General features: G+C 37.9%; 38 protein-coding genes and 2 tRNA genes (2 of these 40 running past the window's edge). 8 read left to right on the forward strand and 32 right to left on the reverse strand.

The genetic code is table 11. The features are described 5' to 3' along the window. On the reverse strand, positions 1 to 1,413 hold the 5' portion of the coding sequence (locus tag WG905_RS08205; RefSeq protein WP_339591234.1) for a TonB-dependent receptor. Its footprint begins 984 nt before the window's first position; the window shows 1,413 of its 2,397 coding nt (coding positions 1-1,413); it begins with the start codon at positions 1,411 to 1,413; the stop codon falls past the left edge of the window. Between the two features lie 216 nt (positions 1,414 to 1,629). Between WG905_RS08205 and WG905_RS08210 the strand changes: the two genes are divergently transcribed. Then, positions 1,630 to 2,814, forward strand: a complete 1,185-nt coding sequence (locus WG905_RS08210; RefSeq protein ID WP_339591235.1) for a PepSY-associated TM helix domain-containing protein — start codon at positions 1,630 to 1,632, stop codon at positions 2,812 to 2,814. Positions 2,815 to 3,131: 317 nt separating this feature from the next. Then, positions 3,132 to 3,725, forward strand: a complete 594-nt coding sequence (locus tag WG905_RS08215; RefSeq protein ID WP_339591236.1) for a DUF4202 domain-containing protein — start codon at positions 3,132 to 3,134, stop codon at positions 3,723 to 3,725. Positions 3,726 to 3,808: 83 nt separating this feature from the next. On the opposite strand, the gene WG905_RS08220 is transcribed toward WG905_RS08215, so the two are convergent. Next, positions 3,809 to 4,081 (reverse strand): hypothetical protein, encoded by a 273-nt coding sequence (locus WG905_RS08220; protein ID WP_339591237.1) that lies wholly within the window; start codon positions 4,079 to 4,081, stop codon positions 3,809 to 3,811. A gap of 93 nt (positions 4,082 to 4,174) precedes the next feature. Further along, on the reverse strand, positions 4,175 to 5,053 hold the full coding sequence (locus tag WG905_RS08225) for a hypothetical protein (RefSeq protein WP_339591238.1): 879 nt from the start codon (positions 5,051 to 5,053) through the stop codon (positions 4,175 to 4,177). Between the two features lie 362 nt (positions 5,054 to 5,415). On the opposite strand from WG905_RS08225, the gene WG905_RS08230 reads away from it, so the two are divergent. From WG905_RS08230 to WG905_RS08240, 3 genes are all read left to right on the forward strand, one after another. After that, complete coding sequence (locus tag WG905_RS08230; RefSeq protein WP_339591239.1) at positions 5,416 to 5,574, forward strand: hypothetical protein; 159 nt, start codon at positions 5,416 to 5,418, stop codon at positions 5,572 to 5,574. A gap of 119 nt (positions 5,575 to 5,693) precedes the next feature. Next, positions 5,694 to 7,292, forward strand: a complete 1,599-nt coding sequence (locus WG905_RS08235) for a tetratricopeptide repeat-containing sensor histidine kinase (protein ID WP_339591240.1) — start codon at positions 5,694 to 5,696, stop codon at positions 7,290 to 7,292. A 6-nt stretch (positions 7,293 to 7,298) separates the two neighbouring features. Next, positions 7,299 to 7,967 carry a response regulator gene (locus tag WG905_RS08240; RefSeq protein WP_339591241.1) on the forward strand — a complete coding sequence of 223 codons (669 nt, stop codon included), beginning with the start codon at positions 7,299 to 7,301 and terminating at the stop codon, positions 7,965 to 7,967. 264 nt (positions 7,968 to 8,231) lie between these two features. On the opposite strand, the gene WG905_RS08245 is transcribed toward WG905_RS08240, so the two are convergent. The 4 genes from WG905_RS08245 to WG905_RS08260 form a co-directional block, all read right to left on the reverse strand. After that, positions 8,232 to 10,259, reverse strand: coding sequence for an IPT/TIG domain-containing protein (locus tag WG905_RS08245; protein WP_339591242.1), 2,028 nt, complete (start codon positions 10,257 to 10,259; stop codon positions 8,232 to 8,234). Between the two features lie 79 nt (positions 10,260 to 10,338). Next, positions 10,339 to 12,102 (reverse strand): RagB/SusD family nutrient uptake outer membrane protein, encoded by a 1,764-nt coding sequence (locus tag WG905_RS08250; protein WP_339591243.1) that lies wholly within the window; start codon positions 12,100 to 12,102, stop codon positions 10,339 to 10,341. A gap of 15 nt (positions 12,103 to 12,117) precedes the next feature. Further along, the gene (locus WG905_RS08255) at positions 12,118 to 15,378 is read right to left on the reverse strand and encodes a SusC/RagA family TonB-linked outer membrane protein (RefSeq protein WP_339591244.1); all 3,261 of its coding nucleotides are present in this window, start codon (positions 15,376 to 15,378) and stop codon (positions 12,118 to 12,120) included. A 389-nt stretch (positions 15,379 to 15,767) separates the two neighbouring features. Next, a complete protein-coding gene (locus WG905_RS08260; RefSeq protein WP_339591245.1) occupies positions 15,768 to 16,805 on the reverse strand; it encodes a helix-turn-helix transcriptional regulator in 1,038 nt (345 codons plus the stop codon). Between the two features lie 101 nt (positions 16,806 to 16,906). On the opposite strand from WG905_RS08260, the gene WG905_RS08265 reads away from it, so the two are divergent. Beyond that, on the forward strand, positions 16,907 to 18,361 hold the full coding sequence (locus WG905_RS08265) for an RtcB family protein (RefSeq protein WP_339591246.1): 1,455 nt from the start codon (positions 16,907 to 16,909) through the stop codon (positions 18,359 to 18,361). Positions 18,362 to 18,635: 274 nt separating this feature from the next. Here WG905_RS08265 and WG905_RS08270 read toward each other — a convergent pair whose 3' ends face one another. The 9 genes from WG905_RS08270 to WG905_RS08310 form a co-directional block, all read right to left on the reverse strand. Further along, positions 18,636 to 18,920, reverse strand: a complete 285-nt coding sequence (locus WG905_RS08270) for a hypothetical protein (RefSeq protein ID WP_339591247.1) — start codon at positions 18,918 to 18,920, stop codon at positions 18,636 to 18,638. Between the two features lie 390 nt (positions 18,921 to 19,310). Continuing rightward, positions 19,311 to 19,385, reverse strand: a tRNA-Arg gene (locus tag WG905_RS08275). 151 nt (positions 19,386 to 19,536) lie between these two features. Next, on the reverse strand, positions 19,537 to 19,995 hold the full coding sequence (locus WG905_RS08280) for a JAB domain-containing protein (RefSeq protein ID WP_339591248.1): 459 nt from the start codon (positions 19,993 to 19,995) through the stop codon (positions 19,537 to 19,539). A 248-nt stretch (positions 19,996 to 20,243) separates the two neighbouring features. After that, positions 20,244 to 21,872 (reverse strand): type I restriction-modification system subunit M, encoded by a 1,629-nt coding sequence (locus WG905_RS08285; protein ID WP_339591249.1) that lies wholly within the window; start codon positions 21,870 to 21,872, stop codon positions 20,244 to 20,246. A gap of 8 nt (positions 21,873 to 21,880) precedes the next feature. Next, positions 21,881 to 22,951 (reverse strand): AAA family ATPase, encoded by a 1,071-nt coding sequence (locus WG905_RS08290; protein ID WP_339591250.1) that lies wholly within the window; start codon positions 22,949 to 22,951, stop codon positions 21,881 to 21,883. 2 nt (positions 22,952 to 22,953) lie between these two features. Beyond that, positions 22,954 to 24,234: a restriction endonuclease subunit S gene (locus WG905_RS08295; protein WP_339591251.1), complete on the reverse strand. Its 1,281-nt coding sequence runs from the start codon at positions 24,232 to 24,234 to the stop codon at positions 22,954 to 22,956. Further along, positions 24,227 to 27,217, reverse strand: a complete 2,991-nt coding sequence (locus WG905_RS08300; RefSeq protein ID WP_339591252.1) for a type I restriction endonuclease subunit R — start codon at positions 27,215 to 27,217, stop codon at positions 24,227 to 24,229. The genes WG905_RS08295 and WG905_RS08300 overlap by 8 nt, the downstream gene beginning before the upstream one ends. A 1,405-nt stretch (positions 27,218 to 28,622) precedes the next feature. Beyond that, on the reverse strand, positions 28,623 to 28,955 hold the full coding sequence (locus WG905_RS08305; RefSeq protein WP_339591253.1) for a hypothetical protein: 333 nt from the start codon (positions 28,953 to 28,955) through the stop codon (positions 28,623 to 28,625). A gap of 83 nt (positions 28,956 to 29,038) precedes the next feature. Then, a complete protein-coding gene (locus WG905_RS08310; RefSeq protein ID WP_339591254.1) occupies positions 29,039 to 29,677 on the reverse strand; it encodes a hypothetical protein in 639 nt (212 codons plus the stop codon). Positions 29,678 to 29,841: 164 nt separating this feature from the next. Here WG905_RS08310 and WG905_RS08315 point away from each other — a divergent pair, with 164 nt between their 5' ends. Next, positions 29,842 to 30,012, forward strand: a complete 171-nt coding sequence (locus WG905_RS08315; RefSeq protein WP_339591466.1) for a helix-turn-helix domain-containing protein — start codon at positions 29,842 to 29,844, stop codon at positions 30,010 to 30,012. Between the two features lie 34 nt (positions 30,013 to 30,046). Here the strand turns inward: WG905_RS08315 and WG905_RS08320 are convergent, their stop codons facing one another. The 7 genes from WG905_RS08320 to metG form a co-directional block, all read right to left on the reverse strand. Then, positions 30,047 to 30,577, reverse strand: a complete 531-nt coding sequence (locus tag WG905_RS08320; RefSeq protein WP_339591255.1) for a hypothetical protein — start codon at positions 30,575 to 30,577, stop codon at positions 30,047 to 30,049. Positions 30,578 to 31,010: 433 nt separating this feature from the next. Next, entirely contained in the window at positions 31,011 to 32,783 is a 1,773-nt protein-coding gene (locus tag WG905_RS08325; protein WP_339591256.1) for a hypothetical protein, read from the reverse strand. Between the two features lie 108 nt (positions 32,784 to 32,891). Beyond that, complete coding sequence (locus WG905_RS08330) at positions 32,892 to 33,344, reverse strand: hypothetical protein (RefSeq protein ID WP_339591257.1); 453 nt, start codon at positions 33,342 to 33,344, stop codon at positions 32,892 to 32,894. Positions 33,345 to 33,451: 107 nt separating this feature from the next. Beyond that, positions 33,452 to 34,501, reverse strand: a complete 1,050-nt coding sequence (locus tag WG905_RS08335) for a hypothetical protein (protein WP_339591258.1) — start codon at positions 34,499 to 34,501, stop codon at positions 33,452 to 33,454. Between the two features lie 95 nt (positions 34,502 to 34,596). Further along, positions 34,597 to 35,856 (reverse strand): site-specific integrase, encoded by a 1,260-nt coding sequence (locus WG905_RS08340; protein ID WP_339591259.1) that lies wholly within the window; start codon positions 35,854 to 35,856, stop codon positions 34,597 to 34,599. Positions 35,857 to 36,002: 146 nt separating this feature from the next. Then, a tRNA-Arg gene (locus WG905_RS08345) sits at positions 36,003 to 36,074 on the reverse strand. 9 nt (positions 36,075 to 36,083) lie between these two features. Beyond that, positions 36,084 to 38,192 carry a methionine--tRNA ligase gene (metG, locus tag WG905_RS08350; RefSeq protein WP_431844506.1) on the reverse strand — a complete coding sequence of 703 codons (2,109 nt, stop codon included), beginning with the start codon at positions 38,190 to 38,192 and terminating at the stop codon, positions 36,084 to 36,086. Positions 38,193 to 38,232: 40 nt separating this feature from the next. Between metG and WG905_RS08355 the strand changes: the two genes are divergently transcribed. Further along, a complete protein-coding gene (locus WG905_RS08355) occupies positions 38,233 to 39,135 on the forward strand; it encodes a S66 peptidase family protein (protein WP_339591261.1) in 903 nt (300 codons plus the stop codon). Here the strand turns inward: WG905_RS08355 and WG905_RS08360 are convergent. The 9 genes from WG905_RS08360 to WG905_RS08400 form a co-directional block, all read right to left on the reverse strand. Next, a complete protein-coding gene (locus WG905_RS08360; protein ID WP_339591262.1) occupies positions 39,127 to 42,951 on the reverse strand; it encodes a glycosyltransferase family 2 protein in 3,825 nt (1,274 codons plus the stop codon). The genes WG905_RS08355 and WG905_RS08360 overlap by 9 nt on opposite strands. Then, positions 42,948 to 44,282: a glycoside hydrolase family 2 TIM barrel-domain containing protein gene (locus WG905_RS08365; protein WP_339591263.1), complete on the reverse strand. Its 1,335-nt coding sequence runs from the start codon at positions 44,280 to 44,282 to the stop codon at positions 42,948 to 42,950. Before WG905_RS08365 ends, WG905_RS08360 begins: the two co-directional genes overlap by 4 nt. Positions 44,283 to 44,436: 154 nt before the next feature. Further along, positions 44,437 to 45,117, reverse strand: a complete 681-nt coding sequence (locus tag WG905_RS08370; RefSeq protein WP_339591264.1) for a hypothetical protein — start codon at positions 45,115 to 45,117, stop codon at positions 44,437 to 44,439. Between the two features lie 108 nt (positions 45,118 to 45,225). Beyond that, positions 45,226 to 46,086, reverse strand: a complete 861-nt coding sequence (locus WG905_RS08375; protein ID WP_339591265.1) for a DUF1735 domain-containing protein — start codon at positions 46,084 to 46,086, stop codon at positions 45,226 to 45,228. A gap of 7 nt (positions 46,087 to 46,093) precedes the next feature. Then, on the reverse strand, positions 46,094 to 47,797 hold the full coding sequence (locus WG905_RS08380; protein ID WP_339591266.1) for a SusD/RagB family nutrient-binding outer membrane lipoprotein: 1,704 nt from the start codon (positions 47,795 to 47,797) through the stop codon (positions 46,094 to 46,096). A gap of 11 nt (positions 47,798 to 47,808) precedes the next feature. After that, positions 47,809 to 50,937, reverse strand: coding sequence for a SusC/RagA family TonB-linked outer membrane protein (locus WG905_RS08385; protein ID WP_339591267.1), 3,129 nt, complete (start codon positions 50,935 to 50,937; stop codon positions 47,809 to 47,811). A 443-nt stretch (positions 50,938 to 51,380) separates the two neighbouring features. Then, positions 51,381 to 52,811 carry a SusD/RagB family nutrient-binding outer membrane lipoprotein gene (locus WG905_RS08390; protein WP_339591268.1) on the reverse strand — a complete coding sequence of 477 codons (1,431 nt, stop codon included), beginning with the start codon at positions 52,809 to 52,811 and terminating at the stop codon, positions 51,381 to 51,383. Positions 52,812 to 52,821: 10 nt separating this feature from the next. Continuing rightward, the gene (locus tag WG905_RS08395; RefSeq protein ID WP_339591269.1) at positions 52,822 to 56,016 is read right to left on the reverse strand and encodes a SusC/RagA family TonB-linked outer membrane protein; all 3,195 of its coding nucleotides are present in this window, start codon (positions 56,014 to 56,016) and stop codon (positions 52,822 to 52,824) included. A 253-nt stretch (positions 56,017 to 56,269) separates the two neighbouring features. Continuing rightward, positions 56,270 to 57,671, reverse strand: the 3' portion of a protein-coding gene (locus tag WG905_RS08400) for a SusD/RagB family nutrient-binding outer membrane lipoprotein (protein ID WP_339591270.1). Its footprint extends 35 nt past the window's final position; 1,402 of the gene's 1,437 nt are visible here — the last part of the coding sequence; the start codon falls outside the window, past its right edge — the gene reads right to left on this strand; it ends in the stop codon at positions 56,270 to 56,272.

The raw sequence follows: 57,671 nt of genomic DNA on the forward strand, positions 1-57,671 counted from the left end.
CAAAAAAGTCACATTGTTTGGATTTTCTACATCACTTGATTTTCTTCTGAAATCCGTCATCACATAATTGAAAGACACCGCATGATTTTGATGAAGTGCATAGGCAAGATTTGCTGTGATGAGCCCTTCCTTATCCTTATTCTTCAGCTGTGACCTGCTCAACTCGGCAGTGCTGGTTGGGATGGTTTCCTGCAACCAGTTGAATTTAAGCCTGGTGGTATCGATAAATTTATGGTTACTCCTGTTATATGCTGTATATAAGCTCAGGTCCAGACCCTTAATAAACAGGTCGGCCTTTTTATACTTTAAAGTAGGAATGAGTGAATTGGAAGTAGAAGTTCTTGCCCCGAAAACCTGGTCCATGGTCACACCGGTTTGAATATCTCTATCGTTGCCTGAAGCAATCACACCAATTAGTAACTGGTCAGCATATCTTTTACCGGAAACACCCGCTTCCACTTGCACAGTAGCAGACTCATAACCATCATGAAACCGCTCGACTTCCTGTGTCGGGGCTCTTTGACCGGATTGCGCACCAGAAAGGACAATTGGGTTGACATTCACTTTATAGTTGTTATCCGAAAAGTTGTAAAATGCATTGGTGCGAATTGTGAAGCCTGTTTTGCCATTCGTGTAAGCATGGCTGAGCGCAGCTTTGTGGGTATTGAAGGAGCCGTAACCGTAGGAAACATCCAGGAAATTCGGATTGCTTCTGGTGACCAAATTTACTGCCCCACCTAAAGCATCTGCCCCTAAATGAATGGGAAGGACGCCTTTATAAATCTCAATCCTTTCGGCCATATTGATCGGGAAATTGTTCAGTGTCAGGGAAGACCCGAAATTATCCATAGGTATGCCATCCAGGAAAAACTTCACCTGTTTACCCGAGAAACCATTTAAGGAAAAGCTGAAATTAGAGCCTACGCCACCATCTTCACGAACACGGACGCCTGAGGTTTTATTCAAAGCCTGGTTTAAATCTGCAGAACTGTTGTATAGTTTTTTGGCATCAATGACATTGATATTAAAGGCCTGCTCTTTAAGCGCTTTTGCCTTGGTTTTCCCCTCAATGGTTAACTCCTCAAGTTCATTATCCTGGCTTTGGAGGATGATTGTATTTAAAGACAGGTCGCTGCCCGGCACTACGCGGACTTTTAGGGTTTGCTTTTTATAACCGACCAGCGATAATTCTAGTTCATAGGTACCTACAGGAGCTGAAAGGCTGAATTGTCCGTTATCGAGGGTTGATGTGTGTGCTTCATTTCCTTTTAAGCTTATCGTTACATCCGCTATTGGGTTGTTGTTCTCATCCACGACCTTTCCTGTAATTGTTCGGTTAGGGGACTGACCAAAAGACACAAATCCAGTCATTAAGATGCTGACCAATAGAATAGGTGCGCAATAGTTCCTCATAAATTTTAAATAGCCAGGGTTTGCAATCATTATTTTGTTTATAAAGCCGTAATCGCCTTAGCGCCGAATAACATTTTGTTCGGTTTGCAATATTACATCTTTTATTCAATATTTAGAATGATTCTATATAATTTGTTTAGAATGATTTTAAATAGTACTTTCGTTGCCATCAAACACCAATAATTTTTGGCTAAGGCTAGTTATATTCAAAAATTTATGAAAGCGCAAACAATTAAGAAGTGGTTTAACATTCACAAATGGACAAGCCTGATCTGTACCTTATTTCTGTTAATGTTATGTGTTACAGGGCTTCCACTGATTTTTAGTCATGAAATTGAAGAATATTTCGGTCATAGCCTCGCCCTTCCTGAGGTACCTGCCGAGACACCGCCGATAACAAAGGACCAGGTGCTGAAAGCGGCCTTAGACCAACATCCCGGTAAAGTGATGAAATATATTTTCTGGGATGAAAAGGAATCTCCACACCAGATGTTTCTCACTTTAGCTGACTCTGCTTCGGCTCCACTGGAAGCCGATCATTACATGACCATGGACCAGCGGACGGGGAAAGTCCTGCTTTCAACACCAAGTGAAGCTGATTTTATGCACATCATGTATTACCTGCATGTGGAAATGCTCGCTGGTTTACCTGGAAAGTTATTCCTCGGAGTGATGGGGCTGCTATTTATGGCTGCCCTTGTTTCGGGTGTGGTATTATATAGCCCGATCATGAGGCGTTTTAATTTTGGCATGATCAGGACTGAAAAATCTGACCGGCTGAGGTGGCTTGACATGCATAATATGCTTGGAATCGTTACCCTTGCCTGGGTTGCTGTTGTGGGTTTAACCGGCGTAATCAATACCCTTGCAGATCCTGCAATTGATTTATGGAGAAACGGCGAGCTTGCTGAAATGGTGGCAGAATATAAAGATGTACCAGCGGTAAAAGATGGCTCCTTAAGTTCGATTGATGCTGCCGTTGAAGAAGCCAAAAAGGCCGCCCCAGGCATGGAAATGTCTTTTGTTGCCTACCCCGGAACACCCTTTTCCAGTAAACACCATTACGCCGTGTTCATGAAGGGAACTTCACCTTTAACTTCCCGGATCATTAAACCTGCCCTAATAGATGCCAAAACGGGAAAATTAACTGATATCAGGGACCTGCCCTGGTATTTGAAAACCATTTATATTTCGCAGCCCTTTCATTTCGGCGATTATGGCGGCATCCCATTGAAGATACTTTGGGCAGTATTTGATATTGCTTCTATTTTCGTTCTGATATCAGGGCTTTATCTATGGTTCGCAAGGCGCAAAGCCAAAGCAGCACAATTAGCAAGATTTACAGAGAATTCGGAGTTGATGACGCTGTCTATAACGGAAGAAAATGATAATGAAAAGTAATAATTTTTTAAAGTTATGGGGAATGCCTATTTGGATGGCCTTTGTAACAATGACAGGTTTGATCCTGGCTATTCTTGGAACGGGAATATGGCACCTATTATCATGGCTAGCACTCACTGTGCCGGTTTACGTGATGTTGAAGTATGGAAAGAAGTTTTTTATACTGTTTTATAGCTTTGCCCTTTTTTACTGATTTTATTGCTTGATTTCTTTTCTTAATTTGATTGTCGTATGTTTCACAAATAAGCGCATGAATCGATTGAGTTGATCAGGTTAACCGTTAAAAGAAAAATATCAGCTATTAAGAAGTAAAACGCATGGAAGAAGTAAATAAACAAGAAACAGCCTTCAAAAAGTTTGATGCTTACAATCAAAAGGATCCTCATTCAATGGTTTGGGAAGGAGTTATCTATCCCAGAGAGTATTTCCTGGCCTTGAAATTACACGAATGGGTGACTAAAATCAACCCGGCAGCTAACGAGGCCCTTTTATTGGCTTCCAGGTGTCAGCACATTGGCAGATGGGAAATCCCCCGTGAGAGTTATGCTCCAGGGCGGGAATCTTACCTTAAATGGAGAAAGGACCTTGCACATTATCATGCCCAAAAAGCAGGTGAAATCCTTCAGGATTCCGGCTACAGTGAGGAGGAGATCAGCAGGGTTCAGGAAATCATCCTGAAGAAAAAATTAAAGCTGGATAGTGATGTTCAGACTATGGAAAATGCGCTATGCCTGGTTTTTTTAGCCTTTCAATACGAGGAGTTTCATCAGCAACACAACCACGAAAAGGTGGTCAACATACTCAGGAAGTCCTTATTAAAGATGGATGAAGCGGGTCACCAACTCGCATTAACCTTAAACTATTCCCCTGAGGGCTTAGGTTATATCAAAGAGGCGCTTAGCCTGGTGTAGAGGGTATTAATAGGGGGGATTATCCCCCTTATCCAACCAACCAACCAACCAACTAACAACACGATTACTCAAATTTGGTAGAACTATATTCTTTCAAAAACCTTTTTTAAAGCAGCTAGTAAAAAAGAAATGAATAAAACAATCATTACCGGGGCAAAGATTTCTATCCAACCGATTCCTCCCCAGGTGAATTTTATGATAAAAAGAATTAAACTAAGTAATATCCCCAATGAAATTAAAACATCCTGAAGCCCTCTGTGATTTCTTCTTTTTTGATATGCTCTTCTCTTTGCCATAAAGTGATTCTTTAATTTTTGGAAAACAGTTGAATTTGTAAACCAAAAGTAGCTTTGCATAAAACGCTTTCCTTACGGGAAACCGTAAAACCCTAATTAGCTTCCTAAAGCTTGATAAAGGGGCTTGTGCTTAAAATGAATTGGATTTATGGATCATTGATGAAGTATATACTTATTTAACATATAATGAGTCAGCGGCATTAACCTTTTTCTATTGTCCAGCGGGTATTCACCAGCTGCTGTATAAAATTCCACACTATCTCTTTTTATCTTTTTGTACCAAACCTTCCCTAAAGAATTTCGGGTAATTGTATCCGGACGTGTGATTTTTTTCAAATGAGTTACCTTAAAAGTATCTAAAGCGATGATCGCGGCATCACCAAACTTTTCATCACATGGAATGGATTCATATTGATTCCCTGTCCAATACATACATTGATTGCTCTTTTCTGAAAAAACAGTCCAACCAGTTGAAAGAACTACAGCGGCAATAAAAGTCACAATAACCATATTGAACCTCTTTGGAATTAAAAAAGGTCCTTTAAGGCTAAATACATTGTTGATATTGGCTGGGGTTGAGTTGAATTTGTTAATTGAGTCCTCGCTACACTCAACACTATTGAAATTCCCTACGACTTGTTGTGGCTCAGGAACAGCAGAATCGATTACAGAAATCCCATTCGTCCCCTTTTTTAGAGAGCCTTGTGACTGAAAATTAATTAGCCAGGCCAAAAGCTCGATATTTTTATCCTGGGTATCAGCTGTTTCGCCTTTTAGAAACTTCACAAGAGGCCTGAATTTATCTACATCAAAATTCCTGATTCTTTGTACGTAATCATTCCCTGCATCTATTGGCCCAAAAAACAATCGTAATACACGATCATCTTTAGCGGAGCCTTTTTCGGCATAGACATGCAAACACTCTGCTCTTAATCCTGAGCGTGTTGGTCTCATTAAATTGAAAGAGAGTATTTGGTTATCCCTCTTCAGCACATAGTCAGCAAATACTTGCTGTTGATAATTAGTAGACATTTTTTGAGGCGTTAACATGCAAAATTAATCGGAATTTCCGGAATTCCTAAAGCAATACCGGAATTCTGCCGGAATGATCGGAATTACCGGAATCGATTGATAGTTAATCATTTAACCCCATCTACATTTGTTTTAGAAATCAGCGGAAGTTCTGCGCAGCTAACTGAACTACTTCAATCTGATATCTAAAAGAGTGAATCTCACGGTGGCTTAAAACCGGTTTGGGAAGCAGCTTAAAGCTTCCGTGATTGAAACTCACCACTTCCCAAAAATTTCAGAAGGCCTTCTGATTTGCAATTGTAGCAATCCCCGCGAATGATTCGCGGGGCCCTACTGAGTTTATCATTTCTAAATTTTTGACCATGTTTTTACCATTAATTATTGCCATTTTATTAGGATTGGCAAGCCCCTCAGATACAAACAGTACCAACAACACCAATACGACAGAAAGCGTTAGCGATGAAGGAAACACCGGTGGTGACACTGGAGGAGAAATTGGACATACGCCAATTAGAAACTAGCTATAGCAAAGAAGAGGAAAGTTCAGCATTCCTCTTCTTTTTACTTTAGAAATAAGTAATTTAGTTGGGTGAAAAAACTGTTAGCGCTAGTATTCGTTTGCCACTTACTTTTTTCCTGTGTGAAGCAGGAAAAGCAACTCAGTAAGGAGCTTTTAAAAGAAAAATATGACAAGGCAAATGATTTCTTTGATGGAAATCGTTATGACAGCGCTTTTTACTATTACAATAAAGTAGTTTCCTCCAGTCCGGATAGCTTATTGGTAGGCAAATCGTTATTTAATATGGCGATCACCCAATCCGTACAGGGCGATTACTTCGGTAGCGACGAGTCTGCAGTAAAGTCCTTGAACTACTTTAACCAGACGCATACCTCCTATCTTGGAGCGGTTTACAATACCATTGCAATTAACAAAACTAATTTAAAAGCCTACCCGGAAGCTGTCATTTGGTATAAAAAGTCAATCGCTATTACTTCCGATTATAAGGACAGCTTGATGTTCCAGAATAACCTGGCGGTTGTGCATTTCAGATTAAAAGAATACAACACGGCTAAAGACATTTTTAAGCAGCTACTTGAAAATGATACCGTAAAAAGTAACCCAAACCTATTGGCAAAGGCGATTGATAATTTCACCTACACTAAATGGCTCGAGAATCCAAACTATGAAGCTGCTCCAGGATTGTTGAAAGCACTGACGATCCGTAAAAAGGGAAATGATTTGTGGGGACAAAATGCAAGTTTTTCTCACCTTGCTGACTATTATAGCAAGAACAACCCTGATTCAGCATTAATATACGCTCACAAAATGTATCAGATGGCAAATCAATTGAATAGTGCAGATGATCGGCTGGAAGCGCTTCAAAAACTGATCAAGTTAAGTACGGCAGAAACAACTAAGCGGTATTTTGAGATTTATCAACAGTTAGGTGATAGTGTACAGACCGCACAAAATGCAGCTAAGAATCAGTTTGCCATTATACGTTACGAAACAGAGAAACATCAGGCAGATAACCTCAAATTACAAAAAGACAATACGGAGAAAACATATCAGCTTATGATCGTCCTCATCAGCACCATTTTGTTGTTTATTGCAGGGGTTTTTTGGTATAAAAAAAGAAAACAAAAGCTGGCACTGGAGGCGCAGCATGCAATTAAAGAAAGTCAACTGAAAACATCAAAAAGAGTACATGATGTTGTTGCCAACGGTTTATATCGCGTGATGACGGAAATTGAAAACCAGGAGCATATCCACAAAGAGCATGTGCTAGATAGAATAGAAGATCTCTATGAAAAATCCAGAGACATTTCTTATGAAACACAAGAACCTTCCGCAGCTCAATTTCATGAAAAAATATCTGAACTGCTTACCTCCTTCGCCACAGAAAGCACTAAAATGCTCATCGCAGGAAATGCACCGGAGTTGTGGGACAGCGTGAATGCGAAGGTCCAATATGAAATAAAGCACATTCTCCAGGAACTGATGGTTAACATGAAAAAGCACAGCGGCGCCAGCAACGTTGGTGTTAGGTTTGAGCAGAAATTCAATCATATTTATATTTACTACACTGATAATGGGATTGGTATGAAAGAAAGTACCAAGAGAAATAATGGTTTGAGAAATACGGGAAACCGTATTGATACCATTAAAGGAGCAATTACCTTTGATACCAAAGTAGAAAAAGGACTAAAAATTCAAATCTCATTTCCCCTTGCTTAATCATAAATGATGTTCAAAAGAGTATTAATTGCTGAAGACCACGAAACAACCAGCATTTCTGTAAGGAAAACATTGGAGGATCTGGGCATACCACAAACCGATTATACTTATTACTGTGATGATGCATTAATGCACATCAAAAAGAACGTTCTTAGCGAACAGCCTTATGATTTGCTGATTACTGATCTTTCTTTTGAGGAAGATCACCGCAAGCAAAAACTTTTGGGTGGTATGGAATTGATTGCTGCTGTTAAAGCCGTACAACCGAATTTAAAGGTCTTGGTGTTCTCCGCAGAAAACAAGGCTGCTGTTATCGACACCCTTTTCAAAGAGCTGGCCATTAACGCCTATGTGCGTAAAGCACGCCACGATGCCAAAGAGCTTAAATTGGCCATTGAGGCCATTTCTATTAATAAAACCTTCATCTCTGATAATTTGAAGCAGGTCGTGAAGCAAAAAAATGTTCACGAATTTTCGGCATATGATATCACGATCATATCCCTGCTCTCGCAAGGTACCTTGCAGAAAGAAATTCCAGCTTACCTTCAAAAGAACAATATCAAACCCGCTGGCTTAAGCAGTGTTGAAAAACGGCTTAACCTCATGAAAGAAGTTTTGGATTTTTCTAAAAACGAACAACTGGTAGCTTACTGTAAAGACTTTGGAATAATTTAATAGAGTGCAACTCCATTAAATTGATAATTACGGTTTCCCGTAATGAACAGTGTTCTGGTTGGGGTACTTTTGGTAAACAAAATAACAAAATTGTGTTACAATAATCTTTGATCGGAGGGAAGGATCCTATCAAATTATAGATAATTAGTAAAAGCATTAGCTCTCGAAAATGTTGAGATTGTTTTCCAGTTACTTTAAAAGGATGGAAGCAATCTCGCATTTATACATGCCTTTTGCCTCCTGCAGGATCATAGCTCTTTGGCATTAGTTAATTAAATCCTTTTTATAAACTTCAATCAACATTGGTTTACTATACTCGTCAAAAACGTAAACTTTATCTTTTCCCATCAGCACAAAACTGTATTCAGGGCCATAAACCCTCACATAGGTATCCGACAAGTTCTTCCAGCTATCCGTAGCAGGATTGTATTGATAAAGATGGCTTTTATGGATATTCCCTCCAGCAATATAACCGAGGCCGTTAATCGCAAAACCTATAGTTGCAATAGCTGCTTCAGGAAAGTCCGCGATTTGCTCCCACCGCTCTTCTTTTGGAGCATACCTATAAAACTTCTTCGTTAAGGTACTTGTAGCTCCGCAACCTACATACGCCTTATTGTCAATTACAAAACTTGAAGATCCATTTCTAACTGCGTCGCCATAGTTTGTTGGATAATCTATAATTTTCTTCCAGTTGTTTGTGGTGCGGGAATATTCATAAAACGAGTTATCTGCAGCGTAGGATGCATGGTAACGTGGAGAGGAAGTTCCTAATCCAATATATACCTTGTTTCCGAGACAAAACATTGTACCAAACATGCGTGCAGTCAGTGGATAATCTGCCAATTGCGTCCAGGTATTAGAAACCGTGTCATACTCCCAAAAATTATCATTTGTGCTTTCCCGATAAAAGTAAAGCTTAGTACCATTACCATTCATTAAGCCGTTAGAAATTACAAAAGGCATATCTATTTTAGTCCAGCTTAAATCTTGGGCATTAAACTTCCACAGCTGTGCTGATGTCGTATTATAAGTAGCTGTACCCAACACATAATTGCTATTATTTGTAAAAGAATAACCCATTGGTCGATATATATTTGAAGGCACATCATCAGTTACAGGTACCCATTCATTCGTTAGTTTAATTTTACCGGCTCCTATAGACGGCTGCTGTGCAATCCTTAAAGAGACTGTCCCTTCGCGGGATGGATAAGGTATATATGGAATGTCAAAGGAGAGTTGGCTGCTGCTGGAAGATTTAAACGGCACAGCCTTTCCGTTTACATAGAGAACATTATAGGCAGAGTTTGGGTGAAAGTACTTCCCTTTTATGGTAATGAGGTCAAATATTCTTCCAGAGGAAGGCATAGAAATAACCTCTGCCGGACGCAGGTTGAATTTCGCCTGGCTTTCAGTCGTCCAACCCTGTGCTGTGACGCTGATCACCTGGGGCCCAGCTAAAGTCTCATCAGGGACTACGACAGAGAGCTTACTTCTGCTATTTGCAATAACCCTGGCCTTTTTATTTCCAAACGTGACTACATTCCCTTCAGCAAAATTACTGAAATGAGCTCCGGTAATTTCAAGCGTATCCCGGAAGGTGGCCAAGGTTGTAAACTGGGAAATCTCAGGTTTATACGTTTTAAATTCCTTGGCAATGGTATCGATTGAATTGACATTGGTAAAAAAAACCAGTGGATCTGGACGTTTAATAGTTTGAGGCACAATGCACTTTAACACGGAATCGTTCAACATGAAAGTAGGTGAATGTTCGTTATCAAATTTCACGATAATAGACTGCTTACTAAAGTACTTGCCTTTAATTGTTAAGGTATCACCAAGATGGGCGCGAAGTGGAAATATAGAATCTATGCGCATCACTTTATTACCTTTGGACTCAAAAGTCTTTAAATTGAAAAGTTTAATGCGTGAAGGAGTTTGAACAAAAACAGTAAAATAGTACTTAACATCTTTAGGAATGCCATTAAAAACATCCATTTTAAATTCGCCAACAGTAATAGCTTGAGTAGCGAATACAAAATAATTACTTGTTTTAAATGTGCTATCAGGAGATATAATAAAACCAAACTGTTTTAGACTGTCGGGAATTTGATTGATGACGGCATTAAAAGTTACGCCCCCATCCTCGTATACAACTGCCGACAATGTTTGCATATCCGGCTTAAGGATGATTGGCGTTGTCGGTTCTTCTGCCTCCTTTTTCTTACAGGAGTAGATCAATAAAAAAAGCGAAACGACAACGAGTAATCTGTGAGAGATCGTAATTTTCATGGAGAGCATTCGAAATAAAAACAAAAGTATCCTAGTTCTGCAGTCGCTATTCCACTGCAGAACTAGGAGTAATAAATTATTAATTCAGTGTAGGATCGAAAGCCCCACCCCAATCTTTATTCTGTTCTAACTTTTTAGTCTTCCCTAATATAGATTGTGATATTGGAGCAAAGTAGTACTTGTCAGGTAAAACATTCACCTGTACACCCGTCCTTGGAATTTGCAAAACGACATATTTAAAATCGCTTTCTTTTAATTGATTGGCGGTAGCAAGGGTCTTCGCCTGGCTGATAGGCATTTCCGATCCATTTGGCAAAATCGCAATCGCTTCAATTCCATATTTAGGATTATTGTTTAATACACTAAACATTCTCCAGCGACGCAAATCATTGAACCTATGTCCTTCAAAACAGAATTCAACATTTCGCTCGTCCATAATTGCTTTTCTAATCTCCAGCCTGCTTGTTGCGGTAATCCCATACTTACCGTCTGCTCCTGGCGTTATGCCCGCACGCTGACGGATTTGTGTTAAGATATCCAAAGCTTCAGCTTGATGTCCGGCTTCATTTGCAGCTTCCGCATAATTCAACATCACTTCTGCAAATCGCATCAGTACATAATCCGTATCATATTGCTCCACTTGTTCCTGCTTTAAATCTAACCGTTGACTTTTTGTAATAAAAAGCCCTGTATAACGGTTTCCATTTTCAGATTTATCAGTAGAATTAGGATTGACCCCAAAATTATCTAAAGCTGGCGCTACACCAAGTCCGGTATACTGCCTGTAACCATCTACTTTTCCGGCAACAGGGAAGGCTTTCCCATTCCACAATATAGATTTATCAAACCTTGGATCTCTGTTTTCCCAATAGCTTTTCAAAAACTGTTCCTCTGTCTTATAGTAGGCGCCTGAAGGGTCATTATACAGCTTACCATCTTTCATTGGAAACGCCTTTATGAAATTCCAGGTGGGGGTAGCACTTGCGGGCCCCCTGCTTAATGAACCAGGACGCGTTCCATTGTCCCAATTTGCGATTTTATTCGGGAACTTATTGATCACAGAAAATACGACCTCAGAATTTTTCTCTGACAGTGCAATATTCGAATAATTATCTACCAACTTAAAGCCCTGTGCTTTTAATTCATTGTAGGCTAACTTATTGGTCTCATAGGCTTGGGCCCAGTAAATATTTTCCCATGGATTTGTGGGGTTAAACTGCGGCGAAGCTTTATATAACATAACTTTCGCTTTAAAAGCAAGGGCGAAATTGCCGTCAATTTTACCCCAGTTACCAGAGGATGGGGCGATCTTTTTTGGCAAGGCTGCAATTGCCTGATCCAAATCCTGCACTATAAAATCAAAGCATTCCTTGGTAGAATTTCTAGGTAGATCCAGGTCATCTTCATACCTATCCTGTGGAATTTTGATGTAAGGAACACCACCATAAGTACTGACCATGGCAAAATAAATATAAGCTCTTAAAAAGTAAGCCTGACCAAGAATGCCATTTTTCTCTTCGGGAGTTAAGGAACCAGTTTCTACATCGACCAAAGCTTGATTAATTAAACGAATCCGACCGTAATCCCAGTTACCCAGTCCGCCGTTTGTGATACTAACCGCATCGGGAAAGAAAGGAACACCGGCCAATTGGTCTGATCTAAAATCACTGCCGGCACTCCAGTTTCCAAAAACGGAATAGATATTTGCCATATAGGCATTTGCTAAGTTGGGATCATTCCAAACCTTTTCAGGGCTATAGCTATTTATATTTTCAACGTCTAATACCTTTTTACAGCTAGTTGAAAGGGCTATAACTAAAATATATAAGATTATTTTCTTCATGATATCTGATGATCTTTAAAATTTGATATTTAATCCAAGGGTAAATGTTTTCATTACCGGGAAGGAATCATAGTTGTCTTGCTCCGGATCTTGAAACTCTTTCATATCTGAAATGGTAAACAAATTGGTACCATTAAAGAACAATTGAGCACTGGAAAGCTTTACACTACTGAGCCATGTTTGCGGTAAATTATAGGCTAAGTTCACATTTCTCAACCTCAGGTAAGCTCCGTTTCTAATCCAGAAACTAGAATTATCCGTACCTGACTCCGCCCAGTTAGTGCCGGTTACACGAGGATATTTTCCATCCGGGTTTTCCGGTGTCCAAACATCCCCCGTCCAAATCGGATAATAGGCTCTGAAGCTGCCGCCATGTTGCCGCATGCCTCCACCCTCAAGGTTACTGATCATCCTGTCATAAGCACCAACTCCCTGAAAATGAGTATCTATAGTGAATCCTTTCCAAGTTACATTAAAACCTAATCCAAAATTGATACGTGGCTTGTTGTTATTACTTAACAACTGAACGTCATTGGCATCTACTTTCCCATCTGGTCCTGGCTTATAATTATCTCCTCTGATGTCTTCATAAATAATTGCCCCTAAGTATGGGTTACGACCATAGGTTTTATAACCACTGGCAATCAGCTGGTCCAACTCTGCCTGTGTACGGACAATACCCTTGGCCTTAAAACCAAACAGTCTGTTAGCAGGCTGTCCGATGGCAGATTGCCATTCCCGGTTACCTCCAGGTAAATAGTCTGCACCCTGGTCTAAAATATCCCACTGGTCTTTTGCATAGCCAACATTTCCGTAGATGGCGTATGAAACTTCTTTGCCCATGTTACTTTTCCAGTTTAAGGTCAGTTCAGAACCCCTGAAAGATCTTTGTGCATAATTTTCGGCAGCTAAAGTCTGTCCGTAAGAGTCGGGTAGGGTCACGGTACGGGGACCTAATATGTTTTTCATTTTGTTTTGGAAAACATCTATACTACCCGATAAACGGCGGTTCAGGATATCAAAATCAAGCCCGATGTTGGAATTCTCGATGGTCGCCCAGGTTACATTTGGGATAGGTGTAGCTCCTGGAGCAATGGTGGTATAAAGATTATCACCAAACATATAACTACCGGCATTCACATAAGTAGAAGTATAAGTAAAGGCTGGAAGAGGATTACTATTGATATCTAAAAGGTTGCCGGTTGTTCCATGAGAGATTCGAAATTTCAAATCGTCAACCCAATTCACCGAGTTTTTGAAAAAGCTTTCCTGTGATACTCTCCATGCTAAGGATACGGATGGAAAAAATCCCCATCTATTTTCTTCTGAAAAGAGTGTACTTCCATCATATCTGAAGGCAAAATCGACCAGGTAGCGGTTATCGAAATTATAATTAAACTTACCAACCCATGCCCGGCTCGCATCTAAGCCCTCGTAGCCACTTCCAGTTCTATTCGCTTCATCATTTGAATACACAAACATCTGATCAATGGAAGTCAGCGGAGAGGATGCTTTAGAGGTAACATTGTAGGCATGACGCGCTGTCTGCTCCCAAACGGCTAATGCGTTAATGCTGTGCTTGTTAAAAGTGCGGTTATAGGCTAAGTAGGCATTTAATTGGTACTTCCAGCCATTTTCTGTCTGGTACCTCAAAAACGGCAAGGCTTGACTAAAATTAAAGGTATTTGTGTTGTTCGGGTCAGGTGCTCCCGGGATAAATCGGTTTCCACCCGGATCAGCAGAAATAAAGGCATAGTTTTTTTGAAACGTCATGTACCATTTACGCAAGTAATCGTTGCTTTCGTAATTACCTACCATTTTTGCAGAAAGACCTTTAACAAATTGATCTAATTTGATGTCCATTGTTAAGATAGAATTCAGTTGTCTTCTGGTGGTCTGGATATAACGATCTCCCATCACCTGATCAATCACATTCCAGGCTTGCCAGCTTCCCATTGGGGTTTGTACTGGAAAATCTGTGACGTGATTTGCAGGGGTGCCATCTTTTTCCGTATAGAAAGGATATAATTTAGGCCAGTTAAAGGTAACCCGATAAAAATCACCGACGTTATAATCATCATCCCCAGTAAATGGCCAATAGAAACGATCGTGGTTTTGTTGTGCGCCCGAGATATTCAAGTTCAGGGAAATGGCCTCACTTAACTTGGCAGTGACATTTGAGCGCAGGTTGAACTTTCCATAATCTAAATTTTTATAAGAACCATTTTCACCGGTATAACTTGCCTGCGTGTAATAAGTAATCTTGTCACTACCGCCATTTACACTAAACAGATACTTTTGCGTCATTGGATTTTGCCAAATCCAATCGTTCACATTATAGTTTTTATCCTGAAAATAATCGAACTCCCTTTGCCCGTTTGGCAATGTATTCCCATTAAATTGAGCCACCCTGTTTTGATAAGTCAGTTCATCAGCCGCAGTTGTTAAATCTGCAAGTAAAGTTTGGGTTGGGCGTGCAGTGGTGAAAGAAGTTTGGAAATTAAAAACAGGCGCTTGATTCAACCCTTTTTTTGTCGTGACCACCACTACTCCGTTACCTGCCTGTGAGCCATATACTGAGGCAGTTGCAGCGTCCTTCAAGACTGTCATTTGATCAATCTCGTTCGCATCCAAAGCATCAAAATCAGCTTTGGTTTTTATAATTCCATCGATAACGATTAATGGTGAACCGAAGGACCCCCTGATTCTGATCGCTGATGAGGCTCCTGCTAAACCGGAAGTATTGGTTACGGTTACGCCCGCAGCCCGTCCAGCTAAGGCATTAGAAAGATTGGTGACTGGCACATTGTCGACCTTACTCATATTGACAGAGGAAACGGCACCCGTGATGTTCGCCTTATTCTGCGATCCATAACCCAGAACGACCACTTCTTCCAGGTCATTTTTAGCTTCCTTCAATACAATGAGAAGGTCATTTTTTGCGGGCACCACTTGTGTAAGGTAACCCATATAAGCGATCCTGATTGAATCACCGGTTTTTACATTTCTTAAGATAAACCGGCCGTCGGGGTTAGTTTGAGTACCATTTGATCCTCCCGTCACAGTTACTGTTGCTGCAGGGATAGGTTGTGATCCTTCATCAACTACCCTCCCCCTAATTTCCATTAAATCTGTTTGCTGAGCAAATGCAGTCCCTACTGTGGTTAGAAATAGAAACAGAATGGTGTGGAAACTTTTCTTGTAAAATAGAAGCATCGGTGTGAAATTTGCATGATGGCAAATTTTCGGTTTTGTTGTTGGTCTTTGTTTGTTCATAGTTAAGGAATTTGCAGTGTATGAGTGGTTGGTTGTTATATTCTAAAAGAACACTATTAGCAGGAAACAAACTGGGATAATTGGTTTGGCTGAGGAGATGTGATGACATTTATGGACTGCAAAACCATAAGGGGATAACCAATCTATCTAATTGTAGCTTAGCCGTTTTGAGTTTTAGTACGTTCGCTATTTTTGTTTTTGAAGCCTTCTCTGAAACTGTAAAAGTATTGTTTGATTCTTGGAACATTGACAAAGCGGATAAATTCTTAGTTATAAAAAGTATGCCTTAATTAATAATCACACCCAAGATAGTAACTGTGGGGGAAATTAAGAAAGTTTATTTCCTTATGAAAACGAAATTGAGCTGTGAATTAAATGGTGATCGCGAATTAACCAGGACATTGATTTGTAGTCGATGTATTATAATGATCAATGGTCTTCTGTAATTGCTGTTTCATTTGTTTCACCAAAATCCTCGGTCCTAATACTTTCATTTTGGAGCCAAATCCTAATAGCTCACGCTCCAATTCAAAATTCAGAACTACCCTAATACTAAATATTTTACCTATTTCATCTTCCCTTAACAACGTTTGAGTATGGTGTAAAGGCTTGGTAATTACATAAGGTGCATTGTCGTTATCTATCCAGAAAACAACCTCGCAGTCACGCTGACCGGGAGATTTTGTTACTCCTATTACGTCATTATAGTAAGTAGAAAGATCTAGTATGGTGTTTTCCCGGTAAGCTTCCTGATGATCCTCAATAGATTGAATTCGATCCAGTGCCAGATTATACAGCTTACCGCTTTTTTTATGCTGCACACCTAATACAAACCAACGATTCCGGTACTCTTTGAGTAAATAGGCACTAAAACAAAATGTATGAGCACCCCTTGCTTTAAATGATTGATAAGTTAAGCACAGTGTCTTCTTTGCCACTATCGCTTTTCGTATAACTTCAATGTACTCCAGCCCTTTCAAGTTATCATTCCTTTCAAAATCGATTATTGGAGCACTATGTGTCTTCTGTGAATAGATTTTGTCTTCCAGCTTACTCACCATTTCATTGAGGTCAGCAAAATGATTAAAGCCCTTAAATTGCTTCAATAAACCAGATACCTCAGTCAGCACCTGCATATCCTGCTGATTTAGCGGGCTGTTGGTGATGCTGTAATTTTTATCGCTATAGGTATAATATTTCTTGTCAACGACAACAATAGGCGCTTTATAACCCAGCTTATTGCTACGCATCATTTCCATGTCAGCCTGTACCGTTCTCTTGCTTACACCGGTATCGATACCCTGGTATTCATAGATTGCATCGCTGCAGGCGTCGATCAGAGCGTCGAGCGTCCATTTCTTATAGCGGTTTTGCAGGCATTGGTCTATGGTGCGGTAGCGGATGAGGGCATTTCTGTTGACAGGCATAGGGTCTGAAATAATTTTAATGAATTTATGAATTATTTTTACCTGCGCAAATACACTGCGCAGATGCTATATTTCTTTGTATCAATAAATAATAAACAGTCATGGAAAAAGATAAAATCAGTAATAACGAATTAAAGGCTTTAGGTATTAACGATGTGGAAATCCTGGTAAACTTTAGTCGCGTGGCCAATGGTTTGTTGAAACATAACGTAATTGGCAAATCTGAAATCCTCGCAAATTTAGAAGCACTGATCGACGATCCTATGCCTTATGCTTTAAAGAAAGGCGGCAAGTTTAAGAACCTGGCTGAGGACGTCATCGCCATGCGTAAGGAAGGTAAATTTGTAAAACAAGAACGCGGCAACTTTAAGCTGAAAGAAGAAATAGCCGAGTTTCCGGTATGGGGACTGGAGCATATCGAGGTGGGTGCCCTGGCACAAATGAGAACTGCGGTACAATTGCCTATCGCAATTGCGGGTGCCCTTATGCCTGATGCGCATCAAGGCTATGGCCTTCCTATCGGTGGGGTCCTGGCTACAACGGTGAATACAATTATTCCGTTTGCCGTTGGTGTAGATATTGCCTGTCGAATGTGCCTAAGCATTTTTGACTTGCCTGCGGAAGCTATCGATACTGAGGCTGACAAACTGAAAAATATTCTGGTTGACAATACCTATTTCGGTATGGGGTGTACCACAAAATCTTACTTTGACAGTTCGCTGTTTGACAGCAACACCTGGAATGAGACCAAGGTAATCCGCTCCTTGAAGGATAAGGCTTATGCGCAATTGGGTACAAGCGGCACCGGCAACCACTTTGTGGAATGGGGCGAGTTGACTATCGGCAAGGGTGCCTTAGACAGTGTCCCTGCTGGTAGATACTTAGCGTTGTTATCGCACTCCGGTTCACGTGGATTTGGGGGCTCTGTGGCTGACCACTATAGCAAAATTGCTATGGTTAAAACAAAACTTCCTGCCGAAGCCAAGCATTTGGCCTGGTTAGACCTGGATAAGGATGAAGGGCAGGAGTACTGGATAGCTATGAATCTTGCAGGGGAATATGCGAGTGCAAACCACCATGAGATCCACAATAAGATAGCCCGTGCTTTGGGGGTTAGTCCGATTACCCGGATAGAAAACCACCATAATTTTGCCTGGAAAGAAAAGCTAGCCGACGGCACGGAGGTAATGGTGCACCGTAAAGGTGCCACGCCGGCAGGTGATGGTGTTTTAGGGATCATCCCCGGTAGCATGAGTACGCCCGGCTATTTAGTGCGCGGAAAAGGTAACGCAACAAGCATTAATTCCGCCAGCCACGGTGCAGGTCGTTTAATGAGCAGAAGCGCGGCTTTTAAAACGCTGGACAAGAATTTAATTGCGGCCAATCTTGTTGAGAAACGAATTACCCTGATGGGCAGCGATATGGATGAAGCGCCGATGGCCTATAAAGACATCCATGCGGTAATGGCTGCACAAAATGACCTGGTTGAAGTTCTTGCGAAGTTTGAGCCGAGGATTGTGCGAATGGCTAATCCAAGAGAAAAGCCAGAAGATTAGCAAATAGTTTAAATTATTTACTGGGCGGATACCCTGCACAATTGCTTTCAACCTTTGTATTAACAAAAGAAAAAGGAGGTTCATTATGAAGTTCAACCTGTTAAGCAGAACAAAAAATCAAACGCTAAACCATGAAGGTGCTAAGGCATCAAAGTAAGCCATCCGTTCTGCAGGTAAAACTCAATAAACGCTGGCTGGGTGGGGATCAGCCTCAGCAAATATATAAAAACAGGCATGCAAAATAAGATGCCTGTTTTCAAAATTAATGATCCTTTCAACTAAGGTTTTCTTCCGCCAGCTGAATTTTAGGTAGTCCTATCGACTTCTCTACATTTACTTCGTAACAGAAGTTGTTTGCATACTGTCCTGCATTCGTATCAAGGAACTGCTGAACATCCTGTGCACTTTTGGCTTCCCAAAGACAGGTACCAGTTTTAGCATCCATGGCAGGATAAACGCCATGCAGTTTCAAATTTTCGGGTATATTTTTTGACACTTTTTCTGCAGCAGCCCAAAAACCTTCAGGATCGCTGATGTTGTGATGTGCAATAACTAACATTGTCTTTAAATTTTGAGGTTAAAATATATTGCCTAACATGGGTCAGAATAAATATAAGTTTTCAAAAAGCAAGCAAATTTGCGCGAATTAGTAGATATAAAATTACATCAAAGCAAAGGCTTTTCCAAATCTAACTTTGCATATTTTTTCAACCAAATCAAGCTTAAAGGAAGTCTCATGCCCCATTTATTGGGTTTTACCACTCATACAAACATTGAACATGACCGTGTTGACATTAATTTCAGTGATTTCGATGATGCGAATGAATTGTGACTGCTGTCGATATAGCAGACATAAAAAAAGCTCCAATTCAGGAGCTTTAATTTTAAAACGTATGTGGTTGATGTGGCTTTGGCAAAACTGCCTTTTAACACACCCAAACAACCTTGTTGGTGGTCCCGACGAGAATCGAACTCATATCTAAAGTTTAGGAAACTTCTATTCTATCCGTTGAACTACGGGACCATTTAACACATTCAGCTATCATTTAAAGTGTCTATTTATTGTCGGTTGTCGGATTGGTTGTCGCTTCCTTCAATTGGCACTTTAATAAAACAGCAATTAACCATGTTTAAAAATCGATTAATTAGTTGCTAAGTTATATGTTTATGGTGGCTTATAATAACCCTTCATCTGCAAAACTGTAAAACCTATGTCTAGATATGATGAGGTGATCCATTACTGGTATATCCAACAATTTCCCTCCTTCAACAATTCTTTTTGTAAGCTTTATGTCTTCATTGCTAGGTCTCATCTCTCCACTTGGATGATTGTGCGCAAGTATTATAGAACTTGCAGCAGCCTTTAACGCTGAAACAAATATAAGCTTAGGATCAGCCACTGTTCCAGCAACCCCACCTTGAGAGATAGTTACTAATCCTAAAACTCTATTGCTTCTGTTCATAAGAAGCACTTTAAACTCTTCTAACAGATCAATTCTGTTCAAGCTCCATTGCTGTAACAGGATGTCATAAGCACTAGCAGAAGAGTTAATTTTGGGTCTGTCTGCAATTTTGTAATCAGCTGAGTATTTAAGTTCAACTTCAGCAACTTTGAATAATGTCGTTTGTACCATAAGATTTTAGATTAATTATGGTAACCCAACCAAGCTTTCAGCTCAATCTAAGTAAAGAAAGCAAACGGAATAAATAGGTGGAGCGTAAATGCCTTTTGAGTTTTTATGCCGGAACTTCTTTAAACGTGTTGAGTTGACAAGCCTTAGCTTTGTGCAATAATTAACAAATCATATATGCTTCTCACCATGAGAACCGTATTGCCACAGTAAATTGTGTACTCTAAATACTTTCAATCCAAAGTTTTTTATCAAATTGCTGGTAACCCCAATTCCCTCAAAAATTCATTATGCCTATTTGTAGCCTCTATTATACGTTTATTAATTTCTAAAAGTTCTATATTGACCTCTCTCAAATTAATTTTTTGTTCTTCAAAAGAAGTATTAACATAACGTGAAATGTTTAGATTATATCCTTGTTTCTCAATTTCATCCATTGATACTCTTTTGGAATATCTTGGTACTTCATTTCTAAATTTATAAGTTTCTATAATTTTATCGAAATGTTTTTCGCTCAGTGTGTTTTGCCGTTTTCCTTTTTCAAAATGGTCACTAGCATTAATGAAAAGTACATCTTCATATCTTTTGCATCTTTTTAGAATTAAAATTGAAACAGGAATCCCTGTTGAATAAAACAGATTTGATGGTAACCCAATTACCGTATCAATGTGGTTATCTCTCAATAATTTGGTTCTGATTTTTTCTTCTGCTCCACCACGGAATAATACTCCATGAGGTAAAATGATTGCCATCGTGCCATTTTGACTCAGGAAATGAAAGCCGTGCAATAAAAATGCAAAGTCTGCGGCTGATTTTGGTGCTAAACCATAACTTTTGAAACGGAAATCTTCAGCCATCACTTCGTTGGGTTCCCAACGTAAACTAAAAGGTGGATTAGCGACAATGGCATCAAACTCTAACTTTTTTGAAGGATTCATTTCGTTTAACTCATCCCATTGGTTTAGTAATGTATCGCCGTGGAAAATCTCGAACTCGGTATCTTTCATGCCGTGCAAAAGCATATTCATACGTGCTAAGTTATAGGTCGTGATATTCTTTTCCTGGCCGTAAATCTTACCTACGTTCCCACCGTTTTCTTTGATGCGTTTTCTAACATTGAGCAACAACGATCCTGACCCACTTGCAAAATCCAATATTTTTTCTAGTCTCAGTTTTGGTCCTGTCGTTGGGTCTTGACTGTCTAGTGTTACTATTTCAGAAAGTATTGAAGATATTTGTTGTGGCGTATAAAATTCACCCGCTTTTTTACCAGAGCCTGCTGCAAACTGACCAATCAAATATTCATAGGCATCACCTAAAGTATCTGAATCGGTAGAAAAATCTTTTATACCTTCTGCAATTTTTTGAATGATAACACATAGTTTGTCATTCCTATCTTTATGTGTTTTTCCTAATTTTTCAGAGTTCAAATTTATTTCTGAAAACAATCCTTGGAAAGCACTCTCAAAAGACTCATTTTCTATATACTTGCAGCCTTCCTGTAGTGTTTCTAACAACTCATTGTTTTGGGTACGAGCCAATTCAGCAACACTATTCCAAAGATGAGATGGTTTGACGACATAATGCACTTTTCTGCGCATCTGTTTTTCAAAAGCTTCTATATCATTAGGATTTTCTTTGTACCAAATCTCTAAAGGTGTATTAACCTTTAATTTTGACATTACATCTTTTGGTGTATTATCAGGATAATCTTTTCCTAATTCTTTTTTTGCAGATTCTTCATAATTCGCAGATAAATACCTAAGAAAAAGAAACGATAGCATATAATCTCGAAAATCATCGGGATCCATTGCGCCACGTAAATTATCTGCTATATCCCAAAGGGTTTTACCTAATTGTTGTTGTTCTTTTTGTGTCATTCTTTCAATTATACTTTGAAATTGTATTTATTAATTAAACCATCAAAAACCTCATTGAACAATGTTTCTTCATTGTCTGACATTTCACTAAACTGATAACGATAAGATTGTTGATGTGATAATGAATTTATTTCATCTGCTTTTTTATCCACGTCATCTATACCAATGTCTATTAATATCCGTCCTATTTTTTTAGAACCGAGAAATGAATTTATATTTTCAAGCACTTGTCTTAGTAGTACCATATGATATTTGTAAAGCTGTACTTTTCTAGCTTCTTGAAGCGTTTGTAAAAGATGTAAGTGATATAGAAAAACATCGCTATTTGTTCCTTTAAAATTAAGGTCTCCTCCCTTATTTTTTAATATTACCAATTTAGTTAGATTTCCGACACCCCCTTTGCTTGCATCATTTTTTAACCAAGTTGCTAGTATTGAAAACAAACCAATATGATGAGTAGAAATTATTATTTTTTCTTTGTTTAAATAATTCATTTTTATCAATTCTAAAATAGACCTAGTCGTAATAAATATATTGTGATCATCTAAACTTGATACAGGATCATCTATAAGAATGTGTGCATTTTGTTGATCTGCCCAGCCATCAACTTCAAATAATGCTAAAAAGAAACACCACACGAAAATTCTTTCTTCCCCTCTTGATATTTTGATTGGAAGTTCATTTTCTTCATTTACAAAAAATGTTACAGATGCAATTCCATCTTCGAAATTTTTATGTTGATTAAGTTTGAATTTATATTTTGGAAAATATGGTTCTAATTTCTCTTTAATAATTTTATCGTTTTCGATAAGATTGCTATGGAATTGATTGAGAGTACTTGGCAATACAGTTAATTTTAAGCCAGCATTACTGTTTATTTCATCATTGTCCCATACAAATAAGTCTTCACTGTAAGCATTATAATATACCCCAGCGTGTTTTCCGTTGTTTTTTTTCTTGGTATAGTCTTTATACGCTACTGATAGTCTAGTTTTTCCTGTCGAATTTAGTGCGTAGATGAGAATGATATTTTCATCTATATTATTTAGTTCTTCTGCTAAATCCTTTACTGTAGCCATATTTAATTTGAAATATTAGGGAACAACCGTTGCATCAATCCTTTTTTGTGGAAATTTAATTGCTCGATTTTGTTTGATTGCTCTTTGATTAAATCATCTAAAGAGGAAAGAGTGTCGGCTATTTCTTGTTGTTCATTTAAAGAAGATGGATACCAAAATTTAGTTTTTTTTGCGTTTTGTATTGTATAGGTACCAACAGTTGATAATGATGTTTGAGCAATAATTTGCCCTTGTATATGATTTGATTGAAAACAGAACTTAAAATAACTTGAGCATAATTTTTTTTTAATTTTAAACCAAAGTACGTTTCCATCCTTGAAATAAAATCTATCATTTTTTTTTACTTGATAAGAAATTCCAAGTGTACCAACACCACTAATCAAAAAATCACCTTCTGTTGGTATTCCATAATTTTTTGATAATTCAGAAAAAAGTTTTTCAGAAATAAAAATTTCACTTCCGAATGGCGCATTTTTGCTTAAAGAAACTAACTCTCTTGTACGGTAAAAAGGAACTCCTTCACTTGTCCAATTTTCTTGTAATACTCTTTTACTTGAGCCAACATCAAAAAAATCTTCTATTAATTTCTCTTCCCATTCCCCATCTTTCTCAAATTTTTTAAACCTTAATTTTGGTACTTTTTTGTCTTCTTGTGGAAAAAGGTTTTGCATCAATCCTTTTTTGTGGCTTTTTAAAGATTCTAATTTTTTACTATAAGCACTTAATAATTCATTTAATGATGAAAAGCAATCGGCAATTTTTTTTTGTTCTTTTTGCTCTCTATCTGGAGGCAGTAAAATTTTTGTTTTACGTAGCTCATCCATATTAATTTTACAAGGTGTTGCATTAAGCAAAGACTTACTTTTTATTTCTTTCTGATAAAAATCAGACTGAATAAATGAATACAAATAATATGAATTAAACTGTTTAGATTTTTTAATAACAGCTAATGTAACATAAATACTAAACTCGTAATCCCAATCTATAATTTTAGGAAATCCAATATTTCCAATTCTGGTAATCAATAAATCAAATTTTTCAGGTTTATTTTTATTTGTAGCTATTATGTGGTCTTCTTCAGATATGAATTTATTTTTATTACCACTAATTAAATTTTCAACACTAAAAAAAGGGATTCCGTTTTCAGTGTATTTAGGTGTTTGATGAGTTCCATCAAATATTGAAGACGTAATTTCATTTAGTGTTTTCTGTTGCCATTCTCCCTGATTCACAAACTCAGGAAAGCGCAATTCAGGAACCAATTTGTTTATATCATTATTCATAAGCCGTCAATCCAGATATTTCTCGCCCTTGGGCTTGTTTTTTTAACAATGGTATCAATTCATTCATAAAAGCTTGTTCTTTTAAACTGCGTTCTTTCCAGTTAAGGTCTAAAGGATCTAACAAATCAGTAAGTTTTTCACCATCAAAGATCAATCGGCTCATTATGTTGGCGACAAATCCTTTTACATCGACAGTTTGCAAGCCGTGAGCAATCGCTATATCTGTTAATACTTTATCATTTTCATTTTCTTTAAAATCTTGGTAACCGTTGCGAAGTTTAACTATATCTTGTCCTTTGTTCCAATCTAAACTATTGATATAATTTGTTAAGTCTTCTTGTTCTTCCATCAAATTGGCTGTAGCACTAAGCAAACGAATAATCTCATCTTTACTCATTTTTTGTTTAGATGGTTTCATCTGTAAGTTGTCTGCCACTAAGTTCATGATGTAATCATAATCAATCACTGCAGAAGCAAACAAAACTAATTCAAAATCCAGTTGCTGAATATTTTCAGGAGCGTTATTGCCTTCTTTATCCTGAATAGCTTTAAACTGTTTAGCAGTTTCTAAATAAGAACTTCTAAAAGATAGTAAACGATCGATCGGCAAAATGCTGTCAATGACTTCTTTTTGCGATTCATTCAAATCGGTGTATTGATCTAATTCCGTCTTCAGCCGTTGTACTTCTTTGAAATTTTTAACGAAAGTAATTTTAGCACCGTCTCCTCTCAGGTTATATACTTCTGAGGGATCATTTAATAGCTTGTTATCTTCCATAAAAATGCCCAAAGCTTCTACGGCTTTTTTGTATTTTTCAATAACTACTGGAGCAGGATCTACCATCCAAATTTTAATAGCTTTATCTTCTGAATTTTCCCCTGAAAATAAAGCAATCGCTTGGTTTACCTGTTCCTGTTGTGAATGGAAATCTAAAATATTTCCATAAGGTTTGGTGTCATTTAACACACGGTTGGTACGAGAGAATGCCTGAATTAATCCGTGGTATTTCAGTTTTTTATCCACATACAAAGTATTCAAGAACTTAGAATCAAAACCTGTAAGTAACATATCTACTACAATGGTAATGTCTATCTTATTCGTATGCGAATAATCTTTGTTACTGTATTTTTGGTCCTTTATCCGGGCTTGCACGTTTTGATAAAATCCATCAAATTCGTTAATATTGTGATTGGTATCAAATTGTTTATTGTAGTCCTCAATAATTTCAATTAATGCCATTTTCTTTTCTTCAGGATTTGATTGATTATCAAATTTTTCTTGTTGTAAATCTTCCTGTAATTGCTTGATGTCTTCGGCATTTTTTTTCTCGCCCTCTTTTGACATTAATTGAGTTGGTGGAGAAAAAACACAAGCTATATTCAAAGGAACATAATCTTCGTCAAACTGTTTCTTTTTCTGTTGGGCGAGTTTAAACAAGCGATAATATTCAATGGCATCGTTAATTGAAGCTGTTGCAAAAATCGCATTGAATTTCCTATGATTCGTTGCTGAATCGTGTTTTTCTATAATAGCATCAACAACCGCTTGCTGTGATATTGCTTCGCCAGCCTTCGGATTTAGCTCTCCTTTACCTTTGTAATAATCTATATGAAAACGGAGTACGTTTTTATCTTCAATAGCATGAGTGATTGTGTAAGCATGTAACTCTTTTTCAAAAATGGATTCTGTGGTCTTGAAAGAAGCCTCTTCGCCTTCCCGAATTGTATAATTTGAATTGTCAGGAAAAATGGGAGTGCCTGTAAATCCAAATAGTTGTGCTTTCGGGAAGAATTCCTTAATAGCTTTATGATTTTCACCAAATTGAGAACGATGACATTCATCAAATATAATAGCCATTCTGCTATTACTTAAATGCTTTAATCTATCTTTGTACTTTTTGGTATCATCAAGAGCTAAACCTAGTTTTTGAATAGTGGTAACAATAACTTTATCTGAGTAATCGGAAGACAGTAACCGTCTAACTAAACTTTCAGTGTTGGTATTTTCTTCAACACTACCATCTTGAAATTTATTGAATTCTTCTCGTGTTTGTCTGTCTAAGTCTTTTCTGTCAACAACAAACAAACACTTTTCAATTTCAGTATTTTCTTTTAATAAAGTAGATGCTTTAAATGAAGTTAAGGTTTTCCCACTTCCAGTTGTATGCCAAATGTACCCGTTGCCTCGATTTTGTTTGATACAATCTACTATTGCTTTTACAGCATAGATTTGATATGGTCGCATTACCAAAAGCTTATGCTCACTTTCCACCAGGACCATATACTTGCTTATCATTTCGCCTAAAGTGCATTTAGATAAAAACTTATCTGCGAATAAATCTAAATGTGTGATTTTTTTATTGTTTTCGTCAGCCAATTGATAAACTGGTAAAAACTGTTCATCTGCATTGAATTGAAAATGCTGAAGTCTGTTATTTGCAAAGTAGTAGGTGTTCGATTGATTACTTACAATAAACAATTGCATAAAACACATCAATGAATTGGTATAACCATTTCCTGCGTCGTTTTTATAATCAACAATTTGTTGCATCGCTTGCCTAGGAGATATACTGATACCTTTTAATTCAATCTGAACAATAGGCAAACCATTAATTAGAATAATTACATCATAACGGTGATTGCTATTTTCTGTATTTATTCTTACCTGATTGATAATTTCATAATCGTTTTTGCACCAATCTTTAATGTTTACCAATGAGTAATGTAATGCCGTTCCGTCTTCTCGCTGAAAATAATTCTTTTCACGAAGTGTTTTTGAGGCTGAAAAAACGTCCTGTGTGATTATCTCATCACGTAATCTTGCAAATTCAGCATTGCTCAAACGGACACGATTAAGTGCTTCAAATTTCTCACGAAAGTTTTGCTCAAGAGAAAACCGGTCCTTTATCTCAGGACGATTTGTGTATTTCAGATCGCTAAGCTTGTTTAGCAAACTTTGTTCAATGTGGCTTTCTTTAGTCATGAAGTACTTCAGTTCTTTAATAACAAAGTTAGATTTATTTACCCATTACGAACGATTATAAGCGAATTGTATTTGTATTAATATAATAATTACTAAAGCATTATTGTCGCTGGACAGCTTATTGTTTGATTAGCAACATATAAGGGCGTTGTTAAACATGAGATATTCTGCTCAGCCGCCTGTGAGCTGAGCGAGGAACTCTAAGTAGAAGTGCCATAGCATTACTTTAAGAATGTTTTCCATGAGGAGCTAAAGTGTGATAAAGGATCAGCCAGGATGACCAATCCTAGCTGAATTATATTGCCTCAACATCAAGAATACTTTTTAATAGTAATCATGTTACTAAAATATCAACATAGCTGGGGTGTTGAATGAAAGAATTAAAATGCATACAGCATATGAGAAGCTTTTGGTTGATGACTGTGTTAATTCTTACCAAAGCCAGTTATTAAGTATGTTTTATTCACAAACCAAAATAGGAGAAGCATTTATTGCAATAGTATTAGATTATAAGCAATAAATTTAGATACATATATGTCAGTGATGATTTTAGGCGTGCCTATTTGGGTTGGTAGCAGTGCTTACTTAACTCTTATTTCACTATAATTAAAAGTATACATTGAAGAAATTGATCTGTAGTATAGATTTCTTATAAACAAGCACCAATGACCTCTATCGATTATCGCTGGTAGGGGTTACGTCATATGACATGTGAATTGACGTAACTTCCACAGCAATGCTTCTATTATGAGTAATATAAACGTATAGCTCACCTGACCTTGCGATATTGAGGTGAAAAGGTAAGCAGGGGTAATCCGAAGGATGGCTGCTTACAATGTCCCTACACAAGGCTTGGCGTCTATATTTGTATCAAATATGATGAAAAGCCGCAGTTTTCACCGATCGCGAGGTGAGCACATAAAAAAGCTAGCTGTACCATTTAAAATTGAATTTAGCGAAGCGAATGATATTTTAAAGCGTCGGGAAGCTAGCAATGGAGCAATGACGTTTGCGGAAAGCATTAATGTATGACAGATATAGTTTAGGTGAGTGAAGCCAGGATGAATAATCCTAGCTGAATGAAGCATATCTGGGATTCTTAATGCAACGCTTACGAATAGCAGAATACCTTATTTCCTAAGACTTGCTTTGTTCAACCACAAGCCTATTGATAGAACGAACTTTTGCACTGACCTATGTAAGTGACTCCTCACTTGAGTATACTACTGAATAAAGACTAAAGCCTGCCATTCTCCTCTTAAGCCGCAGTTGGGGAGATGGCAGGACTTTTAGGATGCCGATCGTAAAGTACTTAAATAAAAAGGTGAAATGCTCTAGATAACTATAAATCCGATTTTTGAAGTGTGAGCCGTTTTTTCATTGGCAAACTTATGTATAGTGTTATCTAAACTTGGCTATTAATTTTCGTTTTGCATATAAATTTGTAACCTGTCATTTCAGTCATTTCCCTCATAAATGCATTTAAGTTCGCCACAACCATATACAATGACACTGATGTGCCGGCCCACTTTATGGTTTTAACTGAAGTATTATGAGTATTGCAAAGCTGGTGGAATTGTCCAATTAGACTATCTAATTTTTCTAGTTCTGCCTTTGTATGATAACTTTGTGTACCAGCACTTCTTTCTAAAAGATCTAGTAATGTATTAATGCTTTGGAAAATTGTAGCTGCAGATTGGTCAAGTAACTGTTGTGATGGATTTGAGAAAAAAGACATGTGTGCTTTAATTAATTTGTTTGAATTATAAAATGTTGGTGCTAAGAAAAAATTACCTCTAAAATATATGAGTGTTAATTTTCCTACTGAACAGACTGATAAGCAAGTTGCTCTATTTTATCTAGCAGTTTTTTGTATTGGATAGCAATGTTGTCTTTTTCTTTCAACTCCGCTTTGAATCCCTCCAACGTTAAAGCTAGTCTAGAGTTTTTCAATTTTTCCACATAATAATGTAAGTAAAGTTTAGCTTCCCCAATCGTCTGACAGTTCTGTTCTATTTCTAAGAAGCAGTCCCAGACTTGTTGGACAGTTTGTAAATCATACGAATCCAAAACAAAAGACTCGGCCATATTAGTTTTAAGTGCTATAGTAAATATAGGCCTTGGTGTGTCACCATCACCACAGGGAACAAACTTCATATCAAATAAGCACCATTTATCTAAGGCAATTTTATCTATTTGCTCTCTGTCTTTATTAAATATCGCAAAAACCTCATATTGTGTTTTCCAACCATAACTTAGAAAAACAGAACGAATAGCACATATGGACCAGCAGTTGTTCACATTTGAAGCCATTGTAAACATGTTGTAGTCGCTTACATTGTTTTCGGAATCAATTGTATATAATACTCCGTAAGCATTGCGATTACCTTCGCTCAACTTTAACAAAGTTTGAGTTCTTGCAGATTCAAAAAGTCCAGTAATAGTTTCTATAAAAGGCATTTTATTTATTTTAGATGAGTTAATTATTTGATTAAAAAGTGAGAGCTAAATGATTCTGTTTTTTTCTTTATTTAAATTGAAGTCGACGTGTTGATACATGCTTTTTCATAATTGTTAGCTATGAATAGATTAATTGATAAAGAATTTGATTAAATAAAGAGAACATCAGCCAATCTGAACTCGCGTTCAAACTAAATGTTTCTAATGGATTCATAGGACAAGTTGAGAGTGTTAGGTCACAATCTAAGTATAATTTAGATCACATTAACAAACTGGCAACTATTTTTCATTGTTCTCCTAAAGATTTCCTCCCAGATAAGCCAATAAATGAATAAAGACCTATTAGGCCTTCATTCATTTACTAGTATTCTAAGAAGGAACTTTATCCTCAGCAGTAATAAATACATGGTCTTTCTGTCCATTCAGGATTCTGCTAATAAAGAATGGCTGTGTATCTGTAGCCTGATGATCTATTCTCACTGAGTTTTCAATATTAATTTGACATACTTCTAAAGATGTACACTTCATTACGATTCTGAGCATCTTATTAAATAGTTTGTCACCAAATCGCGTGAGGGCTTCTTCGTCGTAAGAAATGTAAATCATCAGGTAATTATGTCTGTTTCTAGTAAGGGTAACGTTCCAGAAGTAACAAATCCATTCATTAATAAGGTTGGTCTCCTTGCCGGACTTTGTGTGATCAATCATTGCTGATGTACGATACTTTAAGGATTCAAAAGCTGTTAATAGCTCTTTACACTGCATTACAATGTTGAAATATGCTGATTCAACATTTTCATTTCTTAGTTCAAGATTTTGGATTAGCGTAATTTCTTCGCTTGGTAAAATAACTGTCATGGGTTGCTTTTTAAGTGGTTTAACATTCTGTTTTTTGGACATGGTTTTACTATTCTCTGGTTCTCAGAGGTTGTTTTAAAGAGGTTTACTGCGTTACTAAAAAGAGTTTTGGGTAATAGGTGGGAAAAGACTAATCATGCTTTTAGACATCCTTATTTTTGGTAAGGGAAATCGTCGTGCATGTTTAGTGTTAAGGGAACTGTAATTGCTGGGAAAAGGAATTTTGAAAAGTCCTTGAATAAAGTCAATTTGTTATTAGTGTCCTGTTCGGTTCTCAGGAGAATTTTCCTTTACCCAAATCACTTACACTAAGACCAGGTCAGGGGGAATGAAATGAATATACTCTCTCCTCAATTGTCACTCAGGAGAATTTAATTTTCAGGCAAAAAAATATAAAAAAATAAAAAAGGTTCCTTTGTTTTCAAAGGAACCTTGGACAGTAATTTTTCAGGGGTTAGACCCTAAATTTTAGTGGTCATCTTTTAAACTTAGATGAGATAATTTTATACCCTTTCTTATTGTCAACAGTTGTTCTTGGCCCTAACTCAAAATACTCGTTAAGCAATTGAATTTCAGCTTTTAAATTTAGACCATGCTTTTCAATAATCCTCTTTAAGATCTTTTTAATCGTAGCACTCGTTCCTTTATAGCCGTCAGGAAATGCTATTTGTAAAGACCTGATGAAACCAAAGTCAGATTTACCCATATCATTTTTCTTTTGTTTAATAGCTTCATTAATTTGTCTTTTGGAGTAAGAGTTTTTAGCAAGCTCTTCTGCGCCCAGAATATAATAGCCTTCCGCAATCTCTGGGAAGATTTGTCTTATTTGTTCAATTACTTCTTTGCTATTATCAATTGTGTACATTCCATCACTGAGTTCCAATTTTTGTAAAGCGTTAATGATGGAAGTCGTAAGTTCCTTGATCGATGACTCTGATGTGCCTTTAGGCTCTTCTAAATCTGAGTATCGGTAAGTCTCAGTTTTTACAGTTGGCGTGAAGTGATCAGAAGAATATGCTTCTAATAACAGGTCAGCATCCTGAAATAACATTTTTACCCTTTCTTCATAAATGAAGTTGTCGACCATAAAGTGATTTTTACTTCCATCAGCGTTTACAAACGATGCATACTTTACTAATTCTAATGCTTCATTCAGCGTTTCTATTGAACCTTCCTTTTCAGCAGCATCCCTCAATGACTTTATTACATTATAGCTTTCTTCACATCCTTCAAGGTAGCTGACCGCTTCATCTGGGGTTTTCGCATTAAGTGTTGAATCCATATTTGTAATAAATTTAATGCTTTCAACCCCCTTTCTAAACCTGCCCACAATTTGAACGGCATCGCTGTTTGGATCTATCATTGTATGATGGGCAACATTTAAGTTCGTTACCATTACTACTGAGGGCTTCACATCCATAATAATGTCAACAGCTGCATTAAAACGGCTAGTAAAGAAATTAAACTTTGCAAATTCTGTAGTCAAATTTTCGTGGGCACGTTTTATCCCTAATGCGTTCAGCTCAGTTGCTTTCTTTTTTGAACAGTAAATATTTGATTCATCACCGATGTTTAGTTCCTTGATTATCCTTGAAATCCCTTGAATCGAATTAAAGAAAATACAATAACATTCGCTTCCGTTATTCATTAACGTGCTCTTTAAACTCATGGAGACATTGTTAGAGATAATGATATCAATCGCCTTCTTATAATTGAATGTGGGCTTTATAACCACATGTTCAAAGCCGTAACTTTCAAATCTTGGATCTGAGGGAATTACCGCAGTAGCAGATATGAATGCTTTATGCTTAAAAGAGAAAAAATCTTGCATAGGAAGTATTATGCTTTCTCTATAACCAACGTCCTTCATTGTGCGGTCACACTCATCAAAAAGCAGAAAGAAATCTTCAAATAAATTAATGTTTAAGTTCTCTGCCGCCTGTTTTACTTTATAAAATGATTCAGGCGTAACTAGAATCTTCTTAAACTCGTACTTGTCGTTACTTAGGTAGTCCATTATTTGTGATACATCAACTCCCTCGTATACCCCAAAAATGCCTTTGGTTTTCTTACCCTTAATAACTGGTACGTTTGGCTGTAATAGGATCGAATTACGTTTGCACTTAAGCTCATTTGTAGTAGCACCGATGTTAGGTAATTCTTTTAAGATAATGGCATTTGACGGTAGATTAATTAGAATCTTATCCAAATATTGGCCTTTGTTTATATTTATTGGTGTTATTTTCATTTGTTAAAATTTTGGCATTACGAAGCCATGCGGCCTGATTTGCCGTTAAATTGATATAAGTTAAATTGTGAATTAAGGGAGAGCGAATGACTCTCCCTTTAAAAATTATTAAGCAACGCGAATTGCTTCTGTGTATAGCCCCTCAAGTGTAAGGGTAACATTATAAAGGTTATATAAATAACCCTGCATCAAGCGGTCCAACCCAGGAAAGCTTGAAACCTTAAATTCAGTTGCACCATTTTTTCCATAGATCTTTAGCCAGTAATACTCCTGACCCTTTTTGTCAGTCTGTGCGAATGATGATGTATTAATTTTACGATTATCATTCATTACATCTAGAAATGTTTTAAAGGCCTGTAATTCAATTTTACTTACCCGTTGTAATAGTTCTTTGAATTGCTCCTTAGTCATTATTCCTTCTGGTTTGTTGTCCAGAAAAAATGATTCATCATCCAAGATGGTTTTATTGTCTGTAATCTGTTTTTGGATTTCGCTTTTTGACTTTTCTTGTTCAGCTAGTATAAAGTCGATGATGTCAGCTGTTTTGTTGTTACTTGTCATTTTTTTAAAAGTTGTGGCTTATAGCCGATTAAATTAGATAACTAACCGTTAGGGGTATCTAGAATTATCCCTGCCGGCACAACAAAGGACTTAAGCAGTTTTCGAACTTAATTTTTAATCTCAGACTTGTAAAGTTCGAGGAGGTAAGATGATTCAACCGTTTCAAATTCCAAAGCTGGTGGGCGATGTTTATTTAGAAAAATGGAAGTATACATTTTTTTAATGTTTTGTATTATCTGATCATTATATAGCGGAAGAACACCCGCGCTTGTTTTTTCACCGGTCATTTTAGCGCCCCCTCCTCCACCAAGTCGCCTATTACCAAATGAACCTTTTTTTTCCCTATCAGTTAAAATAGGGACCAAATTGAAAACACATAGAACTATATAAATTAAGCGGGCTTCGTTTGAATTTAATTTTTCAGGTACTTTCACATCTTTGCCAAAAGGACGAAAAACCTCTTCTCTTTTCATATAGTCCATTAGACTCTTCAACAATGAGTTCATGAATAATTTTTCTGGATCATCAATTATGTATTCTTTAAGCCCGCGTTGAATCTCTAGAACATCATCGAAGGTGATATTTTCGTTCCTAATCTTCCTATTGAGTATTTCTCTAATGATTCCCTCATATTCACCTAATACAAAATGCACATAAGGCATTTGGATTGCTGCTAAAAATGCTTTGGGCAAATGGTCTTTAACGGCAATCTTCTTTTGTTCTTGACCTCTTTTATTGAATGGTGTAAGTACCAGACGAGCGATATCTGCCTCATGAATATACTTATGTAATAAAATGATATTGCCAATTTCTTGATCTAAAGATTTATACCACAACTGCTGTTCTTTTATTAAATCGCGCTCAATTGTGATTATCTGTTTTGTAAGATATAGCATGTTATTTAAGTGACCTTGATCTCTAAGCGCATGCTTTAATTTTTCAAGTTGATCGTTTAAGTTACGCAACTCTGTTTTGACACCAATCTTAAAATTAATAAAAATAGTCTCATCATGATTAGCAATATCTTTTTGAAGCTTCTCCAATTTTTGAGCTTGATTCTCAGCTAAAAAGTGGAGCGTTCTAACTTTACTTAAATCGACTTTACAAGTTACACTTGCAGTATTCTGTCCAGTTGCAAATTTGTGATCTAGTATCATTTAAATTGGTTTTGCCGAAAATACCAATCATAATTTAATTGCTATAATTAGAATTAAAAAGCGGAACTGGAATTAATCCAACTCCGCTTAGTTATTTACATGCTATCCATAGCAGTTTTTAATATATGGGCATGTTCTTCATTACTTTTTCTCAAATACCTCAAGAATGCTTTTTCTGTTTTATGTGTAGTAATAGCCATTATTGTGTTGTTAGGTACTAACCCATATAAGTTCGTTGCAAACGATCGTCTTGCTGTATGAGTGCTTACCAATTCCCATTTAAATACATCAACTGCAATCTTCTTTCCATTCTTAAATTCAATTCTTACTTCTGAAGCATTAATACCTGCCATTTTACAAATCACCTTCAATTGCCGATTCATATACTGGTTGGCATATCCATTAGGAATGTTATTATCATACTTAACTAGTATCGCCTTCACAACATGATTGATGGGAATAATTGCTGCTGCAGAAGTCTTACTGGTCTTCATTCGTATGAATCCTTGGTCAATGTGGGTTTGATCAAGTCTATTGAAATCGCTAAACCTTAACCCTGTCCACGCACCTACTAAAAACAAATCTCTAATACGATCTAATTCAACCCTATTACTCAAATCAAGATTTTCTATTAATCCCAATTCTGCTTTGTTTAGGTAAATAGTTTCAGGTAAATATGATGGCTTTCTAAAATCACTCTGTTTGAAAAATTTAACATCATGTAGCCCGTCTTCCTCAGCTTTTCTTAGCCAAAGTTTTAGCACTTTTATATGCTTACCAATAGTGCTGGGGTTATAGTTCTTTACTTTATTACACCAAGAAGTGAACTTAAAATACCAGGACATCGTAATGTCTTTAAAATCAAAGGTTCCTTCATCCTCTGCAAAGACTTTTAGCAATCTAAGCGTAGTGGTGTAAGTTTTTAAAGTATTAACACTAGTTAAGCTTGTTTCATTATTGGCTATTATGTGTTTTTTAGGAGCATAATCATAAGTGAACCATTCAATAAATTCGAAGAAGTTCATATTGACCTTTTCTTCAACCCGTTGAAATTTCAAGTCTAGAATACCCTTAAGTTCCCTTACGTCTGGGTACTGTTGATGATTGCTGTTGAAGTACGTTTCAAGTGCTAAATAAATCACTTCCTTAATCGCTCGTAAACTTGAATTCAAAGCATCAGCTAGTGGAAATTCTTTACTTTTCCTAGCCTTTTGATTATTTGAATCCCAGCATCGAGGAATTATACGCTTTCCACTTGAATATACGAGCTTCTGTTTGTTGTACCTGATCACAACATTAATAGGTGTTTCTTTCTCTGATTTTGGATCTCTTAAATTTAAATTGATCTCTGCCATATTGAGTTAGTTTTGGACCAGCGACAACGGAAATTTGGTTGTCGGATTGGTTGTCGGCTAACTGCTATTTTATATAAATGACTAAAACAAAAACGGCCTTCCTGATGCAGAAAAGCCGTTTTAAATACGCTGTTATGTGTTAATAGTGGTCCCGACGAGAATCGAACTCATATCTAAAGTTTAGGAAACTTCTATTCTATCCGTTGAACTACGGGACCATTTCCTGCTTACCTGATCACGCTTCCGTCATCATGTTTTTCTACAGGAGCCACAAAAGTAAGTTTTCCATCTGAATTTTCAGACATTAAAATCATTCCTTGTGATAATATTCCTTTAATTTCCCTTGGAGCAAGATTTACCACCACACTAACCTGCTTGCCTATGATCTCCTCTGGCATAAAATATTCAGCGATTCCTGAAACCACAGTACGCTGATCAATACCTGTATCCAACGTTAGTTTCAGTAACTTTTTAGTTTTCTCCACCTTCTCGGCTGCGATAATCGTTGCTACGCGGATATCAATCGCACTGAAGTCTTCAAACTGAATATTCTCTTTAGCAGGGACAGCCACTGTATTGGCAGCAATGTTATCCACTTTGCTTTGGTTCAATTTATCGATTTGCGCCTGAACCTCCTCATCTTCGATCTTTTCGAATAAAAGCTGCGACTGGTTCATTTGGTGGCCGTGAGACATTAAGTCCATTCTGCCCGCATCTTCCCATAAATTACCACCATAATTCAGCATCTTCATCAGCTTATCAGCGGTAAAAGGAAGGAAAGGCTCAATTAATATTTCCAATGTTGCAACAATCTGTAAACTAATGTTCAGGATCGTCCTCACGCGGTCCTCATCTGTTTTGATAACTTTCCAGGGCTCAGTTTCTGCAAGGTATTTATTACCAAGACGGGCTACATTCATCACCTCAGTTAAAGCTTCCCTAAACCTGTAGTTTTCCATAGAAGCACTTACTTTGGCAGGGGCAGCAGCGAGTTCATCAATCACCAGCTGATCTTCAGGCTGCAATTTCATCAGCATCGGTACCTTGCCAGCAAAGTATTTATGCGTTAACACCATGACCCGGTTGATAAAATTACCCAGGATGGCGACAAGTTCATTGTTGTTACGCGCCTGGAAATCTTTCCAGGTAAAGTCATTATCCTTTGTTTCCGGTGCTGTTGCCGTTAAAACATAACGAAGTACATCCTGCTTGTCTTTAAACTCTACAAGGTACTCATTAAGCCATACAGCCCAGTTTTTAGAAGTAGAGATCTTCTGGCCCTCCAGGTTCAGGAACTCATTGGCAGGAACATTATCTGCTAAAATGTATCCACCGTGGGCCATTAACATGGCAGGGAAGATGATACAGTGGAAAACGATGTTATCCTTACCAATAAAGTGGACTAATTTCGTGTCTTTATCTTTCCAGTATTGTTCCCAGTTGCCTTTTTCAACCTCATTCTGGTTAATATAATATTCCTCTGCTCGGGGGTTCCAGACATCAAGTCTGGCATACTCAAATAATTCCTTAGTAGCAGAAATATAGCCTATCGGTGCATCAAACCATACATACAGTACTTTTCCTGCGGCATCTTTTAACGGAACTTTAACGCCCCAGTCTAAATCCCTGGTCATCGCCCTTGGCTGTAAACCAGCATTAAGCCAGCTTTGGCATTGGCCGTAAACGTTCGGCCGCCATTCTTTATGACTCTCGATATAAGTACGAAGTCTTTCTTCGTATTTATCCAATGGCAGGAACCAGTTTTTGGTTTCCTTACGTACCGGAGGCTCACCAGAAAGCGTAGATTTTGGATTAATCAGGTCTGTGGCATTTAAAGTACTGCCGCAATTCTCACACTGGTCGCCATAAGCGTTTTCATTGCCGCATTTCGGACAAGTACCGGTAATATACCTGTCAGCTAAAAAGGTTTGCGCCGATTCATCAAAATACTGTTCGGTCACTTCTTCTGTAAAAACACCTTTTTTATAAAGTGTTTCAAAGAAATCTGATGCCGTACGGTGGTGCATGGAGGAAGAAGTACGGTGATAGATATCAAACGACACCCCGAATTCCTTAAAGGAATCCCCGATTATCTTATGGTATTTATCAACAATCTCCTGAGGGCTAACACCCTCTCTCTTTGCTTTCAGGGTGATAGGAACACCGTTTTCATCGGATCCACAGATAAACTTTACTTCTCTTTTATTTGCGCGAAGGTAACGTACATAGGTATCAGCCGGCAAATAAACACCCGCAAGGTGACCAATATGAACCGGACCGTTTGTATAGGGTAAGGCCGCCGTAACGGTATATCTCTTTATTTTACTGTTATCCAAAACTATTTTTATTATTTTGCCAAAGATAAGAGTTTTACCAATGATTAAACAGCCAGCGTATCTAAAAAAGGGTGACAAAATTGCCATCGTATCACCAGCCAAAAAATTACCTAAAAGAATAGACAATGCTGTGGAGCTGTTTAAACAATGGGGACTGCAAGTGGTGATCGGTGAAAGTGTGTATGCTTCGCATCACCAGTTTGCTGGCGATGATCAGTTAAGGACCCGGGATATACAGTGTTTTTTGGATGATCCTTCCATAAAAGCGATCGTTGCTGCCCGTGGTGGCTATGGCACCATCCGTATTATTGATGACCTCGATTTCAGCATCTTTAATGAAGATCCGAAATGGATTGTGGGTTTCAGTGACCTCACCGTATTACTTTCCCACCTCTATAAGGTACTGCATGTACAGAGTATACATGGACAGATGCCTTATACTTTTGATGATGCAACGCCTGAATCCCTGGAATCTTTACGGAAAGCTTTATTTGGCGGGCCACTGGAATATGAATATACGAGTACTTTCAAAAACAAACCAGGCCATGCTGAGGGACTGCTGATCGGCGGGAACCTCACTTTATTGGCGATGGTACAGGGTTCTGTGTCGGAAATGGATTATACAGATAAAATTCTTTTCCTGGAAGATGTGGGCGAAAGTGAAGCCTCTATTGACCGGATGATGCGCATGCTGAAACGCAGCGGGAAACTGGCCAAATTAAAAGGACTGATCGTTGGTGCTTTTAACGAAATTGAAGAAGAGAAGATCCCATTCGGACAAACACCTGAAGAGATTATCTGGGAAGCTGTTCAAGAATATGACTACCCGGTTTGTTTTAATTTTCCTACCGGCCATATTAACAATAACCTGGCTATGGTATTGGGAAAAAAAGCTGTTTTCTGCAGCAATGAAACCGGAGAAATTAAACTGCAGCTATTTTAGCGGAATATTCAACCTCGATTGAACTAATTTCACCTGCGAACCTCGGATACCATATAAATTGATTTTATACCGGGCAGGGTCTTCAGGAACAGTGATTGTCATGCTTGCCCCTTTGCCTAAGCTTTCAACTGCAAGCGGATTTCCGTATTTGTCATGCTTGACTAACTCCCATTTAAAAATGATTTCCTGTTGCTCCTTAGCAAAGGTCCATTGATTATTGTTTGCGATAACCGCATGAAAGGTCGCCGGTATATGCGCTGTAATGGTGATAGCCGGCAAAAGCACCTTCATCGCTGGAAGCCCCACAGGTAGGGACGATTCTTTCCAACGCATACCGTTCCAGTGCTTACCTAACTGATAGAACCCTCCATAGTTAAGCCCTGAGGCAGCTTTCAAACCATTGAAGGTAACATAGCCCGGGGATTTTTCATCCTGCCAGTTAGTGATAAAAGCCCCTTTCTGACCGCCAACACTATCGAGGTAATTTGCTGCACTGATCCTGCTGAAAAAGTAAGGCACTTCAAGCCCTTTAAGCTCAGCAAGCGGGAGATGAGTGTTATCATCCTTAGTGACCAGGCCATAAGCATCAATTTGTCTAACCTGTGTACTTAGCAGCTTTATGTTCTCATGCAGGTTACCATCAACTGCTACGTCGACACTAACCGGCCTTGTTGGATCTGCAATCTCGATTTTATTGACTAAGGTCTTCAACCAGGTGATATAAGCTTCTTTTGCATAAAATAAATCCGGTTTATCATATTGCCTGGCCATATCGCCTAATGGCGTATTAGCCAGATTCCACATCACAATATGGTGGTCTGCTTTATGTTTAGTAACTGCCGCAATAATTTTATCCGATAATTCATTTAGTGTTTCATTGTCGGACGAGAAATCAGCATGATCCGGCATCCAAAAACTAAAGGTAACCTGCATTCCATGTTGTTGGGTCACATCCAATACGGTTTGGTCATAAAAATTTAAGCCGTAGTACTTGATGGTGTTGATGCCTATGCTTTTCATTGACAAAACATCTGCGATGATTTCCTTCTTTTTCAAGGCATGTCCATTGGTAGACCAATTTTGTCCTTTAGCATAATTCACCCCCTTTATTTGATCGACAAAGGCTTTATTTGCATGCTTTATAGAATTTACAGTAACGTTTCCTGCTTTTAAAGCTCCAGTTTTCAGCCAGAACAATTCCTTGTTGCTCTGCTTAACCGCAAGGTTCATGTTTTTTAAGTTATCGATCCGCCAGTCAAGCATTTTGCCATCAGCGTCCGGTGTATTCTTATCTAAGCCACTATTAAACAGTACAAAGGCCTTGATTTCAGGAAATTTGGTGCTAATATCTTTAAAAGCATTTGTCAACCATTGATCTTGCTCAGCACCATTGGTCAGTGATCCCATTTCGGCAAGCATCACAGGCAAACCCATTTTGAATACTGGGTTTCTGTGGAAAGGCTGATAAAGTTCCGCCATGCTGTAACTTACCTTATCGCTATTTTTGGATGCATAATTAAGGTTGGTCACGCCGATCCAGTCTACATATTGCTTTCCTGGGAAATAACTATTTACCGCTTCAGCCTTCCATGGGTTCCAAACCCAGATTACATTCTGTACCTGATTTTTGTTAAAATAATCATGTATATACCTCCAGGCTGCCTTAAATTCTGCTGCAGTGTTACCCCCGGCGGCAGACCATGGATATTGTGGATTATCTGTTTCATGAGCAAAGCGCATAAATACTGGGCGCCGTAGTGCTTTAATTTGTTTTGAGAAATGATCAAGGTAATCGTCGTACTGACCGCTTAAAATATTGGCGAAAACCTTGCTTTCTATATCTTGGGCACTACCTTTCTTACTCATTTTTGCCTGATCATTCCTGCGTATATTTTGATCAAACAGGCTTTGCCATGGCTCCCAGGTAATCATCGGTATAGCTGACGATTGATAGATGGAATCCATAAGCTTGATCGGCAACTCACATTGAGGCTGATCACCCCAGGCTAAATAAAGCGATACAATCCCAAAATGGAGGTTGCTTTCCTTTTCATACTGCTTCACTAATTTCACATTGCTTAATCCGTTTGTTTCCTGGGGAGCGAAGATCCCCGGAATCAGGATATTTTTCCGTGAATAGCCTGTCTTAATTTTCTCCACTGGATTGATCTGGCTGTTCATTTTAAAAACAGTTAAACATATAATTAATAAGGTGAGGACCAACGCGCTGCTTCTTACCCTACGATAAACTTTCCTTCTCAATAGCCAGAAAGACTTTTTAAACTCAGATACATGCCCTGAAGAAGAGGCCAGGAGCGGGTGCTGTTCCTTTAATTCCCTGAACTGGTTTTGCCTGCTCGCGATCACGGAAAACAACAGAATTAAACAATTAAGTCCTGCAAAACCAGACATCATGAGGTTATAGGGGTTGTAGTCCTGGTTCAAGCCGTAAATAATAGCGAAGATGGAAATGCCAATAACAACGAGATTAGGGATGCTCAACGGCCAGTTATTACCTTCCGTCCCGTCTTTAGGAGTAGGAATGTAAGGCACTTTTTTTCTCAACAGGGTATACACAAAACCCAGAAGGAAAATCCACCAGGTGCCAATCATCAGTAAGCCTCCCACCACATGAAATCCCCTTTCTTCTTCTTCCATCACCCAGTTTTGCACATATAGCCTTATTAATATACCCATCAGCGATAAAGGCACCGCGTAAACCATGAAATTGAGAAAGTCAATATTAATCGGACTGGTATTAAAGACCAGAGATAGGATGGGGATGAAGAAACTGATTAAAAACATTAAACCCGACAAATAGTACATCGGGAGGGTACCATAATGCAGTTTTTGCTGCCAGGTAAATTTCCAGAAAAGCTTAGGATAGGAGGTCACCAGGAGTTCAAAAACGCCACGCGCCCATTTCAACTGCTGACTATAATAAGCGGATAACGTAGAAGGAACCAATCCGCGGGCCAACACCGCTGGCACATACACTGATTTCCAGCCCTTGGCATGAAGCTGCATGGCGGTATGCATATCTTCAGCCAAACCTGCAGCATGGCCACCAATGGAAGCTAAGGCTGAGCGGCGGAAGGTACAGTTTGCCCCGATAGCCAAAACGGTTCCATACTTGTTCATGGTCATCATGATGGGACCGTAAAACTGGAAAGTTTGCTGTGCAGCACCCTTGGCAATCAGGCCATCGTCGTAGTTTTTGTAAGACTGCACAATCTGAACAAAGCCTATTTCCGGGTCATTAAAATGATCAACAATAGGATCCAGAAAATCTGGAAAAGGGACATGATCTGGATCTAAAACCACACATAACTCCCCCGATGACTGCTTAAGTGCATTATTGATATTCCCAGCCTTTGCATCGACCTTCACCACACGGGTAACATGGTGGACGCCGTGCTCTTTACAAAAATTCTTTAAATAAGGATCATCAGATTCGTCGCAGAGATAAGTTTCATGAGGATAAGTGATGTTCTTAATGGCAATTAAAGTCTCCTCAATCATTGCATAGGGCTCGCCTTTAAAAAAGGTGGTGAATATGTCAACCGTATAAATCTTTTCCTGCTGTGGTTTTTCAGGTACTGTAATAAACAAATAGTGTATCCATTCATGCAAGAACTTGACACAGGAAAACACAATGGTGATGATGAGGATGATATACAAGGGCATAAATTCAGCTCTTGTGTTTAATATTTCCCTGATGAACAGGCCCATGCAAAGCAGGCCTACAGCGACCATGAGACGCAGCGTAAAAAGCTCTTTTGCTGAAGGATTGATAACGGGATTTACTCTTTTCATTGGGCAGCTAATACATAAAATGGTGTATTGCTGGTTGCAATATATCCGTTAACATCATAAATAGTGGCAAATAACCGATAAGGGCCTTCTTTTTCAGGTACAATAAAAGAAACCTTTAAGCCTGTACTTTCCAGGATAAGCCCTTCTAAAGGGTTTGGCCTTTTTAAGTTATTGAGTTTATCTTTTTTAAACCAATCTTCGGGATAAATCTCCCATTTAATACTTTGCACATTGGATTGAAAACCGGCTTGCTCTACCGATTCATTAGTTTCTATCAAAACCTCAGCACTCACTGTTGCTGTAGCCTTAAGCAGGATATCATCTTTCGCTTCTTTACCCTCCAGGTGCATTGTTTTTATTTTTGGACCTTTATACAAAGAGGCTTTTCCTGTCCAGGCGGTCCTGGCAAGATCAACCGCTTCCGTTTGGTTACCTTGATCATCGAACAGGCTGTACCAGGTATGGGTAGTTTCTTGTTTCTGGCCCCAGTAAAAAATGAATGAGCCTACGAAACGGGGGTCATTTAATGGCATTTGCTTCTTATGCCTAAATAATATAGTTGCTGCTTTTTGTGTGCTTGATGGCTCTATATAGGCAGACCAGGCCGTTTGTGCAGTTCCTTCCCAGGGCCCATCAATCCCCCATTCGGTGATGAGATAGGCTCCATTCCAAAACCAGGCAAAACTCTTTAAATCACGGTTAAAGGAATGTATTTTACCAAAAATATTGAATGAAATAAGATCCACATCGGTGCGGACTTTCATATTGAATATTTCTTTCGGCTGAAAATTAACCATCGTGGTCGTCACCGGATGATCGGGATCATCCTCATGGATCATGTCCACAATGTTATTGAAGGCTTTATAAAAGTTATGGTACGATGGCTTAAAGGGAAATACCAGTTCATTACCTACACACCACATGAGTACTGCAGGATCATTTTTATGTTTATTGACTAAATTTTTGATATCATTAAACTGCTTTGCAACTTTCGCAGGGTCATTGTAATGATGCATCGCATGGCTTTCAGGGATAGGTAAACCAATGATTACGGCGATGCCGTTTTCATTCGCTTTTTTAAGGATGGAATCGACATTAGTCGTGTCCCAGATTCTGATGGCATTGCCGCCGGCTTTGCGCAATTTATCCAGGTGGGTATCACCTGCAGCTCCCTTAATGTAAAATGGCTCGCCATTTCTATATAAGGTGAACTTCCCATTCTCTTTTTTGATGGATACTTTTGCTTCGCTTATCGGTTTATCGCTTGAACAGGAAGAAAAAATAAGCAGGCAGAAAAGAATAACCTGCATTCTTTTTAGGAGATAGCGCATTCTGAAAGTATCAATCCAATTATGGCACTAAATTAGAGTTTTTATCTGGAAAAAAGAATCGTATAAGTTAATATCTCTGGAACTCAATAGGCGATAACAAAAAAAGGATGCTGGTTTTAAACAACACCCTATGTTTGTGATGATGATCATTCAACTAATAGTTCCAGATGAAACGTTTGTGGTCACCAGGTTTAAACATAAAACTGGAAACGAACGTAAATTCAGATTTTAAGGCTTTACCCTCGTAAGCTGCAGGCAGCCATTGAATAGTAAATAGTTTATCTTTTGGATAAATCTTGGTTGTATAGGAAACGCCTGACAAATTGTATTGTGCTGTATAGATTGCGGTACCATCAGCTTTAACAAGCGCTGTAATTTTAGCATCTACATTTCCAGCTGATAATTTATCATGACGAGAAAGTTCATCTTTGAGCTCAGCAACCATTAAAGATTTATATTGGTCAATAGAACATACCGGAATTGGCACTGAAGCTTTTTCAGCCACTTTGGCATTTTTGTCAAGGATTTTAATCTCTACCGCATTAAGCTCTTCCTTCTCTAAAGCAACGAGTTTATTTAAGTCATAATTGTATCGTAAAACAACCTTCCCCTGTGCATTAAAGCAATACCAATTACCCACACGTTTGTTTTGAGCATAAGACCCTCTGAGTCGCGTCACATGAGCAGTATCGGCAATGGTGTACACGCCATCCAGCAACTTCTCATCATTGATATTATAACTCACTTTAGATTGATCAACTAATTTACCTGTTTTTTCCAGAACGGCTAATGCACCGCTGGCGAGGATAAGAATAGAGGTTATAAAGATTTTCATAATCAAAGGTTTTTATAAGGATAATATAACCATTAAAGTATTCTAAAAATAAATTTAAATAAGTAAGGCTGCCCTTAAGAGACAGCCTTACTTATTAACAGAAACTAATTATCTAGATCCTTTGTAGACAAATGTTTCTTCAAAAGTTCTACCACCATTTCCTTGTTTCCAGAAAACAGTCATTGTTTTGGTTGCAGGATCCCATTTACTTCTGGCGTCCTGTGGTTCTTGAACTCCTAATGAAGGACAAGTAACGGTAACTCTGTTTGTAGTTGGGTCAACTGTATATATAACTTCATTTGAATACGTTCCCAATAATCCTGGTGAAAGTTTCACCGAATTTGCAGTTTGTGTAATTAAAGTAACTGTTTTATTAGCGTTTGGAACTAAAGATGTGTTGGCCGAGGTTTTGTAAGTAAATATACCGTCAAATTTATTCTTACCACCAATAGCAAAAATAGCTGTACCAAAGTTTTGGCTAATAATACCTGACGACACAGACGTTATGGTCAATGGCAACGCATTTGTTTCTGCTAAATTGAAACCTGCAAGTTTAAATTTTACCATTAAAGTTGCCTTAGTTTGTCCCTTAGGGATAACAACCTGGTTAGCTGTCAACTCATAATCTTTTGTTGGCATCAATCCATATTTAGTACCCTGCTCTTTATTATAAGCTTCAAGGGTTGAAGGAGCCCCAACTACTACATTAACTGTAATATCTGCTGGAGCTGCAGATTCAGGTCCAGAATAACTGATTACAACAGGTAAGCTAACCTCAGGAACAATTTCATAGCTATGGATATACAATGGGATGGTGCTGCCATGAACTGCAATTTCAGAGGTGTTACCGAATTCAATAACATTATGGCCTTTTTCCGGGTTCAAAACTAAACTATCATCTTTTAAGCAAGAACTAAAGGCCGTTACTGCGAAAAATAGTAGAAGTGATTTAATTATATTTTTTTTCATGTTTGTATTAATTTAAGTCCCAGAATATAAGTGAGGTGAATTGTGAAATTCCCTGAGGTACATTACTTGGATTTAGGTTAAACTCTGATTGTGGATACAACGCTCTGGTTGTAAGTTTATCTTTTCTTGGAGAGGTAGATTGTCTTGAAGCGAAGGTTGCTGACGGAGACAAAGATCCTTCTACAATTTTTGGGAAGGTTGTTCTTCTGAACTCACTCAAGGCTTCATCATTACTAATCATGTTTAAAGCAATATACTTCTGTGTAATAATTGCTTCCAACTTAGCTGCCGGTGTAGCTGCTAAAGTGTAATTTACCAAAGGACTAGCAGCATTAAGCGTTTGATAAGTTGTTACATCACCTGCAACAGATCTTGTCTGATCAGGTTTACCATCAGCCAATCTCCAAAGGAAGATTTTAGAAGCATCAACTGAACCCTTTGCGTTTTTATACAGGTAATTAAATGATGCCGTAACTCCCGCATTATACAAAGCTGCATCACCACCTCCGATAGAAAGGTAATTTTTTAATGCAGCTTCAGCTTGCAAAAATTTACTTTCAGCAGCAATCATAATTGGCTGGCCCTGGCTTGCACTTTTTGCAACACCAATGGCATCTTCATTGCTGCTATTGCCACCTGAATACCATGCAGAAGCGTTACCTGGAGCAGCGTCATTACCATCTCCTTCATCTCCTAACTGATTGGAAGCTACACCAGTTAAGATTGTAGTATTTGCCACATCAACTGTTGCCCCCTGAAAAATTGCCCTTGCTCTAAAAGGGTCATTAATTTTACCTGCACCATCATCTGTGGTACCATAGAAAGAAAGCATCCAGTAAGTTGCAATTCTCGAAGTATTAGGACGAGTACCATCAGCTAAATAAGCCAGACTATTATAAGTAGGGTTTCTTTTACCCTCATTGATGCTGTATCCAGGATTAACCACTACATCATCGCTTATATAATCTGCGGTATTTGTACTCATTTTGGCGAATTCTGGTGTTGTAAAACTTTGTAAAGCAGGTACACCTGCCATTTTCACCAGTAATTTCAGTTTTAAAGTATTAGCGAAAACAATCCATTTATTCATATCACCTTGAAACATTGGATCAGAAGATGCAACGACTTTATTGATTGAAGCAGGATCAGCGGCAGCTGCAGTCTTAGCATCGTTGATTTGTTTAACAGCAATATTTAACTGATTTACCAAATCTTTATAGACATCATCACCCTTATCATATTTCGGTGTGAAATTCAAATCCGCACCTTTGAATGCTTCAGTGTAAGGAACATCATTAAACTGATCTACCAATTTAGAAAAGTCAAATGCTTTCATGATTTTAGCTATAGCCGAATAATTAGCCATTTCAGGTTGTGAAGCCGTTTGATTAATCACATATTCGAAATCTTTTGCATTTCCATAAGCTGTATTCCAAAGACTTTGAAAAGTATCGTTTATATACTGGTAAGTTACTACCTCACCAAAACCACCGAAACCACCTGCATTTGCTCTTTGTCCACCTTGATCCGCCAGGTTAATATTATAAGTATTAACCATAGCTCCTGCACCTACAATAGCCTGAGGTAAAACTAAATCTGGTGTAGAAGTTGTGGGATTATTAGGGTTTTCATTTATATCAAGGTACTTTTTGCAAGAACTCGCTCCTACAATTACAGCCCCCATTAATATATATTTAAATATTTTTTTCATAATTCTAATTATTATAATGTAACAGAAAGACTTAAACCAAACAATCTTGATGGAGGAGTTTGACCTAAATTCGTTAAACCAATTGCGTTACTTTCTGAACCTGCTGCACTAAACTCAGGATCTGTGTAAATGTTAGTTTTCGGAGCCCAGATAAATAGATTCCTTCCCTGGGCGCTGATACGTGCGCCTTTGATAGATTTCATATTGCTAAAAAAAGCTTTGGGAAAATCATAGCTTAAGGAAAGTTCACGCATTTTCCAGAAAGCCGCTGAATAAGCATAATTTTCTGCAACAGCTGTGTTTGAAGGACCGTTTGTCCAAAAATCTACCCCACCTGTTCTGGTTGTAATATTGGTGTTTTCAACATAAGTATTGGTTGTCGGATCAAGATATGATGAATTTGGAACAACAAATCTTTCACGGTTAAAGTAAGTATTTCTAATACCTGCTCCAGAGAAGTCATATCCAGTCGAGCCACCATTATACATCACAAATCCAGCCCTATATTCAAATAAAGTAGCGAAACGGAACCCTTTGTAGGACGCAGCTAAATCAAGACCTACACGATGTTTTGGCTCTGTATTACCTAATTCAACGATGTTTGGATTTACGCTTGGGAAACCAGTAATTCGGTCAACAATAATTCTGCCTTGATCATCTCTGTTATAGCTAGTACCCTTTAACATCGGGAATGATTTACCTTTTACGGCATAAATACCAGTAGTACCCAACGATCCTATATTAAGTTGCTCTTGATCATCGCTGATTGACAAAACTTTATTGTCATTAAATGTATAGTTACCACCTATGGAAAGTTCAAACCCACTTTCTGTACGAATAGGAACTATTCTTAATGAAGTTTCGATACCCTCATTGCTTACTTCACCTGTATTAGTTAAATAAGTACTATATCCTGAAGAAACCGCTAATCCAACTGGTACAGTCTGATCTGTAGTGTTTGATTTATAAGCCGTGAAACTACCTGAAATTCTTGATTTAAATAATTCAAAATCCAATCCTCCTTCAATAGATACCGTAATTTCAGGTTTCAAATCTGGAGAAACCAAACGGCTACCTAAAGTATAACCACCTACGTTGTTGTATGGATAGCCATTGGCCTGATTAAATGTGGCTAATAAGCTATATGAACCGAAGTTATCCCGGTTACCTAAGTTTACCAGACCTACTTTAGAAATACCTCCTCTAAATTTTAAACTTTCCACAACACCTGATTCCTTTAAGAAAGACAGGGCGTCAGATGCAATAAATGAGATGTCTGCTGCAGGGTAAAATAAAGACCTGTTCTTTTCAGACAAAACTGAGCGCCAGTCATTTCTTCCTGTTACGTGTAAGTATAAATAATTCCTGAAACCCAAACGGGCATCAGCATACACACCCATCTGACGTGCACGGAAATTATTTTCTCCTGCATTTGGATTCTGTAAGATATGACTAATATTATATAGGTCTTGTTGAACTAATCCTGTTCCGCCAATTATAACACCTTTGGATTGATTGTCTCTTAAACTTGCACCAAAAATTGCATTTAAAGAGAAATCATCACTTAACTGCTCAATATATTGTGCCTGGAACTCTGGGTTAATTTGTGTATTGTAATTTGAACCATCAGCAACCGCTCCAGCAATGTTACTGAAGTTTGAAGTTATGCCAAGTCGGTAAGGAGAGTATTGAAATTTATTAACCCATGATTTGTTAGATGAGTTATGGGTTGATAAACTTACGCGGAATAAAAATGAAAGCGGTTTGATGGGCGTCCATTTAAATTGGGCATTACCCGTTAAAACGTCGTTCCTTACGGTACTGCGGCTATTAGCCAGGGAAAAGTAAGGACTTGGGTAGTACTCATTGAAATAACCATCAGGATGTGAAAACGGATCATTTTGCCAATCACTGTAATTGGTCAATGGAATCTGACCTGGAGTTTGTAATACGTTATTGAAAACGTTCGCAACATCATTCGATAAATCATACCTGTTTTGAACATAATTAGCGTTGAAGCTAAAATCGATATTGTTACCCATATCTCTTTGACCATTAACACGGAAAGAGAAACGGTTATAAGTATCACCAGGTACTGTCGATTTTTGATCAAAATATTGTCCTGAAACGTAATAAGATCCTTTATCATCACCTGAAGACAAGCTTAAATCAGATTGATTAACTAGTCCTGTATCCCAAAAATCATCCTTTGCTCCTGACCATGAATAAGGAACTGTCTGGATTGAACCATCTTGCAATGGTTTACCAATCTCTTTCAATGAACCGTCGAAAGCCGGACCATACTGTTGATTTTCATAGGCAGTATAGGTTGGAACATCATCCGGACCAGTACCTGAACCAAATCTCTTTTGTAATTTAGGCAAGAAAGAAACTTCCTCTAAACTCGTCGTGTGACTTGCTTTAATTTGTGTAATACCTGCTTTACCAGTTTTAGTGGTGATGATTAACGCACCATTTGATGCATCTGAACCATATAAGGCTGCAGCACCAGCACCGTTTAGTACTTGTACGTCTGCAATATCTTCAGGATTTAAATTTCCTAACACGCTGCTTGGAACGATAACGTTATCAACTACAACCAATGCCTGGTTATTTCCTAATAAGGAACGGTTACCACGTAATACCAAACGAACATTAGGGTTAACACCAGAACTTACTGCGTTTACCTGTAAACCAGCTACTTTACCAGTTAAGGCACTCGCAACGTTAAATGCTTTTGCTTGAGTTAATTCTTCTGCTTTCACTGTAGTCGCCTGGTTACCTTGTTGACGGCGTTGGATACTAACACCACCGGCGGTTACTACAACCTCATTTAAAGATGTAGCATTTGGTACTAATGAAATTCTTAAATTGGTTGTGGTTATTGCTACTTCCTGAGTAGTGTAACCTAGATAAGAAACCACTAAGGTTTTTCCTGCAGCTGGCACTCTTAAGGAGAATTTTCCATCAGCTGATGTTTGTGATCCGATATTCGAGATCTCTTTTACTCTTACAGAAACGCCCGGAATCGGAAGACCGTCTTCTTGTGCCGTAACTGTACCAGTAATCGTCCGTTCTTGAGCAACTGCTGAGAAAGCGAGAAGCATCAACACGAACAAACTTTGTAGAAGTTTTTTCATGAATTTTGAATTTAGGTGAATAATAATGTCTAAATATATTCGTTTCAAAACGTTTCCCAAAAAAAATTATTGATTTTAAATTAATTTTCTAAAAATAAAAGTCGTTTAAACTAACTTAATTCGGAGAAATTCCCGATTATTACTTAGAAAGAAACACAAGAAAATGTGTTTTTAGTACCGCTGACAAAGATTTAACATTAATTAACACCTAAATTTCCTAAATAAGATTTCTTAGGTTTTATAGGAAACTTTTTTTGACTTTTTATCTAAGATTTACTGATCGTCATCCGCAGCATCCTGATCCTGATGGTTTAACGCCTTCGCTTTATTTAACGATGCTCCCTGCTAAGACTTCGGTAATGGCCTGCTAAGTTCGTACCTATCGCAGGGGCAAAAAAAAAGGGAGGATGCATTTACACATCCTCCCTTTTTAAGATAATGAATTATCGTGTGCCACCGGCCCACCAAACATTTTCGGTTTTGACATATTGGCCATCCCCATAAGCAGTCGTTACATTGTTATTTGTAGTTACATCGCTGCTACCATAAGTATAACGTAAAGGAAAAGCGCCAGTATTAGCAAGGTCAATAAAACCATTGCCCATTGCTTTCAACCTTCTATAGTCACTATATGATTCAATAGCTTCATCCTCATAGAATGATAAATACTTTTGAACCGCGATTTCCTTTAACGGATTAGCTGCAAATAAAGGAACTACATTTGCAGTGAAGTAAGTATCTGCTGCTGCACTCGTTAAACCAACTTTCACAAATGCCGCCTGCACACCAGTATTTAAAGCAACTAGCGCTGCAGGTAAGTTGTTTAACCTTGCATTGGCTTCCGCTTTCAGAAACTGTAGTTCGTGGAAACTTAACAAGTTAATCGGAGCAGATGCACTCATTAAGCCTGAAATAGAGTATACGCTTTGAACTTGCTCTGGATTACCGTTTGGAGCTAAAAGTGCTGGTTTCCCTGGAAAAGGAGTAAAGAACTTTGTATTTCTCGGGTCATTTCTAGCTACTAATTTACTGTTCAAACTTGTGCTCGCACCAAAATACTTACGATCAGTATAAAATTTGTAAAATGGATTAACTGTCGTAGATCCGTTGAATTTAAAAGATGCAGCTTCACTTGCATTTGCAAAAGATTTGTTTACATCATCAATTACCTCCTGGTATTTTGGAGCTTTGTGTGATAAACGCATTTTGTAACGTGCTCTTAAGCCATATGCAAATTTTTTCCATTTATCGCTATTTCCTTCAAACAGTAAATCCTGTTTTCCAAGACTAGCAAAGGTTGTCGTTTTTTCAAGGTTTAAAATTGCCTCATCTAAAAACTTCATGACATCTGCATAAATCGCTTCCTGCTTATCTAATTTTGGTTGGAAGATAACACCAGGTTGTAATGCTTCTGACCATGGAATATCGCCCATTAAATCTGTTTGGATAGCCAGGTTGTAAGCACTTAAAATTTGTGCTACAGCAAGGGTCTGGAAATTACCTTCTTCTGCTCCACCTGGTGAACATTTATCGATTACAGTTTTTAACGCCCAAAGATTGGTGTAAACTGCATTCCATGTATTGTTATAGGTGCTGGAAAGATAAGGTTCTGCAATCCTTTGCTCAGCGTTGTACATTTGACCAAATATCCCAACATTATGCTCCATGTATACTGAAGCATAAAAAGCATAATCACTACCAGTAACACTAAATGCACTGGAAACAATTGCATCTGTAACTACAAAACGTGCAGGAACATCATTTGGGTTATTTTTGTCTTTATTAATGTCTTCCATGGTATCTTTCGAACAAGATGCCACAAATACGGTTAGAAATAAGCCTAACGATATTTTTAATATATTTTTTTTATTCATGTTGTGATCCTTAAAAAGTTAAGTTTAAACTTAAGCCGAAACTAGAAGTTTGTGGAACTGAAAAACGCTCAAATGAGCCACCCATATTTGTATTTCCCTGAGCTGACTCTGGATCGAAATTGGGAAGTTTAGACCAGATCAAAATGTTTCTCGCAAATGCAGATGCACTTAAGTTAGTTCTATTGTTAAACTTAGGGAATTTATAATTCAACGCTACTTCTCGCATCTTTACAAAAGAGTTTTCATAGATATAGGCTTCGTCAATATTTCCTAAAACATTTGCGTAAAGATTTTCGTAAGCACCAAGATCACCAGAACCACCTCTTGAGATGTCGTTTGCTGAACCATCTGCTTTAAATCCAGGATAAACAAAAGCATTTTCGCGATCCTCAGTAGCAGAACCCATACCATATAGGTTCATTAGACCATTACTTCCTGAATACATTTGTCCACCATTTTTCCATTCAAAAACAGTACTAAGGGTAAATCTTTGGAAACGGAATGCTGCATTACCTCCTAACAAAAACTTTGGAGATACACTTCCTATCACACCTGGTTCACCAGACATTGGCATACCGTAATTTTTGCTGGCTGGATTTTCGTCGACAAGAATTCTTCCCTGGTCGTCTTTTGCAAAGCCACCACCATAAATTACAGGAAATTTATCAGCAACACCTGCACGCACTTGTGGTGTTACAAATCCACCTAAAAAGATACTTTCTACACCAGGAGCTAACTCATCAACGTAGTTATCAATTTTGGTGAAGTTAAAGCCAAAAGTCAAATTGGTGTTTTTGGTTCTTACCGGGTTAAAGTTTAATGAAACCTCGTGTGCGTTGGTGTGAATTTTACCACCATTCATTAATAACTCTTCCGCACCAGTTGATCCCGCTAAAGGAACTGGGAAGATTTGGTTGTCTACATCCTGTCTTGAAAAGGTATAGTCAACACTCACTATATTATCGAAAAATTTACCTTCAACACCCAATTCTATTGACTTTGTGTTCTGTGGCTTTAAATTTGGATCATATAACGTTGTAAATGGCGTATAAGATGTAACTCCAGCAATTGGATAAACGATTGGAGCAGATGCCCAAAATCCACCACCATAAACTGGTGCGCTATAGTAATTATCTAAATAAGTACCAGCTTGTCCAACCTGGGCATATGATGCTCTAAGTTTTAAATAAGAAATTGTCGAATTATCTTTCATCCCATGAAGTTCTGATAGAACTAATCCTAAGGATGCTGAAGGATAAAAGAAAGAGTTATTGTTTACCGGCATACGAGAAACAATATCATTTCTTCCAGTTACGTTTAAAAACAATAAACTTTTGTAAGCCAAATCTAAGTTGGCGAAGAAACCAACTGTTCTGTACTGAAATTGAGATTCAGTAGGCGTTTTAACGTTAGCGTTGTCAATGTGTTTCCACCCACCAAAATTGAAGTTTTGACCTGTTTCAGAATACCTTTTTATATTGTCGTCAACAATTTCATTACCCGCTAGAAAATTCAAAGTGATGTCCTCTGAAAGCTTCACACCATAATTAACAGTTAACAATGAATTATAGGTAGCTGCAGTTGTGCCATAGTTACGTATTGTTCCTTGTCTTCCTCCACTTCCGTATTCAAAGATATCCTGTAAATTCGTTGAGTAAGAGTCAACTCCTAATTGATATTTCACGTTTAACTTCGACTCGCGACCCCAATTTACTTCAGGACTGAAAGACGCATAACCATTACCAAAGAATCTGTTGGTACGTTCGTTAAAAATATTGTTTTCCATTGCCCAGTAAGGATTATTAAAGGATACTGAACGATAATGGATTTGAGTATATGGATCTGATGGAAGGTGATTAGGAGTACCTTTTAAGTTATAACTGATAGGCGCTGAATAAACCGTACCCAAAACACCATCATTTGCTGAACTTGCTTTGTCGATATCTGATTGAACATAATTACCAGAAAACCCTGTTTTCCAAGATTTACTTAAATTAGTTTCTGCAGAAATCTTTGCAGTATATCTTTTCATCCCTGTATTTGTAATAATACCGGTTTGATTAGAATTACCTAAACCAATGGAATAGTTTCCAGATTCAGTAGCCTGACTAATATTTAATGAATTATTAAAAGTGTGTCCTAATTCAAAGAAATCACCATCATTATCATATTTAGCAGGTGCAACCCAAGGATTTAAACCTGCAGTTGCTAATTGTGGAACATAATATAGTCCCGGTTTTTTACCAGCTGCATTAGTAAATGCGTTGGTTGCATTTCCACCATAACCTATATCGTCTGGTAAATTTTCCACCTTAGGACCCCATGACATGGAACTTGTTGGTGAATATTTAAAGGCACTTCCTTGCGCGTATGTGTTTTGCAGATCAGCTTTACGAGATAACTGGTCAACACTAAAGTTTGTAGAAAAAGATATAACTGGTTTACCTTTTTCCAAACCTTTACCACTCTTAGTGGTAATCACAATGACACCATTGGATGCACGGATACCATACAATGCCGAAGCTGCCTGTCCTTTAAGAACGGTCATGCTTTCAATATCATTTGGATCAATGTCCACTGCGCGGTTAGCAACGTCTGATCCAGTTACACTGTTTCCTGTTGAGTAATCAGCAGTAGAGGCAATTGGCATACCATCAACCACATATAATGGAGAGTTGTTTCCTGTGAATGATCTTGCTCCACGAATGGTCACTTGTGCAGAAGCTCCTGGCATACCACTGGAAGGTTTAATTTCCACACCAGATAATTTACCTTGCAAAGCGCCTACAAAACTTGCATTTCCCGCTTGAGTTAAATCTTCGTTTTTTAAAGTTTGAACATTATAACCTAAGGCCTTCTTTTCTCTTGAAATACCAAGTCCAGTCACTACAACTTCACCCAGCATTTGAGCATCAGGTGCTAAGGATGCATTTACGACGCTTTTTCCAGCTATTGCTATAGACTCAGCAACGTATCCTAAAGAAGAAAATTGTAATGTTGTTCCGTTTGCCGGAACTACGATCGAATACTTACCTGTTGCGTCGGTACTTGTACCGCCTGCAACACCCTTAAAGGTTACACTTACTCCAGGTAGTGGTAATCGGTCATCTTGACCTGTAACCGTACCAGTAATCGTCCGTTGTTGTGCCGTTGCTGTGAAAGCAATAAGCATCAACACGAACAAACTTTGTAAAAGTTTTTTCATGAATTTTTAATTTTAGTGAATAATAATAATCGCTAAATATATTCGTTTAAATGATCTTTCCCAAAAAAATGAGTTTTTTATGCAAAATTTAGGAACAAAACTTTGATTTGAGTGTTTAGCCAAAAAATATTAAGGGAGATCCCAAAATTAAGTTAAGAATAACAAGAAATACTAGTCGGATTTCAAAAATAAGCGCAAAAAAAGGGGTGATGTCATTGACATCACCCCTTTCAGGTATAAACAATCGTTATAATTAGAATTTATCCCAAAATAACTTAGTCCCAACCGCATCACCACCAATTGATGAAGCTGCACTTTCAACATTTGCTTTGTTTAAAGTACGCTCACTTGTTGGATACGTTAAACGCACTGGAATAACACTTAAAGCATTAGCTGCTGGTGTTAAGACAGGGAAATCTAAACGTCTCCACTCAATCCATGAATCATAACCACGGTTATAAAGTGCAAGGTATTTTTGTTCTCCAATTTTCTGTTTGTAGTTACCTGCCGCAGTAAGATAAGCTACAGCTGGCTGTGCTAAATAGGCAGTAGCCATAAGATTAACTTCAGCAGCTGGAAGGCCTTTAGCCCAATAAGTAATGGAAGCCGTAATTGCTTTGTTATAATGCGCAACTGGTGTTCCTAAAATTCCCCATCTCGCAGCAGCTTCAGCAAGGATAAATTCAACTTCTGAATAATCCAGTAAAATTGCCTCAAAATCCTGTGCGATAATAGCCTCAGCTACATGTGAGTAATTTTTGTAAGTATTATTAATTCCGATTTCACCACCGATATATTTATCACCTACAGTAGTAAAGTAGTATGCGGCCCTTGGATCATTTAACGCATTCAGTTTGTCTACCATAGTTTTTCCAGCAACATAATCTTGTCTGCTGGTAAGGGCAGGGTTCATTGAATTTGAGATAGGGTTATTATTAGGCGTTTGACCTAAATATTTAAATACCGCATTATCCGCATTGCTGGTGAAAGCAAGTGGCGCAGAAGTTTCGATAGCAGTTCTTGCTGCAGCTTCATCAACATCAGCAAGGGTAATCGCTAACTTCAACTTTAAACTGTGTGCAAATTTGATCCAGCCAGCAGTATTGTTATCATACAATAAATCCATAGATCCAAAATTTGCTCCCGGAGTCATGATCGCTATTGCAGCATCTAAACGTTTGAATAAATCAGCATAAATAGCTGCTGCTTTATCATATTTTGGTTGGTTTACAGTAGAAAAAGCTTCTGTATAGGGAACATCACCCCATGTGTTTACCACTACCGACCAAGTATAAACATTCAGTACTTCAATAACAGCAAGACGGTTGTTTTTCACAGCCGGACTAAGGTCTTTTTCAACCTCTGTAATCTTCTTGCTCTCGTTAAGGTCCATCAATACCTCACGATAAAATGGAGTCCAGTAGTTCAAAGGAATGTTTCTGGTTGTAATGTTATACCTCGGCTCATCCTGGTAAGTAGTAGCCGCCAATTGTTGTGTCCAGAACCTGAACACGTTAACGTTCACACTAGGCGTAGTCTGGTTATTGGTTAATTCCTTTAGGGCGTTACCGAATAATGAACCTGCCGAAACATTAACAGGGTTCTTTTCGTCGATGTTATATTCTCCTAAATCTTTTGCGCAGGATGCTAGAAGC

It is taken from the genome of Pedobacter immunditicola (assembly GCF_037482985.1).
In the GTDB taxonomy this organism is placed as follows: domain Bacteria; phylum Bacteroidota; class Bacteroidia; order Sphingobacteriales; family Sphingobacteriaceae; genus Pedobacter; species Pedobacter immunditicola.

Excerpts from the sequence above, each read along its gene's own strand:
- WG905_RS08295 (WP_339591251.1), bottom strand. The coding sequence starts at position 24,234 with ATGAATAATGATATAAACAAATTGGTTCCTGAATTGCGCTTTCCTGAG.
- WG905_RS08390 (WP_339591268.1), bottom strand. The coding sequence starts at position 52,811 with ATGAATAAAAAAAATATATTAAAAATATCGTTAGGCTTATTTCTAACC.
- WG905_RS08270 (WP_339591247.1), bottom strand. The coding sequence starts at position 18,920 with ATGTTAGTTATTGCACATCACAACATCAGCGATCCTGAAGGTTTTTGG.
- WG905_RS08305 (WP_339591253.1), bottom strand. The coding sequence starts at position 28,955 with ATGTCTTTTTTCTCAAATCCATCACAACAGTTACTTGACCAATCTGCA.
- WG905_RS08310 (WP_339591254.1), bottom strand. The coding sequence starts at position 29,677 with ATGCCTTTTATAGAAACTATTACTGGACTTTTTGAATCTGCAAGAACT.
- WG905_RS08245 (WP_339591242.1), bottom strand. The coding sequence starts at position 10,259 with ATGAAAATTACGATCTCTCACAGATTACTCGTTGTCGTTTCGCTTTTT.
- WG905_RS08230 (WP_339591239.1), top strand. The coding sequence starts at position 5,416 with ATGTTTTTACCATTAATTATTGCCATTTTATTAGGATTGGCAAGCCCC.
- WG905_RS08355 (WP_339591261.1), top strand. The coding sequence starts at position 38,233 with ATGATTAAACAGCCAGCGTATCTAAAAAAGGGTGACAAAATTGCCATC.
- WG905_RS08370 (WP_339591264.1), bottom strand. The coding sequence starts at position 45,117 with ATGAAAATCTTTATAACCTCTATTCTTATCCTCGCCAGCGGTGCATTA.
- WG905_RS08395 (WP_339591269.1), bottom strand. The coding sequence starts at position 56,016 with ATGAAAAAACTTTTACAAAGTTTGTTCGTGTTGATGCTTATTGCTTTC.
- WG905_RS08240 (WP_339591241.1), top strand. The coding sequence starts at position 7,299 with ATGATGTTCAAAAGAGTATTAATTGCTGAAGACCACGAAACAACCAGC.
- WG905_RS08385 (WP_339591267.1), bottom strand. The coding sequence starts at position 50,937 with ATGAAAAAACTTCTACAAAGTTTGTTCGTGTTGATGCTTCTCGCTTTC.
- WG905_RS08260 (WP_339591245.1), bottom strand. The coding sequence starts at position 16,805 with ATGCCTGTCAACAGAAATGCCCTCATCCGCTACCGCACCATAGACCAA.
- WG905_RS08380 (WP_339591266.1), bottom strand. The coding sequence starts at position 47,797 with ATGAAAAAAATATTTAAATATATATTAATGGGGGCTGTAATTGTAGGA.
- WG905_RS08225 (WP_339591238.1), bottom strand. The coding sequence starts at position 5,053 with ATGTCTACTAATTATCAACAGCAAGTATTTGCTGACTATGTGCTGAAG.
- WG905_RS08330 (WP_339591257.1), bottom strand. The coding sequence starts at position 33,344 with ATGACAAGTAACAACAAAACAGCTGACATCATCGACTTTATACTAGCT.
- WG905_RS08210 (WP_339591235.1), top strand. The coding sequence starts at position 1,630 with ATGAAAGCGCAAACAATTAAGAAGTGGTTTAACATTCACAAATGGACA.
- WG905_RS08280 (WP_339591248.1), bottom strand. The coding sequence starts at position 19,995 with ATGGTACAAACGACATTATTCAAAGTTGCTGAAGTTGAACTTAAATAC.
- WG905_RS08360 (WP_339591262.1), bottom strand. The coding sequence starts at position 42,951 with ATGAAAAGAGTAAATCCCGTTATCAATCCTTCAGCAAAAGAGCTTTTT.
- WG905_RS08255 (WP_339591244.1), bottom strand. The coding sequence starts at position 15,378 with ATGAACAAACAAAGACCAACAACAAAACCGAAAATTTGCCATCATGCA.
- WG905_RS08300 (WP_339591252.1), bottom strand. The coding sequence starts at position 27,217 with ATGACTAAAGAAAGCCACATTGAACAAAGTTTGCTAAACAAGCTTAGC.
- WG905_RS08290 (WP_339591250.1), bottom strand. The coding sequence starts at position 22,951 with ATGGCTACAGTAAAGGATTTAGCAGAAGAACTAAATAATATAGATGAA.
- WG905_RS08320 (WP_339591255.1), bottom strand. The coding sequence starts at position 30,577 with ATGTCCAAAAAACAGAATGTTAAACCACTTAAAAAGCAACCCATGACA.
- WG905_RS08285 (WP_339591249.1), bottom strand. The coding sequence starts at position 21,872 with ATGACACAAAAAGAACAACAACAATTAGGTAAAACCCTTTGGGATATA.
- WG905_RS08265 (WP_339591246.1), top strand. The coding sequence starts at position 16,907 with ATGGAAAAAGATAAAATCAGTAATAACGAATTAAAGGCTTTAGGTATT.
- WG905_RS08340 (WP_339591259.1), bottom strand. The coding sequence starts at position 35,856 with ATGGCAGAGATCAATTTAAATTTAAGAGATCCAAAATCAGAGAAAGAA.
- WG905_RS08335 (WP_339591258.1), bottom strand. The coding sequence starts at position 34,501 with ATGATACTAGATCACAAATTTGCAACTGGACAGAATACTGCAAGTGTA.
- WG905_RS08365 (WP_339591263.1), bottom strand. The coding sequence starts at position 44,282 with ATGCGCTATCTCCTAAAAAGAATGCAGGTTATTCTTTTCTGCCTGCTT.
- WG905_RS08250 (WP_339591243.1), bottom strand. The coding sequence starts at position 12,102 with ATGAAGAAAATAATCTTATATATTTTAGTTATAGCCCTTTCAACTAGC.
- WG905_RS08215 (WP_339591236.1), top strand. The coding sequence starts at position 3,132 with ATGGAAGAAGTAAATAAACAAGAAACAGCCTTCAAAAAGTTTGATGCT.
- WG905_RS08375 (WP_339591265.1), bottom strand. The coding sequence starts at position 46,086 with ATGAAAAAAAATATAATTAAATCACTTCTACTATTTTTCGCAGTAACG.
- WG905_RS08325 (WP_339591256.1), bottom strand. The coding sequence starts at position 32,783 with ATGAAAATAACACCAATAAATATAAACAAAGGCCAATATTTGGATAAG.
- WG905_RS08220 (WP_339591237.1), bottom strand. The coding sequence starts at position 4,081 with ATGCAAAGCTACTTTTGGTTTACAAATTCAACTGTTTTCCAAAAATTA.